At 38.5% G+C, this 57,671-nt stretch carries 56 protein-coding genes and 2 pseudogenes (2 of these 58 only partly in view); 24 read left to right on the top strand and 34 right to left on the bottom strand.

The annotated features are described in order from the left end of the window. Nucleotides 1–1,355, top strand: the 3' portion of a protein-coding gene (locus tag EL165_RS07460) for a DNA polymerase III subunit alpha (RefSeq protein WP_002978130.1). Its footprint begins 1,720 nt before the window's first position; the window shows 1,355 of its 3,075 coding nt (coding positions 1,721–3,075); its start codon lies beyond the left edge, outside the window; its stop codon occupies nt 1,353–1,355. Nucleotides 1,356–1,417: 62 nt separating this feature from the next. On the opposite strand, the gene EL165_RS07455 is transcribed toward EL165_RS07460, so the two are convergent. From EL165_RS07455 to EL165_RS07435, 5 genes are all read right to left on the bottom strand, one after another. Continuing rightward, a complete protein-coding gene (locus tag EL165_RS07455; protein WP_002978133.1) occupies nt 1,418–1,630 on the bottom strand; it encodes a hypothetical protein in 213 nt (70 codons plus the stop codon). Between the two features lie 9 nt (nt 1,631–1,639). Beyond that, nucleotides 1,640–2,461: a hypothetical protein gene (locus EL165_RS07450; RefSeq protein ID WP_002978135.1), complete on the bottom strand. Its 822-nt coding sequence runs from the start codon at nt 2,459–2,461 to the stop codon at nt 1,640–1,642. Between the two features lie 136 nt (nt 2,462–2,597). Further along, nucleotides 2,598–2,909, bottom strand: coding sequence for an Hsp20/alpha crystallin family protein (locus EL165_RS07445; RefSeq protein WP_002978137.1), 312 nt, complete (start codon nt 2,907–2,909; stop codon nt 2,598–2,600). Between the two features lie 516 nt (nt 2,910–3,425). Continuing rightward, entirely contained in the window at nt 3,426–3,848 is a 423-nt protein-coding gene (locus EL165_RS07440) for a hypothetical protein (protein WP_002978140.1), read from the bottom strand. A gap of 64 nt (nt 3,849–3,912) precedes the next feature. Next, nucleotides 3,913–4,272 (bottom strand): DUF6876 family protein, encoded by a 360-nt coding sequence (locus EL165_RS07435; protein WP_002978142.1) that lies wholly within the window; start codon nt 4,270–4,272, stop codon nt 3,913–3,915. Nucleotides 4,273–4,654: 382 nt separating this feature from the next. Between EL165_RS07435 and EL165_RS07430 the strand changes: the two genes are divergently transcribed. Then, entirely contained in the window at nt 4,655–5,269 is a 615-nt protein-coding gene (locus EL165_RS07430) for a hypothetical protein (RefSeq protein WP_002978148.1), read from the top strand. 150 nt (nt 5,270–5,419) lie between these two features. On the opposite strand, the pseudogene EL165_RS07425 reads toward EL165_RS07430, so the two are convergent. The 9 genes and pseudogenes from EL165_RS07425 to EL165_RS07385 form a co-directional block, all read right to left on the bottom strand. Beyond that, a pseudogene (locus EL165_RS07425) lies at nt 5,420–6,004 on the bottom strand (PRTRC system ThiF family protein); the annotation flags it as partial. Nucleotides 6,005–6,067: 63 nt separating this feature from the next. Continuing rightward, nucleotides 6,068–6,928 carry a toprim domain-containing protein gene (locus tag EL165_RS07420; RefSeq protein ID WP_002978152.1) on the bottom strand — a complete coding sequence of 287 codons (861 nt, stop codon included), beginning with the start codon at nt 6,926–6,928 and terminating at the stop codon, nt 6,068–6,070. Between the two features lie 440 nt (nt 6,929–7,368). Next, a complete protein-coding gene (locus EL165_RS07415; RefSeq protein WP_002978156.1) occupies nt 7,369–8,493 on the bottom strand; it encodes a hypothetical protein in 1,125 nt (374 codons plus the stop codon). A 22-nt stretch (nt 8,494–8,515) separates the two neighbouring features. Beyond that, nucleotides 8,516–9,109: a hypothetical protein gene (locus EL165_RS07410; RefSeq protein WP_232529171.1), complete on the bottom strand. Its 594-nt coding sequence runs from the start codon at nt 9,107–9,109 to the stop codon at nt 8,516–8,518. A gap of 97 nt (nt 9,110–9,206) precedes the next feature. Then, entirely contained in the window at nt 9,207–9,458 is a 252-nt protein-coding gene (locus tag EL165_RS07405) for a DUF3853 family protein (RefSeq protein ID WP_002978160.1), read from the bottom strand. Then, complete coding sequence (locus EL165_RS07400; protein ID WP_002978162.1) at nt 9,455–10,018, bottom strand: hypothetical protein; 564 nt, start codon at nt 10,016–10,018, stop codon at nt 9,455–9,457. Before EL165_RS07400 ends, EL165_RS07405 begins: the two co-directional genes overlap by 4 nt. A 24-nt stretch (nt 10,019–10,042) precedes the next feature. Further along, a complete protein-coding gene (locus tag EL165_RS07395) occupies nt 10,043–10,309 on the bottom strand; it encodes a helix-turn-helix domain-containing protein (protein ID WP_002978163.1) in 267 nt (88 codons plus the stop codon). A 222-nt stretch (nt 10,310–10,531) separates the two neighbouring features. After that, the gene (locus tag EL165_RS07390; protein WP_041461437.1) at nt 10,532–11,380 is read right to left on the bottom strand and encodes an RteC domain-containing protein; all 849 of its coding nucleotides are present in this window, start codon (nt 11,378–11,380) and stop codon (nt 10,532–10,534) included. A 531-nt stretch (nt 11,381–11,911) separates the two neighbouring features. Continuing rightward, complete coding sequence (locus EL165_RS07385) at nt 11,912–12,985, bottom strand: helix-turn-helix domain-containing protein (protein ID WP_002978168.1); 1,074 nt, start codon at nt 12,983–12,985, stop codon at nt 11,912–11,914. A 613-nt stretch (nt 12,986–13,598) separates the two neighbouring features. Between EL165_RS07385 and EL165_RS07375 the strand changes: the two genes are divergently transcribed. The 7 genes from EL165_RS07375 (at nt 13,599) to EL165_RS07345 (ending at nt 20,836) form a co-directional block, all read left to right on the top strand. Then, entirely contained in the window at nt 13,599–14,444 is an 846-nt protein-coding gene (locus EL165_RS07375) for an RteC domain-containing protein (protein WP_041461704.1), read from the top strand. 250 nt (nt 14,445–14,694) lie between these two features. After that, nucleotides 14,695–15,048, top strand: a complete 354-nt coding sequence (locus EL165_RS07370) for a helix-turn-helix domain-containing protein (RefSeq protein WP_002978173.1) — start codon at nt 14,695–14,697, stop codon at nt 15,046–15,048. Nucleotides 15,049–15,072: 24 nt separating this feature from the next. Next, nucleotides 15,073–15,366: a helix-turn-helix domain-containing protein gene (locus tag EL165_RS07365; RefSeq protein ID WP_002978174.1), complete on the top strand. Its 294-nt coding sequence runs from the start codon at nt 15,073–15,075 to the stop codon at nt 15,364–15,366. 97 nt (nt 15,367–15,463) lie between these two features. Continuing rightward, entirely contained in the window at nt 15,464–16,927 is a 1,464-nt protein-coding gene (locus tag EL165_RS07360; protein ID WP_002978176.1) for a DUF3945 domain-containing protein, read from the top strand. Nucleotides 16,928–16,933: 6 nt separating this feature from the next. After that, the gene (locus EL165_RS07355) at nt 16,934–19,009 is read left to right on the top strand and encodes a type IA DNA topoisomerase (RefSeq protein WP_002978178.1); all 2,076 of its coding nucleotides are present in this window, start codon (nt 16,934–16,936) and stop codon (nt 19,007–19,009) included. 118 nt (nt 19,010–19,127) lie between these two features. Next, a complete protein-coding gene (locus EL165_RS07350) occupies nt 19,128–19,916 on the top strand; it encodes a type IV toxin-antitoxin system AbiEi family antitoxin (RefSeq protein WP_002978180.1) in 789 nt (262 codons plus the stop codon). Nucleotides 19,917–19,957: 41 nt separating this feature from the next. Next, the gene (locus EL165_RS07345) at nt 19,958–20,836 is read left to right on the top strand and encodes a nucleotidyl transferase AbiEii/AbiGii toxin family protein (protein ID WP_232529190.1); all 879 of its coding nucleotides are present in this window, start codon (nt 19,958–19,960) and stop codon (nt 20,834–20,836) included. Between the two features lie 82 nt (nt 20,837–20,918). Here the strand turns inward: EL165_RS07345 and EL165_RS07340 are convergent, their stop codons facing one another. Then, nucleotides 20,919–21,665, bottom strand: coding sequence for a glucose 1-dehydrogenase (locus EL165_RS07340; RefSeq protein WP_185097069.1), 747 nt, complete (start codon nt 21,663–21,665; stop codon nt 20,919–20,921). Between the two features lie 86 nt (nt 21,666–21,751). After that, on the bottom strand, nt 21,752–22,489 hold the full coding sequence (locus EL165_RS07335) for a helix-turn-helix domain-containing protein (protein ID WP_164720330.1): 738 nt from the start codon (nt 22,487–22,489) through the stop codon (nt 21,752–21,754). 262 nt (nt 22,490–22,751) lie between these two features. Here EL165_RS07335 and EL165_RS07330 point away from each other — a divergent pair, with 262 nt between their 5' ends. From EL165_RS07330 to EL165_RS07320, 3 genes are all read left to right on the top strand, one after another. Beyond that, nucleotides 22,752–23,042: an ORF6N domain-containing protein gene (locus EL165_RS07330; RefSeq protein WP_198418456.1), complete on the top strand. Its 291-nt coding sequence runs from the start codon at nt 22,752–22,754 to the stop codon at nt 23,040–23,042. Nucleotides 23,043–23,184: 142 nt separating this feature from the next. After that, nucleotides 23,185–23,622: a DUF1896 domain-containing protein gene (locus EL165_RS07325; protein ID WP_002978189.1), complete on the top strand. Its 438-nt coding sequence runs from the start codon at nt 23,185–23,187 to the stop codon at nt 23,620–23,622. Beyond that, on the top strand, nt 23,609–29,038 hold the full coding sequence (locus EL165_RS07320) for an N-6 DNA methylase (protein WP_002978191.1): 5,430 nt from the start codon (nt 23,609–23,611) through the stop codon (nt 29,036–29,038). Before EL165_RS07325 ends, EL165_RS07320 begins: the two co-directional genes overlap by 14 nt. A 4-nt stretch (nt 29,039–29,042) precedes the next feature. On the opposite strand, the pseudogene EL165_RS07315 reads toward EL165_RS07320, so the two are convergent. The 12 genes and pseudogenes from EL165_RS07315 to EL165_RS07260 form a co-directional block, all read right to left on the bottom strand. Beyond that, a pseudogene (locus tag EL165_RS07315) lies at nt 29,043–29,870 on the bottom strand (RteC domain-containing protein). 8 nt (nt 29,871–29,878) lie between these two features. Next, nucleotides 29,879–30,709, bottom strand: coding sequence for a universal stress protein (locus EL165_RS07310; RefSeq protein WP_002978197.1), 831 nt, complete (start codon nt 30,707–30,709; stop codon nt 29,879–29,881). 10 nt (nt 30,710–30,719) lie between these two features. Next, nucleotides 30,720–31,580, bottom strand: a complete 861-nt coding sequence (locus tag EL165_RS07305; RefSeq protein WP_002978199.1) for a universal stress protein — start codon at nt 31,578–31,580, stop codon at nt 30,720–30,722. A 113-nt stretch (nt 31,581–31,693) separates the two neighbouring features. Then, a complete protein-coding gene (locus EL165_RS07300; RefSeq protein WP_002978201.1) occupies nt 31,694–33,238 on the bottom strand; it encodes an MFS transporter in 1,545 nt (514 codons plus the stop codon). A 7-nt stretch (nt 33,239–33,245) separates the two neighbouring features. Then, nucleotides 33,246–34,406 carry an HlyD family secretion protein gene (locus EL165_RS07295; protein WP_002978203.1) on the bottom strand — a complete coding sequence of 387 codons (1,161 nt, stop codon included), beginning with the start codon at nt 34,404–34,406 and terminating at the stop codon, nt 33,246–33,248. 27 nt (nt 34,407–34,433) lie between these two features. After that, a complete protein-coding gene (locus EL165_RS07290) occupies nt 34,434–35,744 on the bottom strand; it encodes a TolC family protein (protein WP_002978205.1) in 1,311 nt (436 codons plus the stop codon). Between the two features lie 195 nt (nt 35,745–35,939). Then, the gene (locus tag EL165_RS07285; RefSeq protein ID WP_002978206.1) at nt 35,940–36,584 is read right to left on the bottom strand and encodes an HdeD family acid-resistance protein; all 645 of its coding nucleotides are present in this window, start codon (nt 36,582–36,584) and stop codon (nt 35,940–35,942) included. 149 nt (nt 36,585–36,733) lie between these two features. Next, the gene (locus EL165_RS07280) at nt 36,734–37,579 is read right to left on the bottom strand and encodes a helix-turn-helix domain-containing protein (protein WP_002978209.1); all 846 of its coding nucleotides are present in this window, start codon (nt 37,577–37,579) and stop codon (nt 36,734–36,736) included. A gap of 234 nt (nt 37,580–37,813) precedes the next feature. Next, nucleotides 37,814–39,814 carry a conjugal transfer protein MobC gene (gene mobC / locus EL165_RS07275; protein WP_002978211.1) on the bottom strand — a complete coding sequence of 667 codons (2,001 nt, stop codon included), beginning with the start codon at nt 39,812–39,814 and terminating at the stop codon, nt 37,814–37,816. Between the two features lie 101 nt (nt 39,815–39,915). Then, nucleotides 39,916–41,202, bottom strand: a complete 1,287-nt coding sequence (gene mobB / locus EL165_RS07270; protein ID WP_002978213.1) for a conjugal transfer protein MobB — start codon at nt 41,200–41,202, stop codon at nt 39,916–39,918. Between the two features lie 8 nt (nt 41,203–41,210). After that, on the bottom strand, nt 41,211–41,642 hold the full coding sequence (mobA, locus tag EL165_RS07265) for a conjugal transfer protein MobA (RefSeq protein ID WP_002978215.1): 432 nt from the start codon (nt 41,640–41,642) through the stop codon (nt 41,211–41,213). A 2-nt stretch (nt 41,643–41,644) separates the two neighbouring features. Beyond that, complete coding sequence (locus EL165_RS07260) at nt 41,645–42,190, bottom strand: hypothetical protein (RefSeq protein WP_126358600.1); 546 nt, start codon at nt 42,188–42,190, stop codon at nt 41,645–41,647. Nucleotides 42,191–42,351: 161 nt separating this feature from the next. On the opposite strand from EL165_RS07260, the gene EL165_RS07255 reads away from it, so the two are divergent. Genes EL165_RS07255 through EL165_RS07240 form a run of 4 tightly spaced genes read left to right on the top strand, consistent with a single transcriptional unit; the run spans nt 42,352 to nt 45,038 of the window. Then, on the top strand, nt 42,352–43,119 hold the full coding sequence (locus tag EL165_RS07255) for a ParA family protein (RefSeq protein ID WP_002978218.1): 768 nt from the start codon (nt 42,352–42,354) through the stop codon (nt 43,117–43,119). A gap of 12 nt (nt 43,120–43,131) precedes the next feature. Further along, nucleotides 43,132–43,536, top strand: coding sequence for a DUF3408 domain-containing protein (locus EL165_RS07250; RefSeq protein ID WP_002978223.1), 405 nt, complete (start codon nt 43,132–43,134; stop codon nt 43,534–43,536). A gap of 2 nt (nt 43,537–43,538) precedes the next feature. Continuing rightward, complete coding sequence (locus EL165_RS07245) at nt 43,539–44,174, top strand: hypothetical protein (RefSeq protein ID WP_002978226.1); 636 nt, start codon at nt 43,539–43,541, stop codon at nt 44,172–44,174. A gap of 30 nt (nt 44,175–44,204) precedes the next feature. Next, nucleotides 44,205–45,038 (top strand): hypothetical protein, encoded by an 834-nt coding sequence (locus tag EL165_RS07240; RefSeq protein WP_002978228.1) that lies wholly within the window; start codon nt 44,205–44,207, stop codon nt 45,036–45,038. A 164-nt stretch (nt 45,039–45,202) separates the two neighbouring features. Here EL165_RS07240 and merA read toward each other — a convergent pair whose 3' ends face one another. From merA to EL165_RS07210, 6 genes are read right to left on the bottom strand one after another with little or no spacing between them, the layout of a single operon-like run. Beyond that, nucleotides 45,203–46,855 carry a mercury(II) reductase gene (merA, locus tag EL165_RS07235; protein WP_002978230.1) on the bottom strand — a complete coding sequence of 551 codons (1,653 nt, stop codon included), beginning with the start codon at nt 46,853–46,855 and terminating at the stop codon, nt 45,203–45,205. A 30-nt stretch (nt 46,856–46,885) separates the two neighbouring features. After that, nucleotides 46,886–47,497, bottom strand: a complete 612-nt coding sequence (gene merB / locus EL165_RS07230) for an organomercurial lyase (protein WP_002978232.1) — start codon at nt 47,495–47,497, stop codon at nt 46,886–46,888. Nucleotides 47,498–47,516: 19 nt separating this feature from the next. Then, nucleotides 47,517–47,771: a hypothetical protein gene (locus tag EL165_RS07225; protein WP_228370512.1), complete on the bottom strand. Its 255-nt coding sequence runs from the start codon at nt 47,769–47,771 to the stop codon at nt 47,517–47,519. A 43-nt stretch (nt 47,772–47,814) separates the two neighbouring features. Next, nucleotides 47,815–48,162 carry a heavy-metal-associated domain-containing protein gene (locus EL165_RS07220; protein WP_002978237.1) on the bottom strand — a complete coding sequence of 116 codons (348 nt, stop codon included), beginning with the start codon at nt 48,160–48,162 and terminating at the stop codon, nt 47,815–47,817. Nucleotides 48,163–48,209: 47 nt separating this feature from the next. Continuing rightward, nucleotides 48,210–48,815, bottom strand: a complete 606-nt coding sequence (merTP, locus tag EL165_RS07215) for a mercuric transport protein MerTP (protein ID WP_002978239.1) — start codon at nt 48,813–48,815, stop codon at nt 48,210–48,212. Next, complete coding sequence (locus EL165_RS07210; protein WP_002978241.1) at nt 48,812–49,189, bottom strand: ArsR/SmtB family transcription factor; 378 nt, start codon at nt 49,187–49,189, stop codon at nt 48,812–48,814. Before EL165_RS07210 ends, merTP begins: the two co-directional genes overlap by 4 nt. 378 nt (nt 49,190–49,567) lie before the next feature. On the opposite strand from EL165_RS07210, the gene EL165_RS07205 reads away from it, so the two are divergent. The 8 genes from EL165_RS07205 to EL165_RS07160 form a co-directional block, all read left to right on the top strand. Continuing rightward, complete coding sequence (locus EL165_RS07205; protein ID WP_034871415.1) at nt 49,568–49,873, top strand: DUF4134 domain-containing protein; 306 nt, start codon at nt 49,568–49,570, stop codon at nt 49,871–49,873. 11 nt (nt 49,874–49,884) lie between these two features. Beyond that, entirely contained in the window at nt 49,885–50,217 is a 333-nt protein-coding gene (locus EL165_RS07200) for a DUF4133 domain-containing protein (RefSeq protein ID WP_002978246.1), read from the top strand. After that, on the top strand, nt 50,214–52,607 hold the full coding sequence (locus EL165_RS07195) for a TraG family conjugative transposon ATPase (protein WP_002978247.1): 2,394 nt from the start codon (nt 50,214–50,216) through the stop codon (nt 52,605–52,607). Before EL165_RS07200 ends, EL165_RS07195 begins: the two co-directional genes overlap by 4 nt. 571 nt (nt 52,608–53,178) lie before the next feature. After that, nucleotides 53,179–54,972 (top strand): reverse transcriptase domain-containing protein, encoded by a 1,794-nt coding sequence (locus EL165_RS07185; protein ID WP_249414251.1) that lies wholly within the window; start codon nt 53,179–53,181, stop codon nt 54,970–54,972. Between the two features lie 261 nt (nt 54,973–55,233). Further along, entirely contained in the window at nt 55,234–55,866 is a 633-nt protein-coding gene (locus EL165_RS07175) for a DUF4141 domain-containing protein (protein ID WP_002978253.1), read from the top strand. A 2-nt stretch (nt 55,867–55,868) separates the two neighbouring features. Beyond that, complete coding sequence (traJ, locus tag EL165_RS07170) at nt 55,869–56,864, top strand: conjugative transposon protein TraJ (protein WP_002978255.1); 996 nt, start codon at nt 55,869–55,871, stop codon at nt 56,862–56,864. 19 nt (nt 56,865–56,883) lie between these two features. Beyond that, entirely contained in the window at nt 56,884–57,507 is a 624-nt protein-coding gene (gene traK / locus EL165_RS07165; RefSeq protein ID WP_002978256.1) for a conjugative transposon protein TraK, read from the top strand. Nucleotides 57,508–57,518: 11 nt separating this feature from the next. After that, a protein-coding gene (locus EL165_RS07160) for a hypothetical protein (protein ID WP_002978258.1) crosses the window boundary here: on the top strand, nt 57,519–57,671 show its 5' end (the start). 276 nt of this gene lie beyond the right edge of the window; only the first 153 of its 429 coding nucleotides appear in the window; its start codon is at nt 57,519–57,521; the stop codon falls past the right edge of the window.

Here is a 57,671-nt window from a genome sequence, read left to right as displayed (position 1 = left end):
ACATTTTCCGGCATAATCATCCGGGGCAATTTGAATACTTTCACGATGTGTTTGAAAAAGAACTAGGGGAAACCTATGGAATTATGGTCTATCAGGAAGACGTCATAAAAGTTGCGATGCACTTTGGCGGAGTATCAGCAGCTAATGGCGATGTTCTCCGAAGGGCAATGAGTGGAAAGGGACGTTCTCTTTCCGCTTTACAGAAATTAAAAGATGATTTTTTTGAATCGTGTAAAAGAAAAGGTCACCCGGACCAGCTCTCTCAGGAAGTTTACCGACAAATTGAATCTTTCGCCGGATATTCGTTCTGTAAAGCCCATTCAGCTTCCTATGCGGTGGAAAGTTATCAAAGTTTATATCTGAAAGTTTATTATCCTATTGAGTTTATGGTTTCTGCAATTAACAATGGTGGAGGATTTTATCGCACTGAGGTCTATGTTCACGAAGCCAAGATGTCAGGCGCTACAATTCATAATCCGTGCATTAACCTTAGTGAGTTTCATACGACAGTCTATGGCTCGGATGTCTATTTAGGATTAATGCATATTGAGAAACTGGAAGCATCTATCAAGCAATTTATTCCTGAGGAAAGAAAAGAGAATGGAGATTACAAATCCTTAGAGGATTTTGTCAAAAGAGTTAATATCGGCATTGAAACGCTGCAGATATTAATTTTTGTCGGCGCTTTCAGATTCACAGGAAAGCAAAAACACGAGTTATTAATTGAGGCAAGATTCTTACTTTCAAAAAATCAATACAAAACTAAGATTATCTCATTATTTGATGAACCTCAAAAAAATTATGAGCTACCGGCAATCGATAGAAATCCATTTGAAGATGCTTTTGATGAAATTGAGATATTAGGATTTCCGGTTTCCTATTCTATTTTTGATTTACTAAAGACGAAACACAGAGGGGATGTATTGGTTAAGGATCTTTTAAAATATCACAAGAAGCAAGTTAGAATGCTGGCTTATTTGATTTCCAGGAAGCACGTACCCATTAAAATGAAAAACCATCCGGGCAAGAAAGACGATATGTATTTTGGAACCTGGATTGATGTGAACGGTGACTACTTTGATACCGCGCACTTTCCGGACAGCCTGAAAAAATTTCCTTTTAAAGAAGGGGGAATCTACCTTTTACTTGGAACCGCCGAAGTGGATTACCATTTTCCAACCGTAACCATTACAAGGATGGCCAAAATGCCCCTTATTGCCGATCCGAGGTATTCAATGGATGAGAACAAATCAAAAGAGATGGAAAGAAGTTTGCGGGAAGATGTCAGTATGACTTTCAGGCAGCCCTATCCGCAGGAACACGAAATTGGATTGCCTAGAATAAAGATGGGTTGAATACTTAATAAATAAGCTGCCTCAAAACTGAGGCAGCTTATCTGTAAATGTCAGGTCAGAAACTACTTTTTCAGGTGAAGCGATTTATCACTTTTTTCTGAAAAATAGATAATCGAACCAATGATCGGTAAGCCGAACTGCAACCAGATGTAATTGTTTCTTTGTCTTTTTGAAAGATTTTTGTTTTTAAGAATATCTCTGATTGTAACAACGTTTAATGCCGCAAATACTGCAAATGCAATAATTAAATAAGTTGGGTCTTCAAAAAGCATCATATATATATTTTAAGATATTGACGAAATGATTGCACACGATACGGTTACTGATGCGCCGCAAGATCCCCACCAAGGTAACCCCATCGCTTCATATGAATGACAGATTGCTGTAGATGTAGAATTTTGCTTGATGGCTCTTACAATACAGCTATAGCATTCACCAAAGGATATATTTCCATTGCCATTACTGTCACATAAATGTCTTGAAGTTAAATTAGCACTTTTAGCCGGATTTGCAAGGTATGCATATTTTTCCCTCAGCTCATCAGAAAGCCCATCTCCTTCAACATTAGTATAATACCCCTTATCAATATCCATTTTGGTATGCATAAAGTTTTCATAATTTAGATCGTAAAGTTTGATACTGCCGGTTTGTCTATCCATATCATAGGATGATAAATCAGCATAATTCAGCGCATATTTATCTTTGTTCGGGAGGAACGGCGTGTCTTTAAGATCGAGAATTTCTAACTTACCTTCCAATTTACCATTTCGCGAAAGCGAAACCACAAAGAAATCATACACTTTTCCATCAACTTCATATTGCTTATATAATATGGAGTTAAGATCCATCTGACCAAGACCATTAATATAGTCTTTATGGTTTTGATAGGTTTGTGAACTTAAAAAATTATCGAAAGCAGGGTCTTTGGAGTTAATGTAAGAGAAGCCGTCCGTTTCTTCAGATGTTCTGGCTAAAGTTTTAGAATTCTCGTTTGAGATTTTTGCTGTATCATCCCCGCTTATACTGTTGAAACTATCACTGTTACAAGAATAAATGATCGCAGCAAATAAAAATGCAAAAAAAGTGAATAAGCTTAATTTTTTCATAATCGTTGATTTTAGTTTAGTAATGACAATAATTAAAATTTTACTTAATGTTAAAAGATTAAATTTCTCAATTGAAAATCAAAAATTATATGAGTTGGCTTCATTATAAAAAACCAACTGTAAAAAACTGAAGTGATTATTGAACTTCTATAAGTTTAGGAGGTTGTTTTTTTGCTTCCTCTTTCTTTGGAATATTGAGTTTTAGAACACCGCTTTCGTATTTAGCTTCAATATGTTCATCATCTACTACGTCTTTGGGAAGCTCAAAACTTCGGCTAAAAGATTGATAGCTAAACTCTCTGCGAGTATAATTGCTGTTGTTCTCTTCTTTCTGATCCTTTTTTGAAGAAGAAATAGTAAGGAGATTACCATCCAGGCTAATTTGGAAATCTTGTTTTTCCATGCCCGGTGCGGCGACTTCCACCATAAAATTTTCTGGATTCTCCATAATGTTCACTGATGGGAGAGTCGTCCGTGTGGAAGAAAAATTATTATTGCCCCCAATTAAATAGTTCGCGACTGAAAAAGTCATCGAACAGTGTACGTGGATTTGCAGGGAGCAAACTGCCATTGTTTCTTTTTTCGATTGACATAACAAACGTTTTTTTGGTTAAACAATAAAATTTAAAGAACACAACAATCATTTTTCAAACGATATACCAGAATCTTATCAGTGAAAAAATGTCACAATCTGAAAAGAAAAAATGTCACAAATAATAAGTAAAGTTGTCAAATTATTTGGAAAAATATCTGACATTTAGAAGTGATTTGCAACCTTTTTTCAGAACAACACGGCACAGCACGGCATTGTCTCTGAAATAGGGTTGCTCCTTTTCCGCAAAAATACGTTTCCGACCGAAGGGAGTAATTGTATTTTTGCCGCTGACAGGAAAATACTTTGAAAATACGATTTTAAGGACAAAAGGAATTGGAAATTAACTTCCAATTCCTTAATAAGCTCAAGTTATACTTCAGTATTCAATAATTGACGTAGATTCTTAGACTTTCTGATATTGACATACTTTTTAAACTCAGGAGTTTTGAAAAATTCCTGCAAAACTTTAGTTGTTTTGATTTCTTCTTCGGCAATACAGGAGATTTTAACACAAAATGTTCCAATATCACCAAAGCAATTGCCTATACCAAATAACAGTAGATGGTAGGTTTCTTTGGAGATTGGGCGTTGATAATGCGATAGGTTTTGTTTACCTTCTTCATCTTTATTCATAAATCTCAGATCCTCATCAAACATTTCCTGCGTGAAGAAAATGCCGTATTCAATTCCATTATATGATTCGTATTTCAGGTTATATTTTTCTTTCAGGAGATTATTAACTTCTTTTGCCATTTCAGGTTTTTTCAAATAAATAATCGAATATGTTCCCATAATTAGTATTTTATTTTTAAGATTATAAAAACACGATTAGCCTGTACATCGTGAGGTTTGACGGTTAATGCTCACTTGGCAGAAGCAGCACATCACCTTCTTTCCAAATGGTAAATTCGCTAAAGAAGAAATCTGAAAACTCAATATCTTGACTAACTAAGACCTTATTGTTTCCGTTGGTTGCAGAAAGTTTAAATTTGGTATTTTCAATTCTTTCAATTTTCCAAACCTGGAATTCACGGTTTTTAAATTTTTCTTCAAACTGATAAGATGCGATGGCGTCAAGAAACCAATAGCATTTTTCTTCGTCTGCGACAGCTTTTACACCGTCGGTTAGCAGTAACCCAAAAGGATACCTGTAATAGTTTTCTGTGCCTATAAAATGGTTATAAAACTCATTCGCTGAAATGTCAGGTTTTTTCATAATGTGAAATTTTAAATTGTTAATAATTCATTTTCGACAACTGCTGGGTTTCAATTTTGATTTTTAATTTTTCGGGAATGTCAATGAACGCTATGCTTTTTATTTGACCAGCTTGTCGTTTTTCATTGCTTTTTGACGATAGAAATTTCGTTTCAGACAAAACCTGAATGGAAGCATTGGAATGAAGGCTATGAAATCTTTTTGTCAGTGAGGATTCAGGAGTGTCTGGAAAAATTATCTAGTGAAGTGCAGAGAATTTTTTTAGAAACCCAAAAAGATTTTTTTGAGCAGAAACGGGATTTGTACTTTTGCATACTGAAAACGAACCGACGGTCAGATAAACTGCATTCAATGTTTGTTTTCCCCTTTAAAAAAAAGCAAGATGATTTGTAAGAGATGTAAAAGTGAAGAAGTAGAAAAGTATTACGAAACTGAGTACCACGATATTTATAAATGCGGGAATTGTGGATGTGAAGAAATAAAACTATCTGATGATTGTTGTAGAAACCCCAATAAAATTGTCGTTAATGATGCTAAATTTTTCCCAAATTTTAGATTGTACGAACAATGTAAAAACTGTGGAGGAACTAAAAGAAATTTTCCGGTTAAATACACTCCGGACATTGACATTAGGGGAGAATTTGATTTGGAATGTTTTGAAGAACGGAAAGAAAGGATAGATTTTGAGAAAAAACTTATATATGAAAATGTATCGTATTCCAATTATTTGAGTTCTCCAAGGGGACAATATCATAAATATCTTGAATCCCCGGAATGGAAGGCGAAAAGAGAACTGGTTTTCAAAAGAGACGGATATATTTGCACTCAATGTAAATGTAAACCTGCATTTCACGCGCATCATTTAACTTATGAGAACATATTTAATGAAAAGTTGGAAGATTTAATTTCAGTTTGTGCAGACTGTCATTCGAAAATTCATTATAAAGAATTGATGCAAAAGATTGATGATTTACAAGACAGTAAATCATCATCCTAATAACTGCGCAATCTTTTTTCAAAACAACAGGAAAGAAAGCAAGGATTTGTTTTAGAAATGGGATTGCATCCGCTTTAAACTGCAAAAATGCGTTTCCGACCATAGGAAGGAATGGCATTTTTGCCGCCCGATGTTTTCATCGGGCGACTATTAGCATTTTATAGGTTGAGAATGGAAGTTTTTGAGATTGAGGAAAAATCCCCTGTTTTCAGTAAGCCCGTCACGAAATAGGCTAAACAAGAGAGAACAGCCCATTTGTGCCAATGTTGAATTGATATATAAGTCCTGTTTTTCCAAAGCTTCGGCTAAACTGCAACTCGGTGAATCATCTTCAGTTTCGGATTGCAAGAGTAATTCTCCGAACTCTTCTGTTATATAAGGAAGACTTGCAACCGTTTCGTATTTTTCTGAGTTGGGTTGTCGAATTTCCCCCACAGTTGAAAGCAAGACCTGCCCTGAATGTTTGTTATTCCCAAAATCAACCCAATATTTAGGTTGGTTTCGGCTTAACCATCTACCTACTGCCACCTCGTCGATAATATCCGCAATTTCAAAGCGCGATTTGACATTATCGACACAGGACAAATATATGGCTGACTGCATATTTTTACAGACTCTTCCTGATGAATCCCTTTCAAACTTCCTCACTTCGGCTTTCCAATTCGTTCCCATCCATCTGTTTGCCCGATTAATCAATACAACCGCCTTCGGCAGACCGACCTCGCATTCGGCGAAAAGCAGGTTTTTTTATTACAGTAATTGATCATTTAAAATGAAATAATGTAAATAAATATAATATTAAGGGACTTCTTTTTGTACACAAAACCATTGGTTTAAATCTTTATAATCTGCATACATTAAAGAGCTATCTTCCACATTTTTGTATTCCTTTTCAATGATTGATCTTACGGATTTTCCGTTAGCATCATTATCAAGAAACAGAATGATTTTATTGTAGTCTTTTAGCTTTTCTTTGGCTTTAAAAAGCATTGCCGTAGAATTTAAAATCAAACAATCACAATTAGGATGATCTTCATTACTAAGATTCCGAAAGGTTAGATAATCGAAAAAGCCTTCAAACACGGCGACTTCATTTTTTGAATTACTTCGGACTTTAATCCAGGAAACGTCTTTACTTCCCAAACAAATTTTAGAATAGGGATTACGGATTTCAAAATCACCTGAATCGTTTTGAAATCCTATTCCGAAATATGTTTTATCCTGGCGTTCGTAGTGAACCTCCTGAACCAGATGTTTTTGTTCAAGAACATTTCTTGATTTCAAATAGCGGATTAAGGCAGGGTGAATAATTTCTTTAATCTCTAGAATTTTATAATTGTCCTTTAACCGGATCTCGCCTTTTTTTTCCTTATGAATCGGATTCTGGTAAGAAAAATCAGAGCTGCAAAGATATTTCAAGGCTTCCGATACAGAGCATTTTTTAATTTGCTGTACAATGGAAATCACATCGTAACTTTTTCCGGTACCAAAGTCAAATGCCTTATTTTTGATGAAATCAACAGAAAGGCTGGGTGTTTTCTCTTCGCGGTCCAGTGCAAAGTAAAATGCAGACCTTTTATTTTCTTTTACTGGAAAGCGGCCGAACATTTCTAAAACCGTCCGAATGTCGATCTTTTGTTTGATTTCTTCGCAGTTCATTTTTTTTTCTTTTTAGAGCAAATATTTTTCTCAATTTCCTTTTAAGTAAAAAAAGACTTTTAATTACTTTTTAGTTTACTTTTAATAATTTCTTGTATTTAGCTGCTGTAAGCAATTGCGGTGGTTTTCCGGATGAGTAGAAATCCGATTTGAGAATGAGTGCAATTCCGAAAGAGAGATGAGCGCAATTCCGAAATCTGAGCTTTTTTCAAATGAGTACAAATCCGAATTGTATTTTTTCATTTTCATCTTTTTTGTACTATATCCACAAAATCTAATATTTATCCACAATTTTTTAATTTTTGTAAAATAGGGGATGAGTGCAATTCCGAAATCTCCGGAGAAAAGAACGCTGTTTTAATAATTCTTTAACTTCAGCGAGTACAAATCCGAAAGGGGATGAGTGCAATTCCGAAAATGGAATGAGTGCAATTCCGAATTCATAAAATGACAGGATAGCCATTCGGCAGAAGTTCTCCCATTTTTGTTTCACGATACAATTCAATGATAATTTCCTGAATCTTTCTTAGAAAGTCAGTTCCCTGGAACTGAGTAGAACTTATTCCGTTCAATCTGTTTTTTTTGATAAATGTCGCAAAAGCTTTTTCTATCAGCTCACGGGTTTGAGAAATTGTTCTGTACTGGTAAGAAAAACGCAGCATCTCTTCTTGCTTTAAGCCATACCTTTTTTTGAAATAATGAAGTCTTCTTGTGATTTTTTTATTTTGATCACGTACCGTACTGATCAGTTCTGATCCCTTTACAGAATTTGACGATATGTCAATGGTGCTTTTAATATAGAAAGGCTGGATGAAAATAGAATCGCCTTTATAATGATAGTTGAATGACAGATTATTATACCTGTTAAGGTTTTCTCTGGCAGGTTTCAAAAATTTAAAGCAAAAATCGTTAGCATTCTTATACTTTAATCCGAACTTTTTATTGAAGGTCGACAGTTTTAAAACTGTTCCATTCTCGTTAATTTTAGAAAGCCAAATTGCAAAGATTATATGCTTGTTATTCCTGATATTATATACCAAATTGTAAAGAATATAGTTATATTCTGGAATAATCATCAGCTTTTTTAACCAATAGCTGCTTATGAGAAAACTTGTATATCCGCGCTTGTCATAACTCGGATTAGAAATAAGTCCTCCGAATGTTTTAATCTCTTTCCCTTTTGAGTTTACAGATTTATACCAGCTCATTTTGAATCGGGCAAGAAACTCATAGGCGTCCACCACCTGTTTTGTTGAGCCACTGGGGGAAATTTTACTGTTCCTGATTTTCATTGCCGCAAAAATATTATGATCGGTTTCGAATTCTTCATCAAAAAGGGAAAGCTGTTTGGGCCTGTCTTCTGGTCGAAACTGCTCATTGCTGATAATCGAAATAATATTAAAGATCACCCGCAAGGCATTGATCGGTATGTCAGCAGCCTCTTGATCTTCAAAAATAAAATCGTCTACGAAATGATTTCCAAGGCGTATCCTGTCTGGATTTTTTTCGGGCTTTGCCTCAAATTTTTTACGTATAAGCTTCAGGTCTTTTTCCGGAATAGCCATAATAATCTTTCAGAATCGTTTTTTATGATGTTTTTGGACGTTTAATTTTAGAAATATACTCCATAGATAGAGGACTGGTATTAGTCACTTGTGTCTTCATATACGGTAAAGTACTTTTCAGAGAAGAACGCCAGTTGGTAATTGGCCTGCCAGCTGCATTTTTCCAATCGTTTTCTAACCACAAAAGGTATTTATTCCTGATCTCGGAATCCAGGGTAACATCGTAAGCTTCGAGTGTTCGCGCATATTGAATAAATTCCTCCCAGGAAGGATAACTTCCGGAATTGAAACATACCGACGGCTCTTCGACGTTTTGTACGGCAATGTCACCGATGTCGTTATCTGATAACCTAATCACTTTATGATCAACCATCGCCTCAATGGGTTTACGGTTGCTAGTGGTGTTTTGAATAGTCGCACTTTCTGACACAGGTATGGCATAATCCAGCAATAATCTGTAAGAACAGGGATGCCCTCTTTTATTTTCAAATTGTAGAAGCCCCAAAGCCCGCAGCTTGTCCTTAGTCGGCTTGACCGTTTTGCGGGTAAGGGACAATGCGTCGGCGATCGTCGAGTCCGTGATGCTAACCTCGTATCCTCCGTTATCGTTTGCCAATTTCAAAAGATACAGATACATTGCAACAGCCGTAGTATTAAGCCGTGCTTTTTGGTTAAAAGACCAAAACTTTTGTATAAGTTCCAGATAGTACACGTTACTTTCCACCGAAGAGTTCTATTGCTTTTTTCTTATCGATAATGATAATATTACCCCTTTGTATTATGGCTTCATCCAATATTCCGGAAGACTTTATTTCAGAAGCTTTTGAAATTGAACATCCAAGGATCTTTGCCAATCCCTTCAGTCCGTATTCATATGTAGTTTCAGAACAGAAATTTTTTATGATTTCCAGATATTCTTCAACAGTGAGCTTCCACAGCGGTGTTTGAGGATCTATGTTTTTCATTGATGGTGGGAATTTGAGTTAAGATAGTTTTTGGTTTTTTTCTTTTCATTGTTAGTGTTTTGAATCCAGTTTCTAGCCGCGGCCTGCCAACTGGTCATAGACTTATTATTTGACAATTTCCATTGCCGTAGTTGGTAGTATGAATAAAATTTATTTGCTTCTGATGAAGAAAAATCCCTTTCACGAAAATATAATTCAACCATAAATAATTCAGGTATGGCGAAATGAAATTCCTTTTCTGAAGATTTATTTATCTGCAGGGATGCCTCTTCTCTGTCCTCAATAATTTCAATAAGGCTTCCTTTATACGGATCATAGCTTGGCAAATAATTGATCAGTCTGACAGAATCTAATTGCTTTATACATCTGTGATAAGTTGCGAGTGATTTTATTCTGCTTAACTTCATAACTTCTTCGCGATGAATTCGAAAGGGATTTTTAAAGTTGTGAACAGACCATAACTGAATAAGTGAAACGTACATACTGATGTGAGAAGGAAGCATTTGTGCATCGGATACTACATTGTCAAACAACCGGAAGATGTTTTTAGCTTGTTTCATTTTGCTGCTAATTATTAATGAATATTAATGGCTGGTAACCTGTTCGAGTAGTTTTTGAATGTCTTTGTAGCTGTAAAACAGAGAGCCCCCGATCTTGCTATATGTTAAAGTACCATTAATCCGTAGAGTTTGTAAGGTACCGGACGATATATTCAGTAATTTTCTTACCTCAGAGCTGCGAAGCCATTGTTTTTGTATTGGAGTGCTATTTTCCAGCAGGTGTTTAATCTCTTCCAACAGTTCTTTTTCTAACTGCTTAAGATCTTCTTTGGTTACAATAGATATTTCCATAGTTCAAATTTTAATCACTTGACAAAATTTGCAAATCAGAAAAGAAATCTTTCGGTAGTTTTTCGTTACTACCGAAAGATTTCTTTGTAGCCAGTTGTAGGACAGGCTTTTGTTAAAATGGAAAATCAGAAATAGCTCTATAGGCTTAATAATTGATCTGCTTTAAGCTTTTGTTATGCTATTTTTTCACAGTATGAGAAAAATTTTAAAGATTTTTCACCATTAAATATCCAGATCATCAAGAAAATGTTTCAAATTCTTGTCTAGTAAAGATATAAATTTAGTTCTTTCCCCTTTTCGTAACCGAATTTCACTTAAAGTCTTATGGTAATTACCTAAGTTAATGTTTAATGAGCTCTCTGCCCACCTAAAGATTTCCGCGAGATCTGACTGACCACCGTTAAAACACTTCGTTTGATAAAGCGCATATAGCAATTCAATCAAGGCAACTTTAGGAGCTGTCCATTCTAGTTTCCTGACTTGACTTATGGGTAATCTGTCGTTTTTATCTTTTGTACTCACCTTGTCCATTAGATATTGATCTAAGAGGTCATTTGCAATAATTTGTGCAACGATATGGTCGTGTGATGTGCAGAACTCCTTATCGTAATTATATAATTCTGGACTGAGTTTTAATTTAAAGTCAAATTTGAAACGTACGAAATACTTTTTATCAAGAAACGTTGATTTTCTGCGATAATAGCTGATAAATTCTTTTTGCTCATTATAAAAATATAATAAAGCAGCTCGCTCACTTTCGTAATATGACCTTAATGCCTGCGGATCGGCATATGGTTTTGAGGCTTCTATTGATAGAACTTTAGAGTAATAAATGTAGATTGCTACAAACTGTGGTTTGGTATTTTTAAAGAAATAGATTTCGTCGCTCCAGTCTGAAAAAGAGTATTGTTGTAACAATGTTTTCAAACTTGTAATAGATTTATCCGTCTCCATAAGAATTTCCTCAGCTCGAAAGATAATATCTAAGTCACTTCTGTTAATCTGGTCTATTGACGTCATTAAACTGTTCCATAATTGATCAATTCTTTTTCTAAAAACTTGTCGATTCATATGCATATTTTTTATTAACACGTAAAATTCGGACTAATAGTGACGAATTGAACTTTTTAGATGGTCTTTTAAAGCCTATTAGCAACTTCCGTTATAGATGAAGGTATTAGTTAATTGAATATTTACTTAAGATGATCTTTGTTTTAAAAGATACTGATAATCAATATATTGTATTGGATGGTGTAATGGATGATTTATAAATTGTACCGGGTACAATTTATAAATCGTACCACCTGGCATTATTAAGAAAAGCATTGCTTCTCTAAATTCGTGATCCCGATTCTCGATATCGTGTTAGTCGAATTAAAAAACAATAACTAAAATTTGAAAGTTTCTTTAGCAACAGGTAAAAAATGTACTGTAAGTGGTGAATGGGAGGTTGATGGAACCATTAGTACCGTAATCTATATATCGAAAGGAGAAATAATGCCAGATTACTGCGGTAAGTACGTGCAATGGGTATTAATTAGAAGTGGATAAAAGCTCAGAGTTGGAGGCGAAAGCAGGTGTAGGAAATAAAAATGAAAGTATTTACACATCATCACCTAATTCCTTATTTCTTTTTCTTATGAATTCAATTGGTGATAGCCCGTTTCTGTTGTAGAAGGCCTTTGAAAATTTTGATTTGTTGGTGAATCCTGCTTCAGCACTTAACGCATTAGTAGAATATTTACGCCATAATTTATCTTCATACAATTTTTGCGTTATATAGCTTATTCTAAGCTGATTTAAATAGGTGTTAAAATTGCAACCTTTGTAGTCATTTATAATTTCAGATAGATAAGTTGTATTTGTTTTTAATTTTATTGAAAGTTTATTAAGTGTCATACTTTTTTCAAGAAAGAAATTATCTCGTTCAAGCGCTGTTAGCTTAGATAAAAGTTCATTGGCTTTTTCTTCATTTAGTTTTGAGTTTTTTAACTTAAAATCTACTTTTTCAGCTGGCTTTTGCTCAGCATCGGATTTCATTTTTGCCAACAGTTCGTTATATTTTTCTTGGATTCTTTTTTCATTTTGCCATCTGAAAAACAATATAAGGAAAAGAACGAGCAGGAAGAAAAATAATACAAATGCTATACTATATCCGTTGGTACTAGAAATTTCCAATCTTCTTTTTGCTTGCAGCAGATCTTTAGTATCGTATTCTTTATGGATTTTTTCAGACAGATATTTGAAGTCAGTCGAAAGAATGTGGTCTACTTTAAGTAACTGTTTAGTATAGTAGAGCTCCTTTTTATCATTATTTGTATTTTTAGAAAAATTGATCAATATCTCATAACTTTCTCTTACTTCAGGTAAGATGAACTCATGTTTTTTAAAGATGGAATCAACTTTTTTAAAATATTGTATAGCTTCATTGAGTTTGTTTTTATGCAGAAGACTTTTTCCTTTATAGAAATAGACAGCGGAAATGTTAGTGAAATCATTTTTCTTTTCTACACCTGCGAGGGCATTATTAAAGTTTGAAATTGCTCTATTGTAGTTTTTGTTTTTAAAGTCAATGATTCCCTGTAACTTATAAAAGTAACTTCTTTCAATGTAAAAATCTATGTCGCCAGCAGTCTTTTTTAAGCCCTCGTTAATTAATAAACGAGCTTCTTCCAAACGGTTCAGCTCTACAAGGCATGAAGCATTTTGTTGAAGGCTGTTTAAAAAACCTTTCTTATTGTTATAAGATAGATTGGGAAGATTAGCGATTGCTTTTTCTGCACCATAATGTGCCCGGCATTTTTCAAATACTTTTACTGCTTCTTCATAGTGGCCGAGGTAACTTTTAACAACGCCAATGTGATATAGATTTTTATAATAAAGATACTCGTCGTTAGTATGTTCTAAGTAGTTCCAAGCTTTTAGATATTCGTTCAGAGCAAATTTGAATTTTTTTCATCAAAAAGATTAATATAGCTCAAAGTAGCTAATAAAGAGTAGTCTACAAGAGAGTAAAACTCGATCGGTAACGATTTAGTAATGGTGCTTACTGCACTTGCTTTCATTTGATTACCTTGTAAATCAATACTGCAAATATAAAAAATAAAGGGTAAAGCGCATTAGTGTTTTACCCTTTATTTCGTCTTCCCCTATATACTTTCATTATCAATAAAATCTCCCCAATGGGGGGAAGCTGTGATAATGGTTTCAATATTATTGCCAAATTTTGGACTATCAACAATAGATGCAACTCCGAAACAAATTGCAAGAACTTCTAAACTACTATGCTATGGAAATCGTGTTGAATAAAATATTATCGCAAATTCATCGTCAGGAAGATAAGCTGTCTTCTCAAATGATGCGAACGGCAGACGAGGCATACCAAATGACTTTGTTCTTAAATGAAATGCTGAGAAATATAAAAGCAAAAGTATTGCAGGATAACTTTGTAGATGAACAACAGGAGATTGACTTTTTTAAGAATGTCAAGCCACAAGTTTTAGGAAAGCTCATTTACTATAACAAAGTGTTCCGTATCGAAACTACTTGCCCCGTGAGTAATGGTAAAATACATCAAAGCTATTACGAAAACCTATTAAAAACCCTCAAAGCAGAATATAAAGAGAGTATATGCAACGAGGATTTTTACAGGTATTATCGTGCTTCCAGAGTTGACCGTGATCATATTTACTTCAGGCTCGATCAAATTAACTACCACGACGGATTAAAGAGTGGAGTATTTGAAATTGACCTTAGCTTTTCAACCTACTATGATAACAAAGTGGCACATATTATAGCCAACGAACTGCTCTACACTTACCTGCTTACCAAAATAAATCCTGAAGAAATCCCTGATATGATTTTAACAAACGGAGATGCGAACAAAGATATTTCTTGGACAAATTCTCAAAATGCACTTATCGAACTAATATACGCTCTATATGCTTCCAATTCCATTGCACACGGAAAAATTGGCATTCGAAAATTAGCATTGATTTTTCAGGTGCTATTCCGAACCCCCTTAAACGATATACATCACTCTTTCCACCGAATGAAGACAAGGGCAGGTTCCCGGACGGCATTTTTAGACCAGCTCAAAATATCACTCGAAGAATATATGGATAAAGACCTTTAGCTACATTAAAACGGTATGTTCAGAGCAGTACACAAAATGTACTGCTTTTTCTTTGCCCATATCTGCCAATTGGCAAATGTTTGCAAAACTGTATTCCAAAATATCCCCAATGCCTCCAAACCCTTATTAAACAAGAGTTTTCCCTAAATGTAAAAATTTTCAAAAAACCGCTAAACCAATTGGCAAGGCTTGGCAGACAAACACTGCCACTCTTAACAACTTTGCATAGTAAACTTTAAAAAGCTGTGCAATGAAAATAATAACCATTGAAGAAGAAGCCTGGCAACAGCTCAACAGCTGTATCAATGCCATTGCCGACTACCTGAAAAGATTGGAGAATACAAGCTATGATGACCTTTGGCTCAATAACCATGAGGTATGCCAATACCTTCACATCAGCGAGAAAACGCTGTGGCGTATGCGTACTAAAGGTGAGATATCTTATTCAAAAATTTACGGTCAGTATTTCTACACCATTGGAGCTATCAAAGAAATGCTCAATGCCAATGCCATACAGAGCAGTGACGAATTTGTGCAGGAGCTTATGGCAAAAGGCAAAAGCTACATCGAAAAAGGCAGAAAGCTAAAGAAAGATAAAAAATAGGTATGAACCCTTAAAAATATCATTATGAATATTGACAGAATGGAATTTTTGGCGTGGATGGAACGCTTAATGGGACGTCTTGATATGCTGGGCGATAATATAGATGAGTTACAAAAGAAACGTAATAGCATAGATGGCGAGGAACTACTCGATAACCAGGATTTACTTCAGATGCTGAAAATCAGCAACCGTTCCCTGCAACGGTATCGCTCCATCGGCAAACTGCCCTATTACACCATTAGTGGCAAACTTTATTACAAATTGTCTGATGTTCATCAATTCATCAGAGATAGCTTTAACCCACCTTCAACCAGATAACGCCAATAATTGACAAACACTGCCTTTCAGTGCCAAGTAATGCAATTCAGTGAAGGCTTCCTTTACATTCGGCATTGAATTTTAAAATTTTCAGACTATGAGTGAAGAAACCATAAATAAACAGGAAATGCCCGAACAGTTATCGGACATATTGCTGGTGCTGGATAAAGAAAAAATGAAAATCCAAGCTGTAAAGAGTATAGACGAAAACGGGAAAATGGAAACTGTTGACCCCACGAAGAAAAACCAAAACCAGTTTATGCGTGTGGACAAAAGTGGTGATTTCTTTTCGAACTTCTTCTCCAATTTTTTCAGCCAGTTAAAGAACCCTACCAATTTTTCATTCTTCAAAGTACCTGCACCTATCGCTGTTGAAAAAGCACAGGAAATGCAAAAGCAGGTTGACAAGCCAACTCCTGAAGGCGAAAAAATAATGAAAGAGCACGAAGTAAAAATAGAACAGCAATCGGATAAGAAACAAGTAAACCAAAATAATATGGCAACAACACAAACAACACAGGAAGCAAGCGAATACCGCTACAAACCAGAACAGATTGATTGGGATACTATGACCAATCTCGGATTAAGCAAGGAATACCTTGAAAAGAGAAACCTACTTGAACCTTTATTGAAAGGTTACAAAACAAATGAACTCTTACCGATTGGTGTCAACCTCGGTGGTACAATTCTTCGTACAGATGCCCGCTTGTCTTTACAACAAGCCGAAGACGGAAAAGTTGTGGTAGGAATACACGGCATCAAAAAAGAACCCAATTTGCATTTTGAATTTTTCGGGCACAAGTTTACGGATGAAGACAAAAAGAACCTGCTCGAAACTGGTAATATGGGGCGTGTGGTAGATTTGAAAAATTCCAAAACTGGAGAACTGATGCCGTCCATTATAAGTATAGACAGACTAACGAATGATGTAATTGCATTGAGGACGGATTTTATAAAAATTCCCGATGAAATTAAAGGTGTAAAACTGAATGAAGAGCAAAAGCAAACTCTACTGGAAGGCAAACCACTTTATTTAGAAGGTATGGTTTCTACGAAAGGAACTGAATTTTCGGCAACGGTACAGTTCAATGCAGATAAGCGATATGTGGAGTTTTTGTTCGACCGAAACAATTCTAACAGGCAAACCCACAGCAACGGACAAACTCAAGAAAATAAGCAAAACCAATCTCAGGAAGCTCCAAAAACATTCAGAGGTAAAGAATTGACCGATGATCAACATAAGGATTTCAAAGCCGGTCAAACCATCTACATTGATGGATTGAAAGATAAAAAAGGACAACCGTATCAGGGTTATATCACTTTCAACAAAGAAACCGGAAAAACTGATTTTGCCTTTCCAAGCCAAGTTAAGGCACAGGCAAAACCTATCGAAGCCCATAAAACACAAACTGTCGTCAATTCAGAGGGCAAAACCAACGAAGCGACCAAAAACATCAAAGAGCCTTTGAAGTCGGGGCAACAAAGACCGAAAAACAAACAACAGCAGGAACAACAGGAAAAGCCGAAAGCTCCTGCAAAATCCAAAGGCGTAAAAAGGTAATCAAGTATGAAAACAATCATTGCAGAAAAACCAAGCGTAGCAAGAGAAATAGCCAGCCTGTTGGGAGCATCTGATAAAAAAGACGGCTACCTGACGGGTAATGGCTATTTTGTTACGTGGGCATTTGGTCATTTAATTGGTTTGGGAATGCCCGAAGATTACGGGATTTCGGGATTTGACAAGGCTTCATTACCCATCCTCCCAAACCCGTTTATTTTGACCATTCGCAGGGTCAAAAAAGACAAAGGCTATCAAGCTGATATGGGAGCATTAAAGCAACTGAAAATAATTAAAGAACTGTTTAACAAAAGCGATAGTATTATCGTTGCTACCGATGCAGGACGTGAGGGCGAACTCATCTTTCGCTATATCTACGAACATCTGAAATGCAAGAAACCATTTGAACGGCTTTGGATTAGTTCGCTTACTGAAAAGGCAATCAAGCAAGGGTTTGACAACTTGAAAAACGGAACAGCATTTGACGGTTTATTTCAGGCAGCACAAGGAAGAAGCCGTGCCGATTGGCTGGTGGGTATCAATGCCACACAAGCATTGAGTATCTCCGCAGGTAACGGAGTTTACTCACTGGGCAGAGTACAAACGCCTACATTAGCTCTGATTTGCAAACGCTATCTGGAAAATAAAAATTTCTCTATTAAGAAGTATTGGCAAATTCAGCTATCACACAACAAAGAAAATATTGATTTCAAAAGTATCTCTAAAACGAAATGGGACGAACAAAAGTTAGCCGAAGATACTTTGAAGTTAATCGAAAGACACGGAATTGCAACGGTTGTGTCGGTGGAAAGCAAGAATGTAACGGAGCAACCGCCTTTATTGTTCGACCTTACAGGTTTACAAAAAGAAGCCAATAAAAAACTGAACCTGTCTGCCGAGCAAACGCTCAATATTGCTCAAAGTCTTTACGAGCAAAAGTTTATTACCTATCCTCGTACCGGAAGTAAATACATACCTGAAGATATGTGGGCTGAAATTCCAAACCTTGTAAGAGCATTGGACAATGAGCAATTTAAGCAAGCGGTATCAAAATTAAAATGGGGACGGTTTAATAAGCGTATCGTAAACGATTTACGTGTAACAGACCACCACGGATTGCTCATAACCTATAAAATTCCGTCAGCTGTTAATGCGGACGAAACAAAAGTCTATAATATGATTGCCTTTCGCTTACTCGAAGCCATATCACAAGCCTGCATAAAAGAAGTTACGGATATAGCGTTGGAAGTATCACACTACGATTTTACACTGAAAGGCTGTAAGATATTAGAGGCTGGCTGGCGTTCCATAAAAGGCAATTTCTCGGACGAAAATACCGAACCGATACAGGATTTGCCCGAACTGAAAAAGGGCGATGAGCTTAAGATTAAAGAAACCTCCTGTTTGGAGAAGAAAACCAAACCACCCGTACTGTTTACTGAAGCCGGATTATTGTCGGCAATGGAAAATGCAGGAAAGGAAATCGAAAACGAAGAAGAACGGAAAGCCCTGCAAAATATCGGTATCGGTACACCTGCCACAAGAGCGTCGATAATCGAAACGTTGTTTACCCGAAATTATATCCAAAGAGATAAAAAATCCTTAATCCCAACCGAGAAAGGATTACAGGTTTACGAATTGGTAAAAGACCGCAAAATTGCAGATGTGGCAATGACCGCCGAATGGGAATTGGCTTTGCAGAAAATCGAGAACAACGAAGTTGATGCAAGAGTATTCCTGAGAGAAATGGAAATCTATGCGAAGTCCATAACTGACGAATTGCTGCAAACTTCCATTGCCAACGAAAACCTGCCAAAGCTGACCTGCCCTAAATGTAAAAGCCAGCAATTAATTATCCGTGATAAGCTTGTAAAATGCCCTGACGATAATTGTAATTGGGTGCAGTTCCGCAAAATATGTGAAGTGCAATTAAGCATAGCCGATATAACGAGCCTTATCAATAACCTTAAAAGCCCGCTTATCAAAGGAATGAAAAGCAAAGCCGGAAAGAAATTCGATGCCTACATCGTATTGAATGAAAATGCCGAAAGTTCCTTTGAGTTTGATAAACGAAAAAAGAAATAATTTATACAAATTCAACATAACGGCGATTAACGCCGTTATGTTTTCTTGTGTTAAACAAAATATTTATGTAATTTTGTCTTGACGGCGATTAACGCCGTCTATATCAAAATTGATAAATATGGCACTCAATCCCGAACGACGAAAATTACTCGAACAGATGATGCCCGAAAGTATGATAGTTACCCGCAACTGGCTGGCTGAGCAGGCTTCTTTGGACAAACACGCCATAGACAATCTGGTAAAAAGCAAGCAACTGAAATCTTTGTGGAAAGGGCTTTATATACGTGGCAAAGTTCAGTTGTCTTGGCAAAGCATAGTTTACACCTTGCAATCTGTAATGGAAACAGATTTTGTGGTGGGTGGATTGACGGCGTTGGAACTAAAAGGTTTTTCCCACTATATACCAACTTCAAAAAAGGAAAATATTCATCTGTATGGTAACGATAAATTACCTGTTTGGGCAAATGAATTGTCGGAAAACATAAATTTTGTACGACATACCCGAAACGAGCTTTTTTCCGGTATGGAAAAAAATGTTTCAGATAAATACACATCTACTGTTTTCTGGAAAGAAGATTTGGGAGAACTGAAAATATCCTGCCCGGAAAGAGCCTGTCTTGAAATGCTGAACGAAGTGCCCAATAAAATATCATTGGAACACGCAGACCAGCTTATACAAGGAATGACCTCACTTTCGCCAAGAACTTTGCAAAAATTATTGGAAGTCTGCACCAATGTAAAAGTCAAACGCCTTTTTCTTTGGCTCGCTTCAAGGCATAATTATACGTGGTTTTCCAAGCTGAATACCGATAATTTAGACCTCGGCTCGGGTAACAGGGTTATCGTTAAAGGTGGCGAACTTGACAAAACATATAAAATAACAGTACCAAAAGATTTTCAACTATAATGAAAAAAGACAGTATTTACTATAAACAAGTTCAGCTGTTGGTGCGTGTCCTTCCGCTTTTGGACAGCGAAAAGTGTTTTGCACTAAAAGGAGGAACGGCTATTAACCTGTTCTATCGGGAACTTCCGAGATTGTCGGTTGATATTGATTTATTATATCTGCCCCCTGAAGGACGTGAGGAAGCACTCGCCAATATCCGTGAAGCATTATCCCGATTGAGCAAACTGATTAAGAAAACCATTTCCGGTATTCATATTCAGAATACACACGAACAAAGCAACGCACTCCGCTTAATCCTGCAATTGGACGATGTGCGTATCAAAGTGGAATTGTCGCCGGTTATCCGCGGGACGGTTTTTTCGCCTATTCGTATGGAAGTTTGTGAAACCGTTGAACGTGAATTTGGATATGCCGAAATACAGGTTGCTTCCTTACCCGATTTATACGCAGGAAAAATAGCTGCCGCTCTGGACAGACAACACCCAAGGGATTTGTTTGATGTAAAATTTCTGCTCGAAAACGAGGGATTTACCGAAGATTTACGGAAAACATTCCTTGTGTTCTTAATCAGCCATCAGCGACCAATGGCAGAATTATTAGCTCCACACCGTAAAGACATACGGGAAGTATATGAAGCCGAGTTTGCACAAATGGCGGAAGTGGATATTCCTGTCGAAGAATTAGAACAAACACGGGAATTGCTCATCGAAACCATACATCGGGATATGACTGAAAATGAACGCCATTTTCTATTATCGTTCAAAGAACAAAATCCTAAATGGGAATTATTGGGATTGGATAATATCGAAGAAGTTGCCAACCTGCCCTCTGTTCAATGGAAATTACTGAACCTTTCCAGAATGGATAAAGCCAAACATAAAGAGGCAACAGATAAATTAAAACAAGTCCTGTTTGGCTAATTTTAAAAAAATGAGATAGTCTCTCAAGAAACTTGTCGGGACTACCTCTTTAAAAAATATAAGCATTGATGTATAATCTGTACTATTGAATACTCATACCACCGTCGATTACCTGTTCTGTACCAGTAAGGAATGAAGATTCGTCGGAAGCTAAGAATATAACTAAATTACTGACCTCTACAGCATCTGCCATTCTCGCCAAAAGAATTGCATCTGCAGCGCCACTTCCATCTTCATCTGTTGCTTCTACCATCATTGGGGTTTTGATATAACCGGGGTGGACGGAATTAGCACGAATGTTTTCTTTCCCATATTCCACTGCCGCAGCTTTAGTAAGCCCTCTCACTGCAAATTTACTTCCCATATATGCCAAACTTGGGTATCCCGGAATTGCGACAATTCCTGCAACAGAAGAAATGTTGACAATAGAACCTATACCAGCTTTCTGCATCGATGGTATAGTGTATTTCATACCATAAAAAACAGCATTTTGGTTAATCTCAATAACTTTCAAATATTCAGCTTCTGAAATTTCTGTAATGGTTTTTATCGGTCCCAATATACCCGCATTGTTTACCAACACATTTACGTGACCAAATGTTGCTTCAGCTTCTGCAACCACCTTTTTCCAATCTTCAACTTTGGTAACATCTTGTTTTATGAAAATAGCATTTTCGCCCAGTTCGTCGGCAATGGCTTTTCCTCTTTCTTCGTTAAGGTCTGTAAGAACTACTTTTGCACCTTCGGCAATGAAAGTTCTTGCGTGTGATTCTCCCATACCTTGGGCCGCACCTGTTACAATTGCAATTTTTCCTTTTAAACGTTCCATATTATTTTTGATTAATTTTAAACTAAACAAAGTTAATCGAAACAACATCAAGCTTATTTGTCCGAAACTTGACATTAATTGTCCATTTATGGATTGTTTAAAGACAGGGTGTCATTCCGGTAAAGGGAGGGCGATGTGCCTGTATGTTTTTTAAAATATTTACTGAAAGATTGGATACTTTCAAATCCCATATCATCTGCAATCTCACCTATTGAAGAATCAGAATAGGATAAACGTGATTTACATTCGGATAATAACGCATTGTTTATAATTTCAATCGGGGTTTGACCATATCTTCTTTTTATCACCTTATGCAAATAGTTACTGCTTATGTTTAAGTTCTTAGCATAAAAATCAATGTTGCGTTCATTGATATAATTTTGAGCTACGAAATTCTTAAAAGAATTGCTAATCTCTATCTCACGGCGATTTGTATCATATTTATCAAGTTTATATTTATTTAAAACAAAATCGGTTTCATTTATCAATGCCAAAAGAATACATTTGGCTGAATATGTCCATCGTTCAGTCTTTGTTTCAGAATTATCTAAGAAACGAATGGTTTGGCTAAACAGTGAGCTAATTTTGTTATGGTCAGTTCTGGATAAAGTAATGTGAGAACCAAACTGACTTCTAAGAAACGAATGTGGAGCAATTGAAAAAAAACTTTCAAAAAGATAATCAACGAACTTTCTTGTGAAAAGAACAAATGCGCCTGTAGTTCCAGAAGCTATGTCTAATATTTTCAGGGTTTGATTAGGTCGATATACGAGCAAAGAGTTTGCATCTATATAAAGAGCATTGTTGTCAACTTCAACGAGCATACTTCCAGTTTTGATTAGTCCATAAGAATAATAATCAGGTTTGAGTGTAAAAGGCTCGAAAACTTCAGGTATATCCGTGAGGTACAGGAATTCCTCTGAAATATTCCAGTCGAGCTTTCTGTAACTTATGATATTCTTTATAGAGTAACTGTCCATTTTATCCTTATGAATACATTAAATACAAATGTAAACAAATTTAAAAAGGTGGCGTTTATCAATTTTTACCGATGATTCTGAAATGTGGTTTAATTCTATACTGTATTTGCTTTCATATTCTATACCTATCAAACAGGTAATGCTGGATAGTGGCATTGCTACATTATATCAGGTGGAAACCAAAATACTGAACAAAGCTGTAAAACGTTACAACAGCCAATATCCCCTGATTGAAATTGAGATTTTCTCCGATGCCCACGACCGTTTTTTGATAATTGATGAAACCGAACTTTACCATATCGGTGCATCGCTCAAAGACCTGGGCAAAAAATGGTTTGCCTTTTCACGGATGGATATAGAAGTTGGCACAATGCTTAACATCTTAAACAACATATAGAACCTCTGAATATTCAGAGGTTTTTTATAGCCCATTACGCCAAATCCTGCCTTTCAACGCCAAACCCTGCCACTTCTGCAAAGGCTCATAAAACCTGTAATAATTTTAGGCTTTACGCAATAATTCTAAACAAGATTTTATTATGAGTACAAAGCAAAAAGACTTGTCGTATTTCAGATTACGACTGCAAGAACAGCTTAACAGCAGCTTTCCGGAAAAAGCAAACGACCAGAAATTTATCGACCAGCGTTCTTCGTGGGCTTCCAATGCTTACGAGGGTGCATTCAGCTCCGGCAATGCCATCGACAGATGCGATGAGATTGCCAATTACATACTTTTCGAGGGCTTGCACTTCTCCAAATTCGATACGGTTTTCCAGGTGGTCTGCAATGAGTTTGATACCCTGATGGCAGACGAAGAACTGCGACCGTTCGCCCTTAAAATGTTCCCTGTCTGTGAGCCTGTTTTTTCCAACTATGAATTAACTGATGATTTCGCTTACACCTATGAGTTTGATGCTCTTTATACGGAAGTAACCGGAACCATCGCAATATGGATAGAGGAAAATGGGCTTCAGTAAAAAGCAACATCTCCAACAAAACATTGATGCCTTACGAATTGCTTTTAAACTGGAAAAGGAGAACCGTCAAGCCACCGTAGGCGAAAGACTGCTAATGATGCAATACAGCGGATTTGGCGGTCTTAAATTCGTGCTGAACCCCATAGCTGAAGAAATAGACATCAATCATTGGAGAAAAACCGAACACGACCTTTTCCCTATTACTCAGGAACTCCACCAACTACTAAAAGAAAATTCCCAAGACGAAAAACAATACCGCAGGTATGTGGACAGTATGAAAAGCTCTGTACTGACCGCTTTTTATACACCACCACAGGTCATAGATGTCATTTCACAGGTAATGTGTGATAACAATCTGCACATTGACAAATTTCTTGAACCATCGGCAGGTATCGGGTCTTTTGTCCAATCTTTTGCAGGGAACGAAACCAAAGTTACAGCCTACGAAAAGGATGTGCTTACAGGAAAAATATTAAAACAGCTTTATCCCGAAAGCACTGTCCGTATAAGCGGTTTTGAAGAAATATCCGAAAAAGAACAAAACAGTTACGATGTTGTTGCAAGCAATATTCCTTTCGGTGATACTTCTGTTTTTGATCTATCATATTCCCGAAGCAAAGACAGTGCAAAAGTTCAGGCTGCCCGAAGCATTCATAATTATTTTTTTCTGAAAGGGAATGATATGCTCCGTGATGGCGGTTTACAGGCTTTTATTACCTCACAGGGAATTTTAAACAGTGCAAAAAATGAACCTATACGCAGGGCATTGTTGGAAAACAACGATTTGGTATCGGTAATTCGTTTACCCAATAACCTTTTTACAGATTATGCAGGTACAGAGGTCGGAAGCGACCTTATCATTCTCCAAAAGAATACGGCAAAACAAAATCTGACCGAAAGGGAAGATCTGTTTTGCCAAAGTACAAAAACAGGATATGGTACGCCAAGCAATGCTTTATTAGATGAAAGTGAAAAAATTGTACATACACATTGGAAAGTAGATACCGACCCTTACGGGCAACCTGCTTTAATCTATACGCACGACAAGGGTGTTGAGGGCATTGCAAACAGCCTTAAACAAATGCTTTCCGATGATTTTGGAAAGCATTTGAACTCGTCTTTGTACAAAGGAGAAAAGAACGATGAACCTATCATACAAATTCCGATACAGCCTATTATTACACCACCGGTTATTGAACGTGAGATCATACAGCCGGAACAACCTCGTTTTACGCAATCAGCTATCATACAGGAAAGCCCACAGGAATTAAAGCAGTTGAGCATTTTCGACCTGTTTGAAAATGATGACGAAAGCGTAGCGGTTTTAGCTCCGCCAAAGAAAGCAACACAAGCTAAAAAACAAACTACCAAGAAACAACGTGCTAACATTGGTCGCAAGACTGACTTGTTCAGTTCAGCGATGCAACAGCCTTATACAGCTCCGGTTTCCAATGGAACAGTCAATAGAACTACGCCACCCAACGGAACAAAACAGGAAGTAATCGGAGATTTATTTTCACAGGCAAACGGTAACGGCCAGGCTGATAAGCCAGCCATTGCCGTAGCAGTTACCATTCCCGAACCTGCTCCGTACAGTGGCGAATTGCAATCGTTCCACCGTAACGATTGCCTTGTGGTTGATAATGGCTGGGTGGGTCATTTGCAAGAAGTGGACAAAGACGATAAAACGGCTATGTTCCATCCATTGCAATTACCGTCTTTACAAAAAGCAAGAGCCGAAGCGTATATCGGAGTACGTGATATTTACCAACAGCTTTACAATAAAGAAGCGGAGTTACAGACCGAACATAAGGAAGAAAGGGAAAATCTTAACCACCTGTATGATGCCTTTGTAAAAAGGTATGGAAGTCTGAACAGTGCCGACAATATCAAGCTGATTAAAACGGACAGTGCCGGAAAGGAAATCCCTTATTTGGAACGTGTAAAAGGCGGTGTTATCCATAAAGCGGATATTTTCAGCCACCCTGTAAGTTTTTCCACGACAACATTAGCAACCGATAACCCTGAAGAAGCGTTAGCCTCCTCGTTGAATAAATACGGAAGTGTGGATTTGGACTATATGTCCGAAATCAGCAGTATGTCTGCAGATGCTTTAAAAGATGCTTTGCACGGTCGTATTTTCTACAATCCCCAGCAAAGGGAATACGAAATTTCCGAACGCTGGATAGCCGGAAACGTAGTAGAGAAAGCACAGGAAATAAGGGAATATGTAGAAAGCAATCCGGAAGATAAGGAAGCCAAACAAAGCCTTACGGTATTGGAAGAAGCCCGACCAAGACGTATCGAATTTGAAGAACTGGATTTTAATTTGGGCGAACGCTGGATACCCACAGGCATTTATGCCAAATTTGCTTCGCACCTGTTCGATGCAGAAGTGAATATCTATTACTCCGACAGCTCCGATGATTTTTCGGTAATCTGCAATCGGGGCAATCAAAATATATGGGTAAAATATGCGGTAAAAGCAGAAAATAGGACGTTTGACGGCGTTGCCTTGCTCAAACATGCCCTCGTTAATACCACGCCTGATATTACCAAAAAAGTAAAAATAGACGGCAAGGAAGTCAAGGTAAAAGATATGGAAGCCATACAGATGGCAAACACCAAAATTGACGAAATCCGTGCCGCTTTTACCGATTGGCTGCACGCACAGAACAATGAGTTTAAAAACAGGCTTACCGACCAATACAACGATAAATTTAACTGTTTCGTTCGTCCGAACTATGACGGAAGCCATCAGGAATTTCCGGGTTTAGACCGTAAAGCGTTGGGTATTGAAGACCTGTACGGAAGTCAGAAAGATGCCGTATTGATGATTAAACTCAATAACGGTGCTATATGTGACCACGAGGTTGGTGCAGGGAAAACACTGATAATGTGTACGGCAGCACAGGAAATGAAACGGTTGGGATTGGCTCATAAACCAATGATTATCGGGCTGAAAAGTAATGTACACGAAATTGCTGAAGCCTATCGCACTGCTTATCCACACGCTAAAATCCTGTTTCCGGGCAAAGAAGATTTTACTCCCCAAAAACGCCTGCGGATTTTCGGGGATATTAAAAACAATGATTGGGATTGCGTGATTTTAACCCACGACCAATTCGGTATGATACCGCAATCGCCCGAAGTACAAAAGGAAATCCTCGAAATCGAATTGGATAATGTAGAGCGAAACCTCGATGCGATGCAGTCGCAGGGAGCTGAAGTAACAAGGGGTATGCTTGCCGGAGCGATTAAGCGAAAAGAAAATCTTGAAGTAAAACTAAAGACTTTACAGCACGACATTGAAAACCGCAAAGATGATATTGTCGATTTTAAAATGATGGGCATAGACCATTTGTTTATCGACGAAAGCCACCAATTTAAAAACCTGATGTTCAACACCCGCCACAGTCGTGTAGCCGGATTGGGTAACGTGGACGGTAGCCAAAAAGCCCTGAACCTGCTGTTTGCCATCAGAACCATACAAGAACGTACCGATGCGGATATGGGTGCAACCTTTCTTTCGGGAACAACGATAAGCAACTCCTTAACGGAGCTGTACCTGCTGTTTAAGTATTTACGCCCAAGAGCATTGGAAAAACAGGGTATCAACTGTTTTGATGCTTGGGCGGCTATCTACGCAAGAAAAACGACCGATTATGAATTTTCGGTTGCCAATAATATTGTAGCAAAAGAACGTTTCCGCTACTTTATCAAAGTGCCGGAGCTTGCACAGTTCTACTCCGAAATTACGGATTACCGAACGGCAAAGGATATAGGTATTGACCGCCCTAATAAAAACGAGGTATTGTATAACATACCACCTACTCCCGACCAAGAAGAATTTATCAAAAGCCTGATGGAATTTGCAAAAACAGGCAAAGGAGAACTACTCGGAAGAGCACCTTTATCTCCATCGGAAGAAAAAGCAAAGATGCTTATCGCCACAGATTACGCCCGTAAGATGTCGCTTGATATGCGAATGGTAAGCGGTGCGTATGATGACCACCCCGATAACAAGGCTTCGCATTGTGCGGCAAACATTGCCAAGTATTACAACCAATACAACGCACAGAAAGGAACGCAGTTCGTTTTCTCCGATTTGGGAACCTACAAGCCGGGCGAATGGAATGTGTACTCCGAAATCAAACGTAAGCTCGTGGAAGACCACGGCATACCTACAAATGAAGTCCGCTTTATTCAGGAGGCGAAAAATGATAAGCAACGTAAGGAAATTATCAAAGGAATGAACGAGGGTAAAATCCGTGTGCTGTTTGGTTCTACAAGTATGTTGGGTACAGGGGTAAACGCACAGAAAAGAGCCGTTGGCGTTCATCATCTCGATACACCGTGGCGACCAAGCGACCTTGCCCAACGTGACGGTAGGGCTGTCCGAAAAGGTAATGAAATTGCCAAATTCTTTGCCGATAACAAAGTAGATGTGATTATCTATGCTGTTGAAAAATCATTGGATAGTTACAAGTTTAACCTGCTTTATAATAAACAGCTATTTATAGACCAACTAAAAAATAACAATCTCGGCAAACGAACGATTGACGAGGGCAGTATGGACGAAAAATCGGGAATGAACTTTTCGGAATACGTGGCTATCCTATCAGGGAATACAGACCTGTTAGATAAAGCCAAGTTAGAAAAACAGATTGCCGGACTGGAAAGCGAAAAACAGGCGTTCAACCGTTCTAAATTCAGCGCCAAATACAAACTGCAAGACTTTACGGAATTGCTGGAAGGTGCGCAGTCCCGTTTTAACCGAATGAGCCTTGATTGGGAAAATCTTCAAGGGCGCTTACAAAAGCATTCAGACGGTACAATCGCAAATCCTGTGCAGTTGGACGGTTTACCACCCAATGGGGATATGAAACAAATCGGTGCAAAGCTCAACCAGCTTGCGGACAAAGCCCGTACCGGAGGTCAGTACGAAGAAATAGGAAGCCTGTACGGTTTTACCTTATTGGTCAAAACCAAAATGTCTGAAAAAGAGGGCGTGGATATAAAGGTAAACCGTTTTTTGGTACAAGGAGAGGGCAATATCAAATATACCTACAACAACGGTCTAATCGCCAAAGATGAAAAGCTGGCGGCTATGAACTTCCTTAATGCACTGGAGAAATTGCCCGGCTATATCGAGCAGGAGCAAAAGAAAATTGCCGAGTTCCAAAAAGATATTCCGATACTTCAGGGGGTTGTCAATGGTACGTGGTCAAAGGAAAACCGATTGAGCGAACTCAAAACGGAATTGGCGGCTATTGACCGTAAGATACAGCTATCCATTGAACCGGAACAAAAACAGGAACCTGCGGAACAAGCCGAAAAAAAGCAAGAAACACCAAAGATTTCAGAAAGTATTATTCGGACAAAAGGCGTTCATCTGCCACGAGGGGTATTATAAAATATTACCTCTCGTCTTGTTCGTCCATTTTCTTTATCAGAGCTTCACACAGGCTGTCGAGGAATTTGGTACGGTTTATTTTTCGGGCTTTCAATTCCATAAATGTATGATAGAAATCGCCCAAATCAATATTAAAGGCAGTTTCAAATGTTTTGGCAATCAATTTTATATCGGTATTTCCGTTGTTGAATACGCCTTGTGCGTAGAGTGCATAAATCAACTCGGTCAATGCCGTTTTACTTCCTGTCCAATGGAGTGAAGAACTATCAGATACCTTTTTATGATTGCTATTTAGCTGGTCTTCAAGATAAACTTGTATCAGGTCATTGGCAATTATTTTGGCGACCTTCTAATCGTGAGAAGTGGAAAAACGGTGGTCTGCCTCAAAATAAAACGTATCCAACCACATCCTTATATCGTGTTTTCCACGAATAAAGAAATTTTCATCAAGAAAAGAATTGCCACTACGGTAATACTTGTAAAAGTCAATATTGTTGTCAAAGAATTTTTTGAGTTTTTTCAATTCTTTGTTAAGAAATTTCTTTATCTGCTTTGCACCATAAGGCTTTTTGCTTTCTATTTTATAGATAGCATTGTAATAAATCAGCTTTGAAACAATGACAGGTTTCTGATGTTTGAAAAAATGGATTTCCTCATCAGTATTTTTAAACCCTCGTTTTAAAACATACTCCTTTAATTTGGACAGGGTTTGGATAATAAGTTGAATTATGGCTTCAACTCGTTGTATCGAGCAATTATCTGCTTCAATCTCCAATTCGTTGATAGCCGTTTCCAGTTTATGTAGTGTTTCATTATAAAATTTATCCAGCATAATACCATTTAAAAATCAATTCTTTGATTAGTAGAAATATAAACATAAACTGCTTTGGGACTTAGCACAGTAAGGGCTTCCACCTGTGTTCTTAGCAAGGTCTGGATTTCATTAGCAGAACTGTTTATCATAGTGAGCACCTGAATATTATATTTCTCAATTATCTTCTTTAGCCCGTTCATTATATTTTTGGATAAGAGTATATCCAAACTTAGGTTGGTCTGATTAATCTTATTCAGCCAAGCATCTTTTTTAGCTACTGCCTCGTTAAACGATTTTTGGGAGTCTGCTATATGTATACAATGCACTAACCTGCCTTTTTTGTTGAAATCAACGGCGAGCTTTTTCAATAATTCACATTCTTCACTATGTAGTCGTACATCGAAAGCGATATTGTTTTCTATACTGAAAGTAGCTTTTTCCGGAACGATGATAATCGGCACATTGACTTTATAATTCTTCTCTGATATTTCCTGCCTAATTTGTGAATTGGATTTTATTCCGTTGGTGTCATATCCGATTATCAGGAAATCTATCGCGTTGTTCTGTAAATAGTTAATGATTGCGTCCGTGAAACTTTCCTTTGTCAGTCCGAAAGAAAGGTTTACTTCCGAAGTATTCTTATAGCTTTTTATCTGTTGATAGAACAGTTCTATTTCACGTTCTTTCAGCCCTTTTCTGAATTGATTGTTTTGTTCCGGTTCAGCCGTATCTTCCAACACGGTTAGTATATGAACATCTGCATTGAACTGTTCTGCAAATGCTATTGCATATAAGAAAGTATTGTCTGATGTTGAATAAAAATCAACAGGCAAAAGAATTTTTGGTTTTATTTCCATAACAAATGTTTTATTTATCTTCTACATTATATATCAGCATTGCCGTTTCAGAAAGACGTAGCAGCCTTTTACTATGGTTTATATTGAACAATCTTTTCATAAAGGGTAATTGTCTATGTATGATGCTTAGGATATTGATATAGTTATCTTCTACATACTTTGTCAAGCCGTCTTCTATATCCGTATCAATAACAATATCCACCTGAACATCAAGACCCTCAAAATTTGTAAGCCAATGTGCTTTCTTTTGTTGTGCAGCCATAGCTTTTTCTTCTGTATCGACTATGTGTACACATTTTAAAGGTGTCTCTGACGGGGAGAGTTTTGTGGCAATCCGCCTGATAATGACACATTCATTTTCAACGAGCATTACCGCAACGGCAAACGCCCCCGTAGAGGTAAAAACGGCTTTTGCAGGCACTGCCAATATCGGTATATCAAAACCACTGTCAATCAGCCTTACTGCGTGCGAGCCGAACAGTTTTTTGTCTATAGTGTTATTCCCCGACGTACCCATTACAATCAGGTCAATTGATTTTTCTACGATATGGCTCTCAATTACATCTTGGAAATAGCCATTTTCAAAATGGAACTCTACGGGAACGTGAAGCTTATTGTTGTTATGAGCCAACTGCTCCAATTTTTTTGCTTCTGTCTTAAATTCGTTCCACTCATCATTTTCCAGCGAATCGTTGAACATCTGTGCCAAAGGGTGTACCCGATAGCGTTCCTCGTCCGTCTTCGGTTCAATAATAGGTGTAATATGCAGAATGTGCAATTCCGAGTTAAAATTATCTGCAAGCGATAGGGCATATAAAAATGCGTTCTTTGCTACTTCTGAAAAATCTGTCAGAAAAAGTATTTTTTTCATCTGTTTATTTTTATTGTTTTTAATGGTCAGATGGAATTTCGCATAAGAAAATATTCATTGTTTTGGGTATGGAAATGAATATTTTCTTATGCTTCATTTCATAATAATTTGTATTAAGATAAACGATAACCTTTGATTGAATTTCCCCGTATCGCTTTGCGGAACAGCACCACCCGTTTGTAGTGGAAACTTCCGTAAGAATGTGTAGCAATAAATATCAGTATAGGGACAATCAGCCAGGTTAATGTTCCCAATACGATTTTCCCGGAAGCCATTAACGCATTGAGGCTGATGTTTTGGTATATTGCCATTCCGTTCGGAATTTCCCCGGCATCGAGATACATCGAAATGTCGGTCAGACTTTGCCACTGTGACTGATAAGTTGCCCATCCGATAATTGCACTGCCTAATGAGGTAGCCAGAAAAGACCTTACCACAATTAATATAACCATTATTCCCATCATTTCATTCATTTGCAGGTTGAGGGTAGCGTAAAACCATAACCCAATGAACAGGATGCCCATTCCCAATCCTTTCAGTACCGTCGCATATTCGAGGTAGCGGATGTCCATCTGCGGTTGTATAATCAGGTAAAGACTTAATGTATGCAGAGCAAAACACACAAATCCAAAAGCGATATAATACTTGATGTACCATTTATTTTTAAAACCGAAAAATGCCAATATTCCCGCAATGACGATACCGGGTATCATCCAAAGATTGATATGTGCGTTAATCAGGTTATTATACCCTAATACACCAACTGTATATTGTGAATATACCGATGTGCTTGCCAGATATAGCCCGAGAAAGAACAATAATATGGTAGCGTGGATAACATTTTTCTTTTTAAATGCTCCGAAATCAATCATCTTTCGTTTGAGCGATTTCTGCCTGTATATCAATGCTACAAAAAGAACCACTCCGATAATCAATGAACCCGAAATGTAAGGCGAAATAAACCACCCCTGTTGTTTCATAAACACAAAAAAGTAATTAAGCGACATAAAGGAGGTTGCTATCAAAACAAGTGACAGCCAGTCTATCTGATACAGTGGCATTTTGAAACCAAATCGTTGGTTATGTTGAAAAATAAGCGATACTGCCGCAATTACAAGCATCGTAGCGGACATAAACATATAAGGTGTCTGCCAGCTACCATTGAACACCATTGTAGAAAAATAATAAGCCGAAAGCTGCCCAAATCCAATGGACAAGGGGTAGAATACAGCATAGAATTTTCCACGGTCTCCTGTCGGAGCAATGATGAACATAATGGGTAATACCATTTCTATCAGCGGAAACATCTTGAAAAAACCTATGAGAAAACTGCAACTTATCAGAACAACAGGACTATCTGTAGTACCGCACATATATGATAATATAGCAAGGATAATAGCTGACACTGAAATGATTTCTTTGGTACGGAAACGCATCTTGACACGCATCAGTATCATTATGGCGCAGCCCATACCAATTGTACCTGCGTTATTGGCAAGCGAGATATATTCCGTATAGGTAGCCATTGCTCCCGTAATATCCGTAATGACACTTGTATATACTCCGGAAACGGTCATCATCGAGAATAATATCGTCAAAATCAGCAACAGCATCAAAGGTTTGGGAACCCAGCTTGCAAATGGACCTTTATTGTACATCTTCCTGTTATTTTAAGTTCACTTCTACATTCATTCCTGCACGAAGCAATTTCAAGTCTTCGGGTTTATTCTTATCTGTAAATTCAATACGTACCGGAATACGCTGTTGCACTTTCACAAAATTTCCTGTTGAGTTATCCACCGGAACAGCGGCATATCTCGCACCTGTTGCACCTGATACAGCGGTTATTTTTCCCTCAAATTCTTTACCGCCCAGTGCATCTACCTGTATTTTTGCCAAACCGCCTATCTGTACGTTGCCCATTTGTTTTTCACGGTAATTAGCCGTTACCCAAATGTTATTGATGTCCACGATAGTTCCAACCTGTTGGCTTGGGTTTAACAACTGCCCTACATTGACTGTTCTTCTTCCCATAATGCCATCGTGGGGAGCTGTGATAACGGTATAAGAAAGGTTCAGTTTTGCCATATCCAAAGCACTCTGCGTTCGTTTGATGTCAGCATCGTTCATTCCCAATCGCGATTGTACTTCGTTTACTGATAATTCGCTCGTAGTTTTAGAATTAATCACGGATTGATATTGCGAAATCTGGGCTTCCAACTGGGCTTTTTGTGCCTCGAAATCAGTCTTTATCTGGTCAAATTGCTGACGGGTTACTGCTTCGTCTGCCAAGAGGTTTTTGTAACGATTAAAATTCTGTTCCGCATTCCACAGTCTTGCTTTCGTAGCTTCTATATTCGCTTTTGCTGCCTGCACATTTGCTCCAACGGTATTTACATTGTTGGTCGCTGTTTTTACCGAACTGGATGTTGCGTTTTTAGAAGCCAAAGCCGACATATAAGTAGCTTCTGCCTGTCCTAATTGAGTTTGTATTTCACGGTCGTCCAATATCAATAATGTATCACCTTTTTTCACATATTGATGTTCCACAAAACGGATTTCAGTGATATAAGCCGAAACCCTTGTATTTATCGGGTTGATGAACGATTCTACCTGTGCGGCATTGGTGTATTTGTCGTTCCCGACATTGAAATAGGATTTTACCACAAAATAAAGTCCGCCCAAAACCAAAATGACTATCAAAATATTGATGATTTTGGTCTTTTTTTGTTTGGTTTTCTGCTTGTTTACCTTTTGCTTTTCCGCAGATTGTCCAGTCGGTTGCGGTGTGTTTTCCTGATTGTTGTTTTCTATATTTTCTGACATTGTTTTATCTTTAAGTTTATCAATTTATTATAAATTTCCGCTTTCTTTTAATAATTTGTAGTACGCATAAACGATGCTTATTTCCGAATTAGCAAACTGTAACTCTGCGTCTAATTTCTGATTACTTGCATCAATCAAATCCAATAAAATAGCCAACTGGTTGTTGTATTTACTGTTCATAATGCGATAATTTTCATCGGATAGTTCTTTGTTTGTTTCAAGTGTATTGTTCTGAGTAACGGCTTCATTGTATTTAATGTAAGCGGCATTTACAGCAACGTCAATCATCTGTTCAGCTTCGTTTGCCTGTGCAATGGCTTTGTCTTTTTCAAAACGCACCTGTTTGATTTTTTTAGGGGTTTTGTACAGTGCGTCAATATTAAAATTCAGTGAAAGTCCGGCACTCCATCCGTTAGTGTACATATCCAGAGCAGGCGTTGATGTAGTAATCGGACGTGCCAGCTGATTTCCTGCAAATGCAGATAACGAAGGCATCATTTCTGCACGGGTTATCTTTTCGGAGGTTTCATAAATATCAACTGCCTTTTTTGTCATCAATATGGTTGGATGATTTTGTGCGAATGCTCTGTAATCTTCCATCAATAAAGCTTTAGGAACATTGCTAAGTATGGTTTCGTCGGGCACAATCTGTGTATTTTCGGACAATCCCAAAGCGGTGGTAAGCTGTTTATTGAGAATTTGACGGTTATTTTCTACGACCTGTAAAGCAAGTTTAAGATTAGACAATTGCAGTTCGCCGCGGATAACATCATTTCTCGTAACCATTCCCTGATTATAAAACTTATTGATGTTTTGCAAGCGTTGTTCCGCCAATTGGATATTCTGCTGATATACTGATTTTTGGTTCAGTAGTTGATACAAATCCAGATAGTAGCCCAACACCAAAAGTTTGATGCTTTGTTCGTTCGACTGATAATTCAGCTCTGTTAATTCTTCTTTCAAAGATTGGGCTTTGATACCATTTTTTACCATTCCGCCTTTCCATATCAACTGACTGGCATCTATCGAAAAAGTATTGCCGAAATGTGGCATATCTACTCTTGTGGAATTGGAAAAATCCTTATCAATAATGTGGGCATCCCCAAGATAATATCCTTGCAAAGCCGCATTCAAAGTAGGGAGTTGTGCGTTTTTAGCAACTTCTACATCTTGCTTTGCTATGGCAATATCTGTTTTGGAAACTTTCAGATTCGGATGATTTTCTTTGGTCAGCTCAAATAACTCTTTAATGGTTATCGTTCTTTCTTGACCTTGCTGGGCATAGATTGTTTGCGAAAAAACAAAAAGCCCTAACAATAGCATAGTGATTTTTTTCATTTTGAACTTGTCATTAATTACTTAAATATTACTTGGCAAAGTTCTGAATGAAAGGGTCTTCATAAAAGGTTAGTAATTCACAAAAAGAGGTTCAAACGGTATGTTGCTAATGCTTTCCGAAACATACCAATAAAAAAGGCAACCCACAAAAGACTGCCCTTGCATACCATTTAAGGATAAATGTGCAACTATTTTCTATTTATCCTCGGATTGGATATTTTTATAGTATTCTTCTTTTAGATGTTCAATTTTCTCCTTTAGTTCTTTGTTGATTCTTTCAGGAAATGTTTTCAGTTTTTTCAGTTGAAACGCTAATACAATACTTACAATACCTGCAAATATGAAAGACAAAGCTGTCATTACCACTAAAGAGATTCCGGCAAAGATTGGATTGACAATCAATAAAAATGAAAGGATGATACCGAGTACGCTTACAATTGCCAGATTTCCCCAACGCAACACGCCATAGTTTTTCAGCTCAAAAGCGAAACCAAGCCCCTGAAATGACCGGAACAATAAGCTGAACCCAATAAAAAATGGCAATGTGGTAGCTGCAACGACTGGTTTGGTTATCAATATGACACCTATCAGCAGTGTGAATATTCCACTTGCCAAATACCAGCCCCAACCGTCTAACTCGTCCTTGTTTTGTACGGAAAAGAAAATTTCCATAATGCCGCTTGCCAAAAACGATATACTGAAAAGCATAACCAATGAAAGATAAGCAGATTCAGGGACTGTAAACAGATAACCGCCCAATACAATAAATAATGCCCCGATGATAGCAGGTACATACCAATGCTTTATGGTGTTTCGGATTGTTTTAAAAAATATTGCCATAGACTGTCTTTTTAAGATGTAAATTTTAATACTGATGCAAAGTTCGGGTTTGCAGGACTTTCAGTAAAGGTTTATAATGCCTAAAAAGAGGTTCAAACAGTATCTGCACAGACTAAATACTACTATTAAAGGAAAGGGTGTGTTCGATGCTAAATGGCATCGACTAATTTATTCGTTTTCTTGAAATTAGAGGGGCTAAGTCCTGTGTGCTTCTTAAAGAATTTGCCAAATGCGTATTGGTCAGAAAAATCAAGCTCGTTGGATATTTCTTTAATAGAGTTGTCGGAATTGAGCAGCAGGATTTTTGCATTGTTCAGCAATGCTTCGGTAATAAATTTGGACGGTGGCTGATTGGTTATTTCCCTGACGGTATTGGAAAGGTATTTGGAAGAAATCAACAATTTGTCGGCATAGAATTTAAGCTCTTTTTCTTTCATGAAATTTATGCTTACCAATTGCAGGAACTTCATCGTGATGCTTTCTTTTCTTGAATTTTCAAGAATGTTTATGTCCTTTCCTTTTCCCTGTAAAAAGTCTCCCACCAAAATATACACCAGCGATGTGAATAAAGACAGCTTTATCTGCTGGCTAAACGTGATTTCTTTTTCTTCCTGATTATAATAAAAAAGCTGTTCACATAAGTTGAGTATATGAGCAAAAGCATTATCTGAAACTTTCTCAATATTATTGTTACTGCTGCGAAGTGCTTGCTGCATTTCATATTTATTGAAAGCAAAAGAAGTTTTATTGTTTAGCTCATCCCTGTCTATTAAAATAAAATATGCTTTCACATCATCTGTAAAGGCATTTACCTTATATACATTATTGGGTATTATCATACCCAAATTTCCTTTTTTGTAGTGATGTATCAACTCATTGGATTTGATGCTGATGCTTCCCTTTTCAATGATAACAATAGTAGTCTTTTGGGGGCTAAAAGAGTCCCCTACTTTCACTTTCCGTAATAATGCACGTTCTGTAAATACACTTATCATCCAATGGTTGTTGTTAAGTTAATCAGATATTGAGCGTTACCGTAAAAATATAAAAAATAAATTTTAAAGGTTTAAGGTAAAATCGAATAATCGCTGAGTATAAAATACAAAAGTAAAAAAAGTATACAAATTTAGCCCCGAAAGGCTTTAATTTAGTATTCACAAAACTATATTCTATGATGATGGCTTATTAATCAAACAACGTATCCCGAATGGTCTTGTTTGATTAATAAACTATCCCTCCTGCACCAAATGCTGTAAGTTCGGGTCGTTCTTGATACGCTCCATTTCATTTTCAACGATATGCAGAATGTGCGATTTTATCTGACGGTAATTGCTTTCAATCTCCTGTTTCATTTTATCCTCGCCCTGCTCATCTACAAAAGATAAAATCTGCGGTATATTTTGATATGCTTTGGTTTCTGCGGAAACTCTTTCATTATCTACCACGATTTCTGCGTGAAATATTTTTTGCTCGATACGTTCATCGAAGTTATCCGATACAGAACCGACAAACATCCCCTGTGTTAAGGTTGAAATTTTGGAAGCCGGAATAAGGCTGTCTAATTGCGTAGAAATAGAAGTTGATTTATCGTTACGGTTAATAGTCATACTTTGGCGTTTCTGCAATACTTTCCCGAAGCGTTCTGACAGGCTCTTTGCGGTTTCTCCAACAACCTGACCGGAGAAAACATTACCTACGGTATTCTGAATAACCTTGCTCTCTTTGTCGCCGTAATCACGTGTTAATTGCGAAAAGTCCTGAAAGCCCAAGCATACAGCCACTTTATTACTTCTCGCCGTTGCGATAAGGTTATCCAGTCCCCTGAAGTAAATCGTAGGCAACTCATCTATGATAACGGAACTCTTTAGCTGTCCCTTTTTATTAATCAGTTTTACAATCCTCGAATTGTATAAACCCAAAGCTGCGGAGTAGATATTTTGGCGGTCGGGATTGTTGCCCACACACAAAATTTTCGGCTCTTTTGGGTTATTGATGTCCAGCGAAAAATCATCGCCTGTCATAACCCAATACAACTGCGGGCTAATCATTCTTGACAATGGAATTTTAGCCGATGCGATTTGTCCCTGTAATTGGTCTTGTGCTCCGCCTTGCCACGCATCCATAAAAGGCGATAAGTAATTTTCCAAATCGGGATAGGAGGTTAAAATCGTGAATACGTCTGAATACTTTTTATTTAGTAATTCTATGGCGTGTGGGAATGTACAATATTTGCCGTTATCATAGATTTTCAGATACCAAATAATGGCTGCCAATAGAATAATCGGGCTTTCCACGAAGAAATCCCCTTGCTTCTGTATCCACGACCTGTTGAGGTTCAACATTATGGTATAAGCCGCTTCGTAGGCATCCGAAATGTCCGTCATAAAATCGGGATTAAGTGGATTGCAACGGTGGCTCTTGCGTGGGTCGTCAAAGTTTATCACGTAAAATTTCGGCTGAACTTTGTATTTATCCCTGTTCTTCAGTAGATGATTGTAAGCAATCGTGGAAAGGTCGTCGAATTTGAAGTCGTATATATACATACTGAAACCTTTCTCAATCTGTTGCTTGATATAGTTGTTTACGATAGCATAAGATTTACCGGAACCGGGTGTTCCCAGCACAATCGTTGCCCGAAAAGGATTGACTACGTTTATCCAACCGTCATTCCATTTGTTTTTGTAGTAAAACTTCGTGGGTAGATTGACAGAATATTCATTTTGCATCAACCTTGTTTCCTGCTGAAAACTTTCATTTTCGTTGTTGAAAACGTCGTCCATCAGGTTGGTACGGAGCAATCGGCTCATCCAAACACCTGCCATTAGCAAGGCGATATATCCTAACGAAATGGTAAGGATATAGAGAAATGTACCGATTACCGGAGGTAGCTTTAATAAAGGCGTATTCAGAAAGAACAGCACAAAACCAACGCCCAACGCCACGTAGATTTTAGTCCACGTTATTTTTTCATTCTTTACGCCCTTTGTTCCCAAACAGCTCAAAGCCAACAAAACCAAAGCAAAGGCTTTGGTATATAGGGTATGCGAAAACAGCCCTGCCGTTCGCTGAAAATTCCCTAATATTTTGTTGATTACTTCCAACGTCCAACCACGTTCTAAAAAGAAACCGTAGCAGAACCAATAAAGGTGCATCAGCACCAAAAGAATACTGACTGCCCGCATAAAAGCCATTATCTTGGCAAGCCCTCTTAAATCGTCTTCTCCCTGCATTATCTAAAGTTTTAATGTTCGGGCGTGAATTTAAAGGCTCTATGGAGTGGCTCTAAGAATGTGGCAGCCAGTGGCGTTCTGTGGCAGTGTTTGGCTGAATATTACTTCTGACCTCTTTGGCGTTTTCTTTTCTTCTTCATTTTATTGGCAAAGTCCTGTTCTTCGTAATCTTCGCCCTGGGCTTCGGGAAGCAAGCCGCCCAGTGCTTCAATCAAACCGTCTTCGTGTTTTTCAGTATGTAAGAAGTCGAACAAATGGTGTGGTTCTTCCGCAGGAAGATCCGCATCATTTGATGTGGATAATTTGGGTTGTAAAACGGCAGGTTCTTTAATATTCGGTTTGATGTTATTGTTCCAATAATCATTAAAGGTGTTGGCAGAAAGTTCTGTTGCCAAATGTGAACCGTTCCAAACTGCTTTGGAATTGTGGTCTATAAATGTGATGCCATAAATACGCCCTGTATCATTTCGGCGCACCACAACGTTAATACCCTGTTCCGCCAACTGCTTTTTAAATGCCTGTTCATCGCTCGTGGTTTTCAGGGCAATGGTAACGGCAGATTTTAGGGTCTGTTTGGTGGGGCTATCTTTCAAAGCCGTTTTGCATTTCGCAAAATGCAGTTCCAAAGCCGGAAGCCCTGCGCTCTTTCCGAACAGCGAAGCCTTGAACGGATGCCCGGCTCTTTCGCCTTTTTCATTTAGCGGAATATATATTAAGCCCTGCTTCATCTCTCCCTGCAATTCGCCCTCGATTTTCTCGGCGGTAATATTGAACAGGGAAAGCAGGGCATTGTATTCGCCCAAAGTTTGGTACTGGTAGTAATTCGGGAGGTGGCGAACGACCGAAGCAATTTGGCTTTTTACATCGCCTGCCCGATAATCTACCGGACGGAAAACCTTATCATTCTGATTGCGCTCTTTGTCTGTTGCGGGTATCAACCCGTGTTTTCTTTCCAGTTCACGGCATACATTCATAGACCGCATTTTCTCGAATTTGTCCGAAATCTTTTTGCCCTGCTCGTCCACGCAAACCGATACAATGTGTATATGGCTGCGGTCAATATCCGTGTGTTTGAACACGACAAAAGGCTGTTCGCCGTAACCCATTTCCCGCATATACTGTTCTGCCATTTCCCTAAACTTATCATCGCTTACCTTGTCGTTCGGGTCAGGATTGAGCGAAATATGAAGCGTATGTTTCTCGGTATTGCGGTTGGCTATCAGGTAAGGTGCAAAAGACTGGGCTAATTGTGCCACGGAATAATGACCGCTTGCCGTTTCAATCATCTTATTGGCAAACAAAATCTGCCCGTTTTCATTCTCTACTTTAAGCTGATTGTACGCCAATGCACCGTATAAATTTGCGCTTCTTCCAATTTTTGCTATCATTTCTACCGCTATTTTTTCAGGTATTTGGCTTCAAATTCCTCGCTTATTTGGATAATTTTTTGGCATAGCATCGCCATTTCAGCCGTCTGTTTTTCCAGTTTGTACAGGAACGCTGCGGCTTTTTTCTCGGAAAAATTCTTGTACAATAGCTTTACAATCTGATTATAGTTCACGCCGATGGAACGGAACTGGCTGTGAAAAGAGGTCAGCCGCATATAAAAATCAACCGTTCCCTTGTCAATCTGAATGGTCTTTATGGTCTTGTCAAAGATGCAGGACGTTATAAAATGCGCCTTTACCTGCATACCTGATTTATCAAAAAGGGCAAGAAATCGGGCGTGTTCCTGCTCGTTAAAGGAAATCGTATAGCGGATTGTCGCCGGGTCTTCTTTGGGGCGGCGTCCGGTCTTTTTCAATTGTTTTTTGTTGTTATCGTTCATCACTAATCCATTTTAAAATCCATACAAAACCCTGACTTCGGAAGGTGTTTTCTGCCCCCTGCAAAGGGCAAGCTGTTTTGAGCATCGGAAATCATTCCGAGATGCACAAAACACAACTTGCCGTGTTCTGTTGAACACAAAAATCCGTCCGCCAAAAAAGGCGGAACCGGATTAAATGTAACAGGGAAAAACGGCTCGATGCCGTTCCCGTTACCCTCCGATTTGTCAAAAGAATTTTGCATAAATCCATTAATAAAAATCATTGTACAAAGTAAAGCCCTGTTTACGAAAGCATTGTACTGTATAGCAGTGCCAACACTGCCTTTGAACGCCAAACACTGCCACACCGCAATCAGCGGGCAAATCAATCGCTTTATTTGCTGTATAATTTTAGTACAGGTAGTAAAAAATGTATCTAAACAAAGAAGAAAATCAGGTTTGCAAACAGGCGGTTTGGAATAAAAGCATAGGGTTTTAAAAGCATAAAAAAATAAAAGTGTAAAAGCATAAAAGCAGTAAAGCAATTTACCTGTTGCAAGTTTTGCCACTTGCCAAAGAATGTACCTGACAAGGTAAAAATGAAAGCAAATACCTGTGCAGGAAAGTATGCAAAAGGGAATGCAGGAATATAGGAATGAGGTAATAAGCAGATAAATCAATATTCAATCCTGCAAAACAAATAAAGTGTGTAACAATAAATTTTTAAATAATGGAAACAACAAAGAAAACTTTAAAAATCAGCTTCTCCACCCAAAAAGGCGGTGTGGGAAAATCTACGATGACCACCTTGCTGGCAAGTGTGCTTCATTACCGTTTAGGTTTTAATGTGCTGGTGATGGACTGCGACTTTCCGCAGCACAGCCTGACCAATATGCGTGAACGGGATAAGAGAACCATAATGCAGAACGACTATCATAAAAAAGCGGCAATGAAGCAGTTTCAAGCCATCAACAAAAAAGCATACCCGATTATCAAATGCAAGGCTGAAGCGGCTCTGGAGAAGGCATCGGAATACAGAAGCCAGTCGGTGGTTGTACCGGATGTTATTTTCTTCGACCTGCCGGGAACAGCCAATACCAAAGGCGTACTGACTACCTTAAAAAAAATGGACTTCATCTTTTCGCCCATTACTGCCGACCGTTTGGTAGTGGAAAGTACATTGAGCTTTACCAAAGCCTTTCTCGGACTTCCAAAAACGGACGAGGGCAATCCCGAACAAGAGATGTGGCTGTTTTGGAACCAAGTGGACGGCAGGGAAAAAACAGGTTTGTATGATGCGTATCAAAGTGTCATCAAAGAACTCAACCTGCCTATAATGGAAACAAGAATAATGGATAGCAAGCGTTTCCGAAAGGAAACAGACGATACAGGTAGTTATGTATTCCGGTCAAGTTTGCTGCCTGCCGAACCACAGTTAATGAAAACAACTAAAATGGATTTGTTTGTCGAGGAATTTTTAAAAATCACTCATCTATAAAAATAGTAAAGTATGGCTTCAGATAACAAAAACAACGATTTTGAAAAGCCCAATGTTGATGAGGAATACCTTATGAACATCATAAGCGGCGATGAGCCTGTTGCTCCACCGAGCAATAACAAAAAGCAGGATGTACCAAAGGAAACAAAGCCCAGGGAAAAAGTCCGTAACAGTTCATCAAAGAAAGCGGACTATGAGGAAACGTTTTTGGTCAATCGGTTTCCATCGGGGCGTAACGGCAAGGTCGTTTACATACGTCCCGAATACCACGAAAGGTTAATCCGCATTGTGCAATTAACAAGAGAAGAAAAGACTACACTCTATTCTTATATCGACAACATCCTTGAACACCACTTTAGGGAGTTTGGGGATGATATTACTGATTATTTCAACGAACGTTTTAAACCCATTTTATAGTTATGGAAATAGTAATTGTGATATGCCTGCTGATTGTGATTGCCCTGCTTGTGCAGGACAAGATTGTAATCAAAAAAAGTTCAGAAAGAAAACCGATACAGGAAAAAAGCAACCCTAAACTGCCCGATATTATGGGGCAACCTAGACCTAAGAGAAGCCTTTCGGTGCCAAACAATGCCACCGAAAGCCAAGTTGAAAAACCAGAAATAAATCCTGATAATTTTGACATAGAATACGACGAAAATGAAAACGTCGGCATTCAAATTCCGCAGGAAGAGCTGGACGAAGTTTTCAGTAATATGCCTGATTTTGGGGAAGAGGAGGAAGAATGGAATAGGTACGAATTATCCGATGGCGATAACGGTTTCGCCCAAGGGGTTACCTTTGAAGAACTAAGCTCCGTGGGGATACTGCTTCAAAAAGAAAAACTGGAGCAATCTCAAAAGGAAACAGCGATAGCTATAGTTCAGAAAATACAGGGAACCGAATTATTCAGCCTTTTGGAAAATTCTATGGAAGGCACTTCTCGTAAAATAGCAGAGCTATTGGATAGTAGCCTTTCTTCTGAAACGGAAACCAGTTCTTCCACTTTGCGGAAAAATGATTTGGAAAATTTCGACATTGGGGAGTTTGTATAGACTTCCCTTTGTCTTTTAAAACAACGAAGTATGGAAAGAGAATTGCCCAGTATAAATATCGAGGGAACAGATTTCTTGATCGATATAAATAAGGTCGAGTTAAGGGAAAAAAACAATCCAGTCAATACCATTTCAATTTACGTAATGAGCGATGTAGAAGATGGCTACGCTTTTAACTATAGTCTACAGGAGAAGAACATTCCGAACCTTATAAGTAACGGAGAAGACACTTCAGTAAAGATACCGGAACTCGTTGTGCTTGATCCAGCAGGAATGGCAGAAAAGTATAAGCTAACACCCCAAGAATTAGAAAATAAAACAGACTTCGACTTGATGGTGGATCAGACGGCATTCAATGACAGAACCCAAAAGGGAATGCTTCCTACAATCAATATTGAAGGTCATACATTTTATGTTGATATACGCATGGATATGCTTCGCCCCAAAGATGATTTCTTGTCAAAAGGAATTGTCTTTGATGAAATAGATCATTATTTCTCCGAGGAAGCGAATGCTTACATCATTCCCTACAACCCTAAAACACGCGAATTTCAAGAGTTAGATTATGATAGTATTCTGGTATTTCCAAAAGACCTTATCGCCGTTCAATTTCCTTTTCAAAGAGATCTTGATCCAATTGGTTGGAACCGAAACGGAGGTTGGAATATCAAAGAAGATTTAAAGCGTATAGGTCTAAAATCTCATTTTGAAGCAAAGACAATTCCCTGGAAGGAAACATTCCTACCACAAATAATAACAGAAAATCTGATGGTGCTGAAAGAAAAAACGATCAAGAAAAAACTCCAAAACAAGTCTGTTTCCTTTTCAAAAAAAGAGCAAGGAAGCAAAGTGCGAAAAATGTAACCTCTTTAAAGAGGATTAGTAAGAAGCACGTCGAACATCATTTTGTTCGATGTGCTTCTTACTAATAGCTACCAATTAAAATGGCACTCACTGCCAAGTAATTCCTCTCACTATCAATTTTGGAAAACGGTGGAAATTAGGGGCTAAAAGCACAAACCTATTCATCAACTCGCACAACAACTCAACTTTGAGACGTCCTTTCCAAATGTTATGGCTGCTAATTTTATGCCTTCTCCTAATGTCAAATAAGGATAGAAACTCTCAGCCAATTCCCTTACTGTAATACCGTATTTGATAGCCATACTTAATAGTTGAATAAGTTCCCCGCCTTCGGGTGCAACTACTCTTGCACCTATCAGTTTGTCAGTTTCGGTATTGCGAATGAGTTTGATAAAACCCCTTGTGTCGTTTGCTGCAATGGCTCTCGGTACGTCTTTAAGTTCCAGTTTTGAAACTTCAAATGGAATGCCTTTTGATTCTGCCTGTGCTTCATCTAAACCTGCCCCTGCAATTTGTGGGTCAGTAAACACCACCCAAGGTAAAGAAGAATAATCGGCTTTATTATCTGTTCCTGAGAACGCATTTTCAACGGCAATTTTACCTTCAAAAGCGGCTGTATAAACAAATGCAGGGGTGTTGGTTACGTCACCTGCTGCGTAAATGTTAGGTAGATTGGTTTCCATTTTTTCATTTACAGCGATATGTCCGCTTTTGGTGAGTTCCAAACCAATGTTATCTAACCCTAATTGGCTTGTATTGGCTTTTGTGCCTGTGGCAATTACTACCTTACCTTTTTCTATAATTTGCGTAAATGAACCGTCAGCACATTTACAGTGAATGATGGTTTCATTCCCTTGTTTCTCGAATTTCACGGCTCTGAAATTAGGTAAGATTTCAATGCCTTCTTTTCGCATTTGGGTTTCCAATGCTTCACTGATGTCTGGGGTTTGTGTCCGTAGAACACGGTCGGTAAATTCAATGATTCGGACTTTAACGCCTAAACGATTGTACGCCATTGCAATTTCCAAACCTATGTAACCTGCTCCCATAATGGTCAAGCTTTCGGGTTTTTCTTCCAAGTCGAAAAGGGAAACGTTGGTCAAGTAGTCAATTTTGTCCAATCCTTCAATAGTCGGAATGTTGGTCGTAGCTCCCGCAGCAATTAAAAATTTGAAGGCTTTGTATTCCTTGCCATCAACCAAAATGGTTTTGTTGTCTTTGAATTTTGCCCAACCTTTTAGCATAGTCAGGTTTTCAAAATCGCTTACCACATCCATATATTTTTTCTCTTGAAGTGTGGCTACTAATTTTTTCTTGTCTTTGATGATTTGAGCGAAATCAATATCAACTACTTTTGGCTTGATGCCTTCAAAGTTGGAATGTGTAGCGTGATAAGCCGACTCGCCTGCACGAATAAGATTTTTAGAAGGCACACAACCCACGTTGACACAAGTACCGCCAAAGTCCAAACCACCGTTTACCATTAAGGTCGATAAACCTAAACTTTCGGCTTTGATAGCTGCCGAAAATGCAGCCGAACCACCACCGATAATTATTAAATCAAATTGATTATTCCTACTATTTCCATTTTCAGAAATTTCACTTTTTACACGATAGTTTTTTGTGCCGTTAATGGTATTGATGATTTCTTCTTTACTTGTTTTGGTAGGGTCAAAAGAACATTCACAAGTAGCTTTTGGGTAGCTCACATTGGCTTCTTTAACACCCTCATTTTGTGAAAGCATTTTTTTTATTCCTGTGGCACAATGGTCGCAGGTCATACCTGCAATTTCCAATTTTATTTTTTCTTCTTTCATCTTATTTTTTTAATTTATTTAGGACTATACTTAACAACATTTCATTCCTATGTTTTTAGGCTCAAAGAAATCCTCAAGCGTCAATATTTTTCCATCAGGATTATTTTTTAACCATTGTTTTGCTGTTCTTTCGCTTGCAAAAAATGAAACGTGATTACATAGCGACCCTTTAATATTGCAGGTGTCAACAGATTCTACCCAAGAAATAAATAAAGGATAAGGAGTTGTCCATAATAGCTGACCTCCGTTTATTTGTAATTCTATGAGAGAACTATCAATTGGGTCGGACGAATGAACATTGACTTCCACATCTAACCATTCAGCAAACAGAATGGCATCTACTACACACCATGTGTATAACATCTTACCATTTACAATAAAGCGATGTTTGGTAGGAACTGTAGATAGACCAGAAAATGCAATAATATTTCCTTGTACATCGGTTTCGCCCAGTTTATTCAAAATAGCGTCCGCTTTATCTTTGGACACTTTTATTAGTTTATAAAATCTGTTTTTAGATATAGAACTGCCTTGCATCAATTCTTGAAATATTCGTAAAATAAAATCGCTATTCTTTATCTTAAATTCAGAAAAAAGAATGTCGTTTAATTGACCGTCAATATATTTTCGTTGATTTTTCATAAGTTTTCTATTTTGGGTTTTACTGCAAACATGCTTTACTTCCTATAATATCGCCATCTGATGCACTCCAGATATAAGAAAGACCATCTCCTGTTGCTGTAGCTGTTACTTTTGTGGTTGCCCCAATCGCAATGGTGCTTTGTTCCGCACTCAAATCTGTGTAAGAAATGGTCGAAGTACCTGTTGGGGTGGAAGAATTAGTACCGGGAGTTGAAGAATTTGTTGGTTTTACTTCCGGTTCCTGTACTTCTTTATTACAACTAGCTACTATCATCCCGATAGTAACAATGCCTAAAATTAATTTTACAGTTTTCATATTATTTAGAATTTTCTTTAATGATTTCGGCTTTATAACCTGTTTTTTCAATTACTTTTATGATAGCTTCAGGATTTGTTTTGCTTGGGTCGTACTGGATAGTTGCCAAATCGCCCGGATATTCCACTTTGTGTTCAATAATGCCGTCCACTTCTTTGAGGGCATTTGAAATATGGTTGGAACAACCTGCACAAGTCATTCCCGTGATTTTCAGTTGCAGGGTCTTACCTTCTTGCTGGTTTGTATTTGCTGTTTGTGCTTTACTGTCAGTCGGTTTGCAACATTGAGCATTAAGCTGAGCAATTCCAATTAGGAACAAAGCACTCAATAGAATTAAATTCTTTTTCATAGTATAATTATTTAATTAAGTTCTTAAATACGAGGGGCAAAAAAATACTATTTCTTGCCAACCACTTTGTAACCTGTACCGTTGATGGCTTCTTCAATTTGAGCAAGACTCACTTTGGTTTGGTCAAATTCTACTTTGGCAGTCGCTTCTTCATAAATCGCATCTACCTTAACAATGCCTGGCAATTTGTTCACATCATTTTCTACGTGTGAAGCACAACCATTGCAAGTCATTCCTTTTACATCAAAAGTTACCGTTTGGATGTCAGAAGCATTGACGATTACAACTTCCTTGTTGTCGTTTGAAGGATAGAAAATGTGTGCGTAGTTCGGAAAAGCGAGCATCAAGGCTGCAAATACGGTTACAATTCCCAAGAATGTTTTGGTCTGCATAAAGGGTTTCTTTTCGTCTTCTTCGCAATCACATTGAATTTCTTCGGCTGTTCGTGGTTTAAGTTTCTGATACCAAGCAAAACCCAACACCAAAACAGTGATACCGATTAGATAAGGTCTTGCTGGTTCCATCCACGAAAATGTAGATGCCACTCCTGACGCTCCTGAAATAAGAGCCAATACAGGTGTAATGCAGCAAAGTGATGCTGCTACTGCCGAAAGCACTCCCGCTCCGACAAATCTGTTGTTTTTCTTGTTCATACTGTTTCCTTTTTTGAATTGTTTATGATGTGTTTAAAAAATGGACGAAGTAAAGTCAGTTGCTCTTGTTTCAAAGAGTAGAAAATGGTTTGTCCTTCTCTTCTCCCTTCAATGACGTTTCCGTCTTTTAGTTTTCTGAGGTGTTGCGAAACGGCAGGAATGCTCATTCCGAGAATGTCTGAAAGGTCGCAAGGGCAGAGTTCGTTTTCTTCTTCTAAGAGAAATAAGATTTTCAACCTTACTTCGTTTCCTGCCAATGCTAAAAGTCCACTCAGTTGGCTGAATGCCTTGTCGTTGGTTTGAAGTATTACTCTACAATTGTCTATTTGAACCTTGTCGGCAAACACACGGATACACGATTGATTGTTTTCCATAATTTCCTTGTTTAGGATTTAATAACGCAGCAAAAATACAAATAGTTTTCTTATTTAAGCAAATACTTAAATGATAATTTTAATAAATCTTTTTTTTAAGCGGTGGGTCTCTTGGGACTTTGTTAAGGGGATAAATAAATACCCAGTGTCTTTTTAGGATAATGGAAAACTTATAAAATCATAAGGGAGAAATTTTATCAGCTATTCTGTATCGAAATGTTTGGCATTTTTTCATGCTCCATTATCAACTATAACGCCACTCACTGCCAAATCATTCCTTTGACTGTCACTTTATTATAACGCCTTGATTTCTGAAACACCTTTGTTCAGAAAGCCCGCGAGAAGTGGGAATACAATAACAAATTAATGTGTTTAATCATGAAAAAACAAAGAAAAAAAGTTTTGCTGGCAGCTACATTGATGCTCTCAGGAATCGGTGCATTCGCCCAGGGAAATGGTACAGCAGGTATCACAGAAGCTACCCAAATGGTCACCTCTTATTTCGATCCCGCCACACAGCTTATCTACGCTATTGGTGCCGTAGTAGGACTCATCGGAGGTGTTAAAGTGTACAACAAATTCAGTTCGGGCGACCCCGATACATCCAAAACTGCGGCAAGCTGGTTTGGTGCGTGTATCTTTTTAATCGTGGCAGCTACCATCCTGCGTTCATTCTTTCTTTAATCCTCTAGTTTATGAACAATTACAACATAAACAAAGGCATAGGAAGAACGGTGGAATTTAGGGGTCTGAAAGCACAATACCTGTTCATTTTCGCAGGTGGGCTGCTCGGCACGCTCATCTTCGTGATGATACTATATATGACTGGCTTAAACTCTTACATCTGCCTTTTTCTCGGAGCAGGCGGTGCTTCGCTGATTGTGTGGCAGACCTTTTCACTGAACAGGAAATACGGCGAACACGGATTAATGAAGATAGCCGCTAATAAAAGGCATCCTCGATACATCATCTGTCGCAAGCCTGTACACCTCTATTTAAAATTCACATCTAAACAGAATGCAGTATGAGAAATGTATCTAAAACAACAACGCTGGAAAATAAATTTCCTTTATTGGCGGTAGAAAACAACTGCATTCTTTCCAAAGATGCAGATATTACCGCCTGCTTTGAGGTTCGTTTGCCGGAACTGTTTACTGTAGCTTCTGCGGAATATGAAGCCATTCATTCCGCCTGGCATAAGGCTATCAAGACCTTGCCTGATTTTACAGTTATTCACAAACAGGATTGGTATATTAAGGAAAGCTATACGCCCAATTTGGCAATCGAAGACCAGAGCTTTTTATCGAAGTCTTACCAACGTCATTTTAATGAGCGACCGTTCCTAAACCATTACTGCTACCTCTTTTTAACCAAGACAACTAAAGAGCGTATGCGTATGCAAAGTAATTTTTCATCGCTTTGCAAAGGTTCGCTGATACCAAAGGAAATCAGGAACAAGGAAACAATACACCGCTTTATGGAAGCGGTGGCACAGTTTGAACGTATCTTAAACGATAGCGGTTTCATAACCCTGAAACGTCTTACCGAAGATGACATTATCGGAACGGACGAAAAACAGGGATTATTGGAACAGTATCTTACGCTATCAAGGGAAGCTGGAACACCGATGCAGGACATCGCTCTCGGAACGGAAGAAGTCCGTATCGGGAACAAAAGGTTGAGCCTGCACACCTTGTCCGATACTGACGATTTACCCGGAACGGTATCGGCTGATACCCGTTTTGAAAAGCTATCTACCGACCGAAGTGATTGCCGTTTGTCATTCGCCGCACCTGTGGGCTTGTTGTTAAACTGCAACCACATTTACAACCAATATTTGTTTTTGGATAACAGCGAAGCCAATCTACAAAAGTTTGAGAAGTCCGCAAGGAATATGCACTCACTGGCTCGTTACAGTCGTGCCAACCAAATCAACAAAGAGTGGATAGAAAAGTACCTAAACGAAGCCCACAGTTTTGGGCTATCTTCTGTTCGTGCTCACTTCAACATTATGGCGTGGTCGGATGATCCGGCAGAACTGAAACAGCTAAAAAATGATTGTGGTAGTGCTTTAGCATTGATGGAATGTAAACCCAGACACAACACTACCGATGTAGCAACATTGTACTGGGCAGGAATACCGGGTAATGCAGGTGATTTTCCCGCAGAGGAAAGTTTTTACACCTTTATCGAACCTGCATTATGCTTCTTCACGGAAGAAACCAATTACCACAATTCGCCATCACCATTTGGTATCAAGATGGCTGACCGCCTGACTGGAAAGCCTATCCATTTGGATATTTCGGATTTGCCGATGAAACGTGGAATTATTACCAATCGTAACAAGTTCATACTCGGTCCATCGGGAAGTGGTAAATCTTTCTTCACAAACCATATGGTACGACAGTATTACGAACAAGGCGCTCACGTTTTGCTTGTTGACACTGGTAATTCTTATCAAGGATTATGCGAACTCATTAAAGGTAAAACTAAAGGCGAAGACGGTGTTTACTTCACCTATACCGAAGATAATCCGATTGCTTTTAATCCTTTCTATACCGATGATGGTGTGTTCGATATTGAGAAGCGTGAAAGTGTCAAGACTTTGATATTGACGCTTTGGAAACGTGATGATGAACCACCAACCCGTTCAGAAGAAGTAGCATTATCAAATGCTGTATCAGGCTATATCGAGCGCATCAAACAGGACGATATTTATCCATCATTCAATGGCTTCTATGAGTATGTAAAAGGCGATTACCGCAAGGTACTCGAAGAAAAACAGGTAAGGGAAAAAGACTTTGACATTGCCAATTTCCTGAACGTACTCGAACCCTACTACAAAGGTGGTGAGTATGATTATCTGTTAAACTCTGATAAGCAGTTAGACTTGTTGAGCAAGCGTTTTATCGTATTTGAAATTGATGCGATTAAAGACCACAAAATCCTCTTTCCCATTGTGACAATCATCATAATGGAAGTCTTCATCAACAAAATGCGTAGGCTGAAAGGTATCCGCAAGCTCATATTGATTGAAGAAGCGTGGAAGGCGATTGCCAAAGAAGGAATGGCAGAATACATCAAGTACCTCTTTAAAACCGTCCGCAAATTTTTCGGTGAAGCAATCGTCGTAACGCAAGAGGTCGATGATATTATCCAATCGCCCATCGTCAAAGAAAGTATCATCAATAACTCTGACTGTAAAATCCTCTTAGATCAACGCAAGTATATGAACAAGTTCGATGATATACAGGCGATGTTGGGGCTTACAGATAAGGAAAAAGGGCAGGTACTTTCTATCAATATGAACAACGATGCAAGCCGACTTTACAAAGAGGTTTGGATAGGCTTAGGTGGTACGCACTCGGCAGTCTATGCCACCGAAGTTAGTTTGGAGGAATACCTTGTGCGCCCATAAGGGCATATAGTGAATGTGGTTTGGCAACCACTGGGCAAGTGTTTATAACGCCCATCAACAGCCGACTTATCCGAACGGGAAACCCGACGGGGAGTGTAGCATGTCGGAAAAGCCATAAGTCAACTAATTGTCGTGTTGCGACTGAATGGCGAGTTGAAAAGTTAGATATAAGGATGAAGTCTTGATTGATTGAACGACAGTCCGAACGGTCAGTTCTTAGGCAGTGACGGAAGACAGTTACCAACGTCACTTTGTGGTAATATCCTAATGACAGGTAGTAGTGATAGCATAAACAGACCACAACGTAACTGCAATAAGCAGAAAAGGGCGAACATCGCATCCGACAATCTAACGTGCCAATAGTTGCTATATGTCTAAATGGGGATTGCCTAAGTCGGAATGCCACAGGCGTGGCTATGGAAAAAGCTCCTGAATATCCGATACGGCAACGGAGTCTCCGTAGTAGTCCGAGCAGGGGAAAGCCCTGTACATGGCGAAGGGAGACAGTCAATTTAGTTTAATACGATTAACGGAAAATGTGAGAGACATTATGAGAAATCCAGAAAAAGTATTGAACAGTCTAATAAGGCACAGCGGAAACACGGACTATAAGTTCGAAAGGCTATACAAGGTTCTGTTCAATGAAGAGATGTACTTTATCGCCTATCAGAAAATCTACAGTAAAGTAGGCAATATGACGGCAGGAGTTGATGGAAAGACCATCGACGGAATGAGTATATCCCGCATTGAAAGGCTGATTGCATCGTTGCGAAACGAGACCTATCAGCCAAACCCATCCAAGAGGACATACATTCCGAAAAAGAACGGGAAGAAACGTCCGCTTGGTATACCATCTTTTGATGACAAATTAGTGCAGGAGGTTATCAGAATGATATTGGAAGCAATTTATGAGGGTAGCTTTGAGCATACTTCACATGGGTTCCGACCCAATAGAAGCTGTCACACAGCCCTATTAAGCGTCCAACAGTCATTCACTGCTGTACGGTGGTTCATCGAGGGCGATATAAAAGGCTTCTTCGACAATATCAATCACGAAATATTGATTGGTATCCTAAAGGAGCGTATCGCTGACGACAGGTTCATTCGGTTGATACGAAAGTTCCTCAATGCAGGGTATATTGAAGATTGGGTGTACCACAAAACATACAGTGGCACACCGCAAGGTGGGATTGTAAGCCCCATCCTTGCCAACATTTACCTTGATAAACTCGATAAATATGTCAAGGATTATATCAAGGACTTCGATAAGGGTAAAAGAACTACGGCAACACGCCAGTACAGGCTACACGAACAGAGACGATACCGCTTGGCCAAGAAACTCAAATGTGAGACAGACGAAACTGTCAGAGAGCAGATGATTAAGGACATCAAAGAGTTGAGACAGGAAAGAAACAAATATCCAGCTTATGACAAGATGGATGGCAGTTTCAGAAAGTTAAAATACGTTAGGTATGCGGACGATTTTCTTATCGGGGTCATAGGTAGCAAAGAAGACTGCAAAAAGATAAAGGAAGACATCAAGGTTTACCTTGATGAAAAACTGAAACTTGAACTGTCTGATGAAAAAACCTTGGTGACTAATGCTAAGAAACCAGCCAAATTCTTAGGCTTTGATGTCTCCGTGCGAAACTCCGATGAATCCAAGAGAGATAAGCACGGTAGAACCGTAAGATGTTTCGGAGATAAGATTGTACTCCGTGTCACAGTAGACGTGATGAAGAAAAAGCTACTGAGCTATAATGCCATGAAACTGGTAAATAAAAAAGGCACAGAAGTTTGGAAACCACGCTCACGCTATTACATGAAAGACTTGGATGACTTAGAAATCATCAGTCAGTACAACGCTGAAATACGGGGCTTTTACAATTATTACTCAATTGCCAACAACAGCTCGTTTGTCCAGTCATTTTCTTACATCTTGGAGTACAGTATGTACAAAACGTATGCACTGAAATACCAAACTTCAATCAGTCAGGAAAAGACTAAAAGATGTATCAACGGAGTATTTTCCATTCCCTACAAAAACAGGAAAGGAGATATAATGTACAGACGCTTTTACAAAGAGGGTTTCAAACGCCAAAAAGCTGCCCGTGGTGCTTACGTGGATAGTTTACCTGTCACAGTTACCATTACAGGAGGAAGAAACAGCCTTATAACAAGGTTGCAAAACCAGAAATGCGAATTATGCGGTGCCAACGAGAAATTGGAAATGCACCATATACGCAAATTGAAAGACCTGAAAGGTAAGCAAGACTGGGAAAAACGAATGAGTGCAAGGAGAAGAAAAACCTTGGCATTATGCTCAAAATGCCACGATAAGATACACGCAGGCAAGTTAGACTGAATAAATTGATGGAGAGCCGTATACCTGGAGACAGGTACGTACGGTTCGGGGGAGAGTTCTTGGAAACCTACCATAGTCAATATGGCAAGGCGCCGGGTTCTTATCCTACGCTTACACCACCGAAGAAACCGAAAAAATGGAAGTGATGCAGCTTGCTGCTGAACTGGACGGCAATGTAGAACTCGCCATCAAGCATATCGCAATGCAAAGGCGGGACAAAGTAAATCAATAGTCAATTAACAATTTAAAAATTCAGAAACAATGAAAAAAGTATTGTATCTGGTGTGTACAGCACTAATGCTCGCCGTAGCACCGTCAGCGAAAGCTCAATTTGTAGTAACTGACCCTGCAAATCTGGCATCAGGAATTATCAACAGTGCGAACGAAATCATACAGACTTCTTCCACCGTGAGCAATGTCGTAAAGAACTTCAACGAAGTGAAAAAAGTGTACGATCAGGGCAAGGAATATTACGACAAGCTGAAAGCTATCAACAACCTTGTGAAAGATGCCCGTAAAGTACAGCAAACGGTTTTGTTGGTGGGCGATGTGTCCGAAATATATGTGCAAAACTTTGGGAAAATGATGAACGACCCAAATTTCACACCACAGGAATTGGTTGCAATCGGCAATGGTTATTCGGCACTGCTCAATGAAAGTACCGAACTGCTGAAAGAATTGAAGCAAATTATAACCTCTTCAAGCCTTTCGCTAAACGACAAAGAGCGTATGGATATTATTGATCGTGTGTACAAAGAGGTAAAGGATTACCACAGCCTTGTACGCTACTACACTAATAAGAACATTTCTGTAAGCTACCTAAGAGCGAAAAAGAAAAACGACGCACAGAGAGTTCTTGAACTCTACGGAACTTCTAACCAAAAATACTGGTAAAAATGGAATGGGATAATCTTCACGAACTCCTTCGTTCACTTTACGACGATATGATGCCGCTTGCAGGTGATATGGCGGCTGTGGCTAAAGGATTGGCGGGATTGGGTGCGTTGTTCTATGTAGCATTAAAGGTTTGGCAGGCTTTAAGCCGAGCCGAGCCTATCGATGTGTTTCCGTTACTGCGTCCATTCGCTTTGGGGCTTTGTATAATGTTCTTTCCAACCATCGTGTTGGGAACCATTAATGCAGTATTAAGCCCGGTAGTTACAGGAACTCACGCCATACTCGAAGACCAGGTGCTTGACCTCAACCAACTCCAGCAACAGAAAGACCAATTGGAATACGAAGCAATGGTACGAAATCCCGAAACCGCCTATATGGCATCAGACGAAGAGTTTGATAAAAAGCTGGATGAATTGGGCTGGTCGCCATCGGACGTTGGTACAATGGCAGGAATGTATATGGACAGGCAAGCCTACAAGATTGAAAAAGCGATAAAGGACTGGTTTCGCAATCTATTGGAAATACTCTTTCAGGCGGCGGCTTTAGTTATTGATACCATAAGAACATTTTTCCTGATAGTCCTTTCGATACTGGGGCCAATAGCTTTTGCTATTTCCGTTTGGGACGGATTTCAGTCCACGCTCACACAGTGGATCACGAGATATGTCAGCGTATATCTCTGGCTTCCTGTTTCCGATTTGTTCAGCTCGATGCTGGCAAGAATACAATCCCTCATACTGGAAAGGGATATAGCAATGCTTGCCGACCCGACCTACATACCCGATACGAGCAATACGGTGTACATCATCTTTATGATTATCGGTATCGTTGGCTACTTCACAATTCCAACAGTAACAGGTTGGGTAATCCAAGCTGGAGGTGCAGGAAACTTTACTCGTAATGTAAATCAAACAGCGATGAAGGCAGGAAACCTTGCAGGTGCTGGTGCAGGATCTACAGTAGGAAACATCGGCGGTAAACTGATGAATAAATAACAATAAATCATTAAAAAAAATGGAATTTAAAACGCTAAGAAATATCGAAAACAGCTTTAGGCAGATAAGACTATATGCCATTGTGTTTGCGGTTCTCTGCATTGGCGTGGTAGGATATGCCGTATGGCAGTCCTACCGCTTTGCAGAAGAACAACGCCAAAAAATCTATGTATTGGATAACGGCAAATCTTTGATGCTTGCCTTATCGCAGGATGCGAGCATCAACCGACCTGTGGAAGCAAGAGAACACGTTAGAAGGTTTCACGAACTGTTCTTTACACTTGCTCCCGACAAAAACGCTATAGAAAGCAATATGAGCAGGGCATTCAATCTTGCCGACAAAAGTGCCTTCGACTACTATAAAGACTTGTCGGAAAAAGGCTATTACAGTCGTATTATATCAGGAAACGTACAGCAACGCATCGAAGTAGATAGTGTGGTCTGCAATTTCGATACCCATCCTTATGCGGTACGAACGTATGCAAAACAATTCATCATTCGGTCAAGCAATGTAACCAGGCGTAACCTAATTACTTCCTGCTACCTAGTCAACTCCGTTCGCTCTGACAACAACCCACAAGGCTTCAATATCGAAAAATTTGCAGTCGTGGAAAACAGGGATATAGAAGTCATCGAACGCTAAAAAACAATCTTATGGAAACATTATCAGATTTAAACACGTTCGCAAAAATCCTTACAGAAAAAGGATATAACGGCTATTTTCATACGCAGGGTGCGTATGCCGGAAAGCTGAAAGAAAGTATCAGCGATTACCTTGAAAGCTGCCAAAAAGGTGCAGATACTTTG

The sequence above is a fragment of the Chryseobacterium gleum genome, assembly GCF_900636535.1.
GTDB lineage: Bacteria > Bacteroidota > Bacteroidia > Flavobacteriales > Weeksellaceae > Chryseobacterium > Chryseobacterium gleum.
The sequence above is the reverse complement of the archived record's forward strand: the minus strand, read 5'-3'. Positions and strand labels throughout refer to the sequence as shown.

What these genes read in the sequence shown, in the direction of transcription:
- EL165_RS07445 (WP_002978137.1), bottom strand. Translation starts at nt 2,909, where the DNA reads ATGGAGAATCCAGAAAATTTTATGGTGGAAGTCGCCGCACCGGGCATG.
- EL165_RS07355 (WP_002978178.1), top strand. Translation starts at nt 16,934, where the DNA reads ATGAAAACAATCATTGCAGAAAAACCAAGCGTAGCAAGAGAAATAGCC.
- EL165_RS07255 (WP_002978218.1), top strand. Translation starts at nt 42,352, where the DNA reads ATGGAAACAACAAAGAAAACTTTAAAAATCAGCTTCTCCACCCAAAAA.
- EL165_RS07365 (WP_002978174.1), top strand. Translation starts at nt 15,073, where the DNA reads ATGAATATTGACAGAATGGAATTTTTGGCGTGGATGGAACGCTTAATG.
- EL165_RS07240 (WP_002978228.1), top strand. Translation starts at nt 44,205, where the DNA reads ATGGAAAGAGAATTGCCCAGTATAAATATCGAGGGAACAGATTTCTTG.
- EL165_RS07400 (WP_002978162.1), bottom strand. Translation starts at nt 10,018, where the DNA reads ATGAAACAAGCTAAAAACATCTTCCGGTTGTTTGACAATGTAGTATCC.
- EL165_RS07200 (WP_002978246.1), top strand. Translation starts at nt 49,885, where the DNA reads ATGAACAATTACAACATAAACAAAGGCATAGGAAGAACGGTGGAATTT.
- EL165_RS07295 (WP_002978203.1), bottom strand. Translation starts at nt 34,406, where the DNA reads ATGTCAGAAAATATAGAAAACAACAATCAGGAAAACACACCGCAACCG.
- EL165_RS07370 (WP_002978173.1), top strand. Translation starts at nt 14,695, where the DNA reads ATGAAAATAATAACCATTGAAGAAGAAGCCTGGCAACAGCTCAACAGC.
- mobB (WP_002978213.1), bottom strand. Translation starts at nt 41,202, where the DNA reads ATGATAGCAAAAATTGGAAGAAGCGCAAATTTATACGGTGCATTGGCG.
- EL165_RS07395 (WP_002978163.1), bottom strand. Translation starts at nt 10,309, where the DNA reads ATGGAAATATCTATTGTAACCAAAGAAGATCTTAAGCAGTTAGAAAAA.
- EL165_RS07435 (WP_002978142.1), bottom strand. Translation starts at nt 4,272, where the DNA reads ATGAAAAAACCTGACATTTCAGCGAATGAGTTTTATAACCATTTTATA.
- EL165_RS07420 (WP_002978152.1), bottom strand. Translation starts at nt 6,928, where the DNA reads ATGAACTGCGAAGAAATCAAACAAAAGATCGACATTCGGACGGTTTTA.
- EL165_RS07335 (WP_164720330.1), bottom strand. Translation starts at nt 22,489, where the DNA reads ATGCTCGTTGAAGTTGACAACAATGCTCTTTATATAGATGCAAACTCT.
- EL165_RS07210 (WP_002978241.1), bottom strand. Translation starts at nt 49,189, where the DNA reads ATGGAAAACAATCAATCGTGTATCCGTGTGTTTGCCGACAAGGTTCAA.
- traK (WP_002978256.1), top strand. Translation starts at nt 56,884, where the DNA reads ATGGAATTTAAAACGCTAAGAAATATCGAAAACAGCTTTAGGCAGATA.
- EL165_RS07300 (WP_002978201.1), bottom strand. Translation starts at nt 33,238, where the DNA reads ATGTACAATAAAGGTCCATTTGCAAGCTGGGTTCCCAAACCTTTGATG.
- EL165_RS07285 (WP_002978206.1), bottom strand. Translation starts at nt 36,584, where the DNA reads ATGGCAATATTTTTTAAAACAATCCGAAACACCATAAAGCATTGGTAT.
- EL165_RS07290 (WP_002978205.1), bottom strand. Translation starts at nt 35,744, where the DNA reads ATGAAAAAAATCACTATGCTATTGTTAGGGCTTTTTGTTTTTTCGCAA.
- merA (WP_002978230.1), bottom strand. Translation starts at nt 46,855, where the DNA reads ATGAAAGAAGAAAAAATAAAATTGGAAATTGCAGGTATGACCTGCGAC.
- EL165_RS07375 (WP_041461704.1), top strand. Translation starts at nt 13,599, where the DNA reads ATGGAAATCGTGTTGAATAAAATATTATCGCAAATTCATCGTCAGGAA.
- merB (WP_002978232.1), bottom strand. Translation starts at nt 47,497, where the DNA reads ATGAAAAATCAACGAAAATATATTGACGGTCAATTAAACGACATTCTT.
- EL165_RS07220 (WP_002978237.1), bottom strand. Translation starts at nt 48,162, where the DNA reads ATGAAAAAGAATTTAATTCTATTGAGTGCTTTGTTCCTAATTGGAATT.
- EL165_RS07340 (WP_185097069.1), bottom strand. Translation starts at nt 21,665, where the DNA reads ATGGAACGTTTAAAAGGAAAAATTGCAATTGTAACAGGTGCGGCCCAA.
- EL165_RS07305 (WP_002978199.1), bottom strand. Translation starts at nt 31,580, where the DNA reads ATGAAAAAAATACTTTTTCTGACAGATTTTTCAGAAGTAGCAAAGAAC.
- EL165_RS07390 (WP_041461437.1), bottom strand. Translation starts at nt 11,380, where the DNA reads ATGAATCGACAAGTTTTTAGAAAAAGAATTGATCAATTATGGAACAGT.
- EL165_RS07225 (WP_228370512.1), bottom strand. Translation starts at nt 47,771, where the DNA reads ATGATAGTAGCTAGTTGTAATAAAGAAGTACAGGAACCGGAAGTAAAA.
- EL165_RS07360 (WP_002978176.1), top strand. Translation starts at nt 15,464, where the DNA reads ATGAGTGAAGAAACCATAAATAAACAGGAAATGCCCGAACAGTTATCG.
- mobC (WP_002978211.1), bottom strand. Translation starts at nt 39,814, where the DNA reads ATGCAGGGAGAAGACGATTTAAGAGGGCTTGCCAAGATAATGGCTTTT.
- EL165_RS07245 (WP_002978226.1), top strand. Translation starts at nt 43,539, where the DNA reads ATGGAAATAGTAATTGTGATATGCCTGCTGATTGTGATTGCCCTGCTT.
- EL165_RS07415 (WP_002978156.1), bottom strand. Translation starts at nt 8,493, where the DNA reads ATGGCTATTCCGGAAAAAGACCTGAAGCTTATACGTAAAAAATTTGAG.
- mobA (WP_002978215.1), bottom strand. Translation starts at nt 41,642, where the DNA reads ATGAACGATAACAACAAAAAACAATTGAAAAAGACCGGACGCCGCCCC.
- merTP (WP_002978239.1), bottom strand. Translation starts at nt 48,815, where the DNA reads ATGAACAAGAAAAACAACAGATTTGTCGGAGCGGGAGTGCTTTCGGCA.
- EL165_RS07280 (WP_002978209.1), bottom strand. Translation starts at nt 37,579, where the DNA reads ATGATAAGTGTATTTACAGAACGTGCATTATTACGGAAAGTGAAAGTA.
- EL165_RS07430 (WP_002978148.1), top strand. Translation starts at nt 4,655, where the DNA reads ATGATTTGTAAGAGATGTAAAAGTGAAGAAGTAGAAAAGTATTACGAA.
- EL165_RS07310 (WP_002978197.1), bottom strand. Translation starts at nt 30,709, where the DNA reads ATGGAAATAAAACCAAAAATTCTTTTGCCTGTTGATTTTTATTCAACA.
- EL165_RS07455 (WP_002978133.1), bottom strand. Translation starts at nt 1,630, where the DNA reads ATGATGCTTTTTGAAGACCCAACTTATTTAATTATTGCATTTGCAGTA.
- EL165_RS07325 (WP_002978189.1), top strand. Translation starts at nt 23,185, where the DNA reads ATGAGTACAAAGCAAAAAGACTTGTCGTATTTCAGATTACGACTGCAA.
- EL165_RS07320 (WP_002978191.1), top strand. Translation starts at nt 23,609, where the DNA reads ATGGGCTTCAGTAAAAAGCAACATCTCCAACAAAACATTGATGCCTTA.
- EL165_RS07405 (WP_002978160.1), bottom strand. Translation starts at nt 9,458, where the DNA reads ATGAAAAACATAGATCCTCAAACACCGCTGTGGAAGCTCACTGTTGAA.
- EL165_RS07450 (WP_002978135.1), bottom strand. Translation starts at nt 2,461, where the DNA reads ATGAAAAAATTAAGCTTATTCACTTTTTTTGCATTTTTATTTGCTGCG.
- EL165_RS07350 (WP_002978180.1), top strand. Translation starts at nt 19,128, where the DNA reads ATGGCACTCAATCCCGAACGACGAAAATTACTCGAACAGATGATGCCC.
- EL165_RS07440 (WP_002978140.1), bottom strand. Translation starts at nt 3,848, where the DNA reads ATGGGAACATATTCGATTATTTATTTGAAAAAACCTGAAATGGCAAAA.
- traJ (WP_002978255.1), top strand. Translation starts at nt 55,869, where the DNA reads ATGGAATGGGATAATCTTCACGAACTCCTTCGTTCACTTTACGACGAT.
- EL165_RS07195 (WP_002978247.1), top strand. Translation starts at nt 50,214, where the DNA reads ATGAGAAATGTATCTAAAACAACAACGCTGGAAAATAAATTTCCTTTA.
- EL165_RS07205 (WP_034871415.1), top strand. Translation starts at nt 49,568, where the DNA reads ATGAAAAAACAAAGAAAAAAAGTTTTGCTGGCAGCTACATTGATGCTC.
- EL165_RS07175 (WP_002978253.1), top strand. Translation starts at nt 55,234, where the DNA reads ATGAAAAAAGTATTGTATCTGGTGTGTACAGCACTAATGCTCGCCGTA.
- EL165_RS07250 (WP_002978223.1), top strand. Translation starts at nt 43,132, where the DNA reads ATGGCTTCAGATAACAAAAACAACGATTTTGAAAAGCCCAATGTTGAT.